The sequence below is a fragment of the Secundilactobacillus silagei JCM 19001 genome, assembly GCF_002217945.1.
GTDB lineage: Bacteria > Bacillota > Bacilli > Lactobacillales > Lactobacillaceae > Secundilactobacillus > Secundilactobacillus silagei.
On the sequence record NZ_BCMG01000001.1, the window covers coordinates 287,760 to 344,271 of the forward strand.

Consider the following 56,512-nt stretch of genomic DNA (forward strand, 5'->3'; position numbering starts at 1 on the left):
GCCGGCCGTGATACCCGTGGGCTTATTCGGCTGCATCAATTTAACAAGGTTGAAATGGTCCAATTTACAAAGCCCGATGAATCATGGGATGCCTTGGAAACGATGACTAACCATGCTGAAGATCTGCTGAAGAAGTTGGGCATTGCGCATCATGTGATCACGTTGACCACCAGTGACATGAGCTTTACCGCAGCCATGACTCATGATTTGGAAGTTTGGCTACCGTACCAAGACAAGTACCGTGAAATTTCCAGCTGTTCAAACTGTACCGATTTCCAAGCTCGTCGGGCCCACATCCAGTACCGTGATGACAACGGCAAGCTGCAGTATGTGCACACCTTGAACGGTTCTGGGCTGGCAGTTGGCCGAACCGTAGCTGCCATTTTAGAGAACTATCAAAATGCTGATGGCACGGTTGATATTCCTAAAGTCTTACAGCCATACATGGGCGGTCAGACGAAGATCGTTAAAGAGTAATCAAGCGTCGTAAAGACAGTTTTAATAGCCGGTAACCAGTTGATTTTGACTGGTTGCCGGCTATTTTGATAGCGTAAAGGCGTTTAAATACATTTTTATGAAGTTAAATAGATAACTTATACATTGACTTAATTGCTGGGTTTATAAAATAAACGCTAGTGGGAAAGTTAAACTGAGTGGAATCCTGAAAGTTAACGGGGAACCACCGGTAGCGCCTAACCCCCATTCTAAAATAGTTTAAAGAAATTTGAAAAAGGGGTAGCTTTTTTGAGAAAAGACGTGTAATATAGTTCTTGCAGTTGAAACACAGGACATATTGCTCTGAATAACTATTCAACAACTTAAAAAAAGTTGTTGACAGCCAATGGGCTGAATGATAAACTATAATAGTTGTTTCAAAGAGGTCGATCGTAATTGTTCACCTTTTGAGCATCATGGAGGATTAGCTCAGTTGGGAGAGCGTCTGCCTTACAAGCAGAGGGTCACAGGTTCGAGCCCTGTATCCTCCATTGAGCCGTTAGCTCAGTTGGTAGAGCATCTGACTTTTAATCAGAGGGTCGACAGTTCGAGACTGTCACGGCTCATTAACCAGGATCACCATGCGGGTGTGGCGGAACTGGCAGACGCGCTAGATTTAGGTTCTAGTGTCTTACGACGTGGGGGTTCGAGTCCCTTCACCCGCATTAGTTTAAAAACTAAATAGTATCATCACTTTCGCCGACTTAGCTCAGTTGGCAGAGCATCTCACTAGTAATGAGGAGGTCGGAGGTTCGAATCCTCTAGTCGGCATTGTGCGGAAGTAGTTCAGTGGTAGAACATCACCTTGCCATGGTGGGGGTCGCGGGTTCGAATCCCGTCTTCCGCTTTTTACGTTGATTTCCTGCCGGGGTGGCGGAATTGGCAGACGCACAGGACTTAAAATCCTGCGGTCAGTGATGACCGTACCGGTTCGATCCCGGTCCTCGGCATTTTTTAATTTAATAGCTTTATGCACCCATAGCGCAATTGGATAGAGTGTCTGACTACGAATCAGAAGGTTGTAGGTTCGACTCCTACTGGGTGCATTTTTGTTGTTTTCAAACAGCAAACGGGAAGTAGCTCAGCTTGGTAGAGCACTACGTTCGGGACGTAGGGGTCGCAGGTTCAAATCCTGTTTTCCCGATCATCGTCCAAACGGAAACGCATTAGAGAAGAGGTTATCAGCAATGATAGCCTCTTTTTTGTTGTCTAAAGAAGCACCTAATAGAGGATAACTGGTGTTTAAATGGGAGTTTTGTTGACTAATGCTTTATAATAGATATGTACAGTTAATCATCAAAAAGATTAGTTGTGAGGTATTAAAAACTTTATTATAGGAAGAAACTTTCTCGATTAAAATAAATTTGGCATTTCAGGCGACAAATTAAGGGTTAAACCTTTGCATTTTCACCAAACATTCGTATAATGAAAGTCAACATTAGTCAAAGATGATTGCTAAGTTGGTGAATGGAGGGATTAGCGTGCAAAATCAAAATATTTCCGATATTATTGAGCAGTACTTGAAAGAAATTTTGTCGGATACGGAGCACGTGGAAATTCGCCGATCTGAAGTTGCGGATTTGTTCAATGTGGTACCGTCACAAATCAATTATGTCATTAAAACCCGCTTTACACTATCCAATGGTTATTTGGTAGAGAGTAAGCGTGGCGGTGGCGGTTATATTCGAATCGAAAAGGTTAATTTATTAGATGATACCGATGTTTTAGACTCATTGATCGAAACCATTGGCGATTCGATAGGGCAACGCGATGGTTACGCCGTTGTTCAGGGCCTTTATGAAAGTGGTGTGATTGGCAGAAGAGAGGCTAATATCATTCTCACAATCATGAGCAAAGATACCCTGCAGATGGAAAACCGCGCGGATGAAAACGGCTTGAGGGCGCGTATTTTAGTCAGTATTTTGAAACATCTACGCTATGAGAGCTAAGAAAGTGAGGAATTGAAATGGATAATCTTTTTACCCCTAGTGCAAAGAGTGTCTTGGCATTAGCCCAAGAACAAGCGAAGTACTTTAAGCACCAAGCTGTTGGCACAGAACACTTACTTTTAGCACTCACGATTGAGAAAAATGGGATTGCTAATAAGGTTTTGCAGCAATTCTCCATTAGTGAAGATGACGTTCGTGAAGAAATCGAACGGTTCACCGGTTATGGCACTTTAAACAACGTTGATAAGGATACGTATCTGCCATACTCACCAAAAGCCAAGGACATGCTGTCCGTTGCTGGTGAAGAAGCTAAGCGAATCGGTGCTACTAAGATTGGGACCGAACACTTATTGCTGGCTTTATTAAGCGATGAAACGATCCTTTCCTCACGGATTTTGATGAATTTAAATATTGACTTAGCACAGGCGCGCAAAGTGATCTTGCGGAAACTGGGTGTGACTGAAGCTCAAGACAAACGGCGCAATCAACGTGGCCGAAAGCAGCAGGGTGGGACACCTACCCTGGACTCACTGGCGCGTGATCTGACCCAGTTAGCTCGTGATGACCGAATGGATCCAACGGTTGGCCGGGATAATGAAGTTCGCCGGGTCATTCAGATCCTGAGTCGCCGAACGAAAAATAACCCCGTGTTAATCGGGGAACCTGGTGTTGGTAAAACCGCGATTGCTGAAGGCTTAGCACAACGGATCGTTAAGGGTGATGTCCCTGATGATATGCAAAACAAACGCCTGATGGCCTTAGATATGGGCTCACTCGTTGCGGGTACCAAGTACCGTGGTGAATTTGAAGACCGCCTGAAGAAAGTGATCGAAGAAATCTACAACGATGGTGAAGTCATTCTCTTCATTGATGAGTTGCACACTTTGATCGGTGCAGGTGGTGCTGAAGGTGCCATTGATGCATCAAACATTTTGAAGCCCGCATTAGCACGTGGCGAACTGCAGACCATTGGGGCAACAACCCTTGATGAATACCAAAAGTACATTGAATCTGATGCGGCTCTGGAACGGCGGTTTGCGACCGTGCAAGTTAATGAACCGACAGAAGATGAAACCCTGCAGATCCTAAAGGGCCTGCGTCCACGTTATGAGGAACACCACAAGGCCAACATTAGTGATGAAGCATTGGATCAAGCTGTTAAGTTATCCACGAGATACATCACGGATCGTTACTTACCAGATAAGGCGATCGATTTGATGGATGAAGCGGCTGCTAAAGTGCGTGTCAGCCTGATGGATAAGCCTAATAATCAGACCAAGCAGGAAGCCAAATTATCAGATCTTTCTGACCAGCGCGAAGCGGCAATTTTAGACCAACGGTTTGAAGAAGCAGCTAAGATCCGTGAGCAAGAAATTGCTTTGAAGGACAAGCTGGATAAAAAGGCCGAAAAGCAGGCTGAATCTGGTGAAAAGTACAGTCTGAACGTTTCCGGCGAAGATGTCGCTGAAGTGGTTTCAGAGTGGACTGGGATTCCAACAACGCAGCTTAACCGGACTGAACAGGAACGGTTAGTCAACCTCGAAAGCATTTTGCACAAACGCGTGGTTGGCCAAGAAGAAGCCGTTTCAGCGGTTTCTCGAGCTATTCGGCGAGCGCGTTCCGGCTTGAAAGATCCGAACCGGCCAATTGGTTCGTTCATGTTCCTAGGCCCAACTGGTGTTGGGAAGACGGAACTTGCTAAGGCTTTAGCCGAAGCAATGTTTGGCTCTGAAGACAACATGATCAGAGTGGACATGAGTGAATACATGGAGAAGTACTCAACCAGTCGTTTGATCGGTTCAGCCCCTGGCTACGTTGGCTATGACGAAGGTGGTCAATTAACTGAAAAGGTACGTCAAAAGCCTTACTCAGTAGTTTTATTTGATGAAGTTGAAAAGGCTCACCCAGATGTCTTTAACCTGCTTTTGCAAGTTCTTGATGATGGTTACTTGACCGATTCCAAGGGACGTAAGGTCGACTTCAGAAATACCATTTTGATCATGACTTCTAACCTTGGTGCTACTAGGTTACGGGATGAAAAGACCGTTGGCTTCGGTGCCGAAGATAAGAGCGGCGACTATACCGCAATGGCTGAGACCATTAAGGAATCGCTGAAGCAATCCTTCCGGCCAGAGTTCTTGAACCGGATCGATGAAGTGGTGATCTTCCACAGCCTGAAGAAGAAGGAGCTTCACCAGATCGTCAAATTAATGGCTAAGATCGTCATTGATCGGGTGAAGGACCAGGGCATTGATATCAAGGTGACGCCAGCCGCTATTGATGTCATTGCTGATGCTGGCTTTGATCCTGAATACGGTGCACGGCCAATTCGGCGGGCACTGCAGACCAAGGTTGAAGACCGCTTAAGTGAAGCAATGCTGTCTGGTGAAATTCAGACGGGCAACATGGTGACCTTAGGCGCCAGTCACGGCAAGATTACCTTAAACGTTAAACAACCAGAAAAGACAGAACCCAAAACCAACGAAACCGTTGGCAGTAAGTAAATCAATCTAAAGTAGCCTGATGACCGTCATTCTTAATGGCGTCATCAGGCTACTTTTTGAATAGCGTCATAATTTGGGAGGTAAAATATGAGACAGCCTACTAGAAGGGATAGTGAGGGATAATCTGTTGACAATTTCATGGACAGCAGGTATACTATTTGCAGTATGTAACTGTGAACTGAAATGAGGCGTTGCGATCTATTGTCCGTAACGGCTCTTATAAAACCAAAAGTAAGAAGTTGCTTTCTTATTTTTGGATTTTTTTTGCCAAAAAACCGGTGAGAATACGTTTTCATTGAAAATGTAATCAAACTGTAATATATGGCTCAGTTCGCTGAATAAAATGGAGAGGTGAACAACTTGGCAGGACACTTGGTTAAATATGGCAAGCACCGGACCCGACGAAGCTATGCACGAATTAAGGAAGTTTTGGATCTCCCTAACTTGATTGAAATCCAAAAGAATTCGTACCAATGGTTTTTAGATGAAGGCCTTAAGGATATGTTCGATGACATTATGCCCATCGAAGATTTCCAGGGAAATCTTTCATTAGAGTTCGTTGATTACCAGTTGCTGGAACCAAAATATACCGTTGACGAAGCAAGAGAGCACGATGCCAACTTCTCGGCACCATTACATGTCACTTTACGGTTAACCAATCATGAGACTGGTGAAATTAAATCCCAAGATGTTTTCTTCGGCGATTTTCCACTGATGACGGAACAAGGGACGTTTATTATTAACGGTGCCGAACGGGTTATCGTTTCTCAATTAGTACGTTCCCCTGGTGTTTATTATACTAAAGAAACTGACAAGAACGGCCGCACAGTCTACGGTGCCACTGTCATTCCTAACCGGGGTGCTTGGCTGGAATTCGAAACTGATGCTAAGGGCTTGTCTTACGTCCGGATCGACCGGACTCGTAAGATCCCAATGACTGAATTAGTTCGGGCCTTAGGCTTCGGTTCTGATGACGAAATCATCAAGATGTACGGTGATAACGACAGTCTGATGTCAACCTTGGAAAAGGATGTTCATAAAAACAGCGAAGATTCACGTGTTGAAGAAGCCTTAAAGGACATTTACGAACGTCTACGTCCAGGTGAACCTAAGACTGCTGATTCATCACGGAGTCTTTTGACAGCTCGTTTCTTCGATCCAAAGCGTTACGATATGGCACCCGTTGGCCGTTACAAGACAAACAAGAAGCTGGTCTTAAAGAACCGGTTACTTGGTTTGACGTTGGCTGAAACCTTAGCTGATCCAGATACTGGTGAAGTTTTGGCACAAAAGGGTGATGTGATCGATAAGGATCGTTTGAAGACCTTAACACCATACCTTGACCGCGACGACTTTAAGACGGTTACTTACACGCCTTCAGACGAAGCGGTGGTCACTGAGCCAGTTGTTCTGCAGACCATCATGGTGCAATCACCTGATGATCCAGAACGTGCTATTCCAGTGATTGGTAATGGTCACATTGATTTGAAATGGAAACACATTAAACCCGCTGATATCTTAGCTGCGGTCAACTACTTCTTTGATCTACAAGATGGTATTGGCGACACCGATGATATTGATCACTTGGGTAACCGTCGAATTCGTTCTGTTGGTGAATTACTGCAGAACCAATTTAGAATTGGTTTATCCCGGATGGAACGGGTCGTTCGTGAACGGATGTCAATTCAGGATGCTTCGACCGTTACACCACAACAGCTGATCAATATTCGGCCAGTGGTTGCGTCGATCAAAGAATTCTTCGGTTCATCACAACTGTCACAATTCATGGATCAAACCAACCCCTTGGGTGAATTAACGCATAAGCGTCGTCTTTCAGCCCTTGGACCTGGTGGTTTGACTCGTGACCGTGCCGGTTATGAAGTTCGTGATGTGCACTATACGCATTACGGCCGGATGTGCCCAATTGAAACCCCTGAAGGGCCTAACATTGGACTGATCAACAGTCTGTCTTCTTATGCCCGGATCAACAAGTACGGCTTTATTGAAACGCCATACCGTCGTGTTTCATGGACAACGCATAAGGTTACCAACAAGATTGATTACCTGACTGCTGATGAAGAAGATAATTTCGTTGTTGCACAAGCTAACTCACCATTGAACGACGATGGTTCATTCGTTAATAATTTGGTTATGGCCCGTGCAAAGTCAGAAAACATTGAAACTGGTATCGAAAACGTCGATTACATGGACGTTTCGCCTAAGCAAGTTGTCTCGGTCGCTACGGCCTGCATTCCTTTCTTGGAAAATGATGACTCAAACCGGGCGTTAATGGGTGCTAACATGATGCGTCAAGCCGTTCCATTGCTTGATCCTCATTCGCCATTGATCGGTACTGGGATTGAATACAAAGCTGCTCATGACTCTGGTGTTGCCTTGCTTTGCAAGCACCCAGGGACAGTTGAATACGTTGATGCCCGTGGTATTCGTGTTCGTCGCGAAGACGGTGCATTAGATAACTACAAGTTAATGAAGTTCCAACGTTCTAACGGTGGTAAGAACTACAACCAACGTCCAATCGTTAAAGTCGGCGATAAGGTCGATCCAGACGAAGTGTTGGCTGATGGCCCATCAATGGAAGATGGCGAATTGGCATTAGGCCAAAACCCATTAGTTGCCTTCATGACTTGGCAAGGTTACAACTTCGAAGATGCTATCGCTATTAGTGAACGATTAGTGACTGACGATGTTTACACTTCAATTCATATTGAAGAGTACGAATCAGAAGCGCGTGATACTAAACTTGGCCCTGAAGAAATTTCTCGTGAAATTCCTAACGTTGGGGAAGATGCACTTAAGAACCTTGACGAAGAAGGCATTATCCGGATCGGTGCTGAAGTCCATGATGGTGACATTCTGGTTGGTAAAGTAACGCCTAAGGGTGTCACTGAATTATCAGCTGAGGAACGTTTGCTGCATGCGATCTTTGGTGAAAAGGCCCGTGAAGTTCGTGATACTTCACTTAAGGTGCCTCATGGTGGTGGCGGCATTATTCAAAACGTCCGCATCTTCACCCGTGAAAACGGTGATGAATTATCACCTGGTGTTAACATGATGGTTCGAGTTTACATCGCCCAAAAGCGTAAGTTACAAGTGGGTGACAAGATGTCCGGCCGTCATGGTAACAAGGGGACGGTTTCCGTTGTTATCCCTCAAGAAGATATGCCATACATGCCAGATGGTACCCCAATCGATATCATGCTGAGCCCAATGGGTGTGCCTTCACGGATGAACATCGGTCAAGTTTTGGAACTGCATTTAGGAATGGCTGCTCGTAAACTGGGTATCCACATTTCAACCCCTGTTTTTGATGGTGCGCGAGATGAAGATATCTGGGCTGCTGTTAAGGAAGCGGGTATGGCTGATGATGCCAAGACCGTTTTGTATGATGGCCGTACCGGTGAACCATTTGACAAACGAATTGCCGTTGGGGTTATGCACTACATGAAGCTGGCCCATATGGTTGACGATAAGATCCATGCACGTTCGATCGGACCTTACTCATTAGTTACCCAACAGCCACTTGGTGGTAAAGCACAATTTGGTGGCCAACGGTTTGGTGAAATGGAAGTTTGGGCACTTGAAGCTTATGGTGCTGCTTACACCCTGCAAGAGATCTTGACTTACAAGTCAGATGACGTTGTTGGCCGTGTTAAGACTTACGAAGCCATTGTCAAGGGTGAACCAATTCCTAAGCCAGGGGTTCCTGAATCCTTCCGTGTGTTGGTTAAGGAATTACAATCACTGGGTCTGGACATGAAGGTCTTAGGCTCTGATAACAAAGAAATCGAGTTACGCGACATGGATGACGAAGATGACGACGTGGTAAACGTTGACGCTTTGAGTAAATTCGCGGAACAGCAAAAGGAACAAAAGAAGGCTACTGAGGCTAAAGCCGCTCAAGCAGCCAAAACTGATGAAGCTGACACTAACGCTAAGGATTAATTAAAGGGAGGTCGATCCATTGGTCGATGTCAATAAGTTCGAAAGCATGCAAATTGGACTTGCATCGCCTGACAAGATTCGGAGCTGGTCATATGGCGAAGTCAAGAAGCCAGAAACCATCAACTACCGAACTCTAAAGCCAGAAAAAGACGGACTGTTCGATGAACGTATCTTTGGCCCAACTAAAGATTGGGAATGTGCTTGTGGTAAGTACAAGCGGATTCGTTACAAGGGGGTCGTTTGTGACCGTTGTGGCGTTGAAGTTACCCGTTCAAAGGTTCGTCGTGAACGAATGGGACACATTGAATTAGCTGCGCCGGTTACCCATATTTGGTACTTCAAGGGTATTCCAAGCCGGATGGGTCTTGTCCTCGACATGAGCCCACGCTCACTTGAAGAAATCATCTACTTTGCTTCATACGTTGTGCTTGAACCAGGTAACACACCGCTTGAAAAGAAGCAGCTGCTTTCCGAACGTGAATACCGTGAAAAGAAAGCTGAGTATGGTAATGGATTCAACGCCGAAATGGGTGCTGAAGCCATTAAGAAATTACTCCGCGATGTTGATTTAGATAAAGAAGTTTCAGAATTAAAGGAAGCTTTGAAGGAAGCCACTGGTCAAAAACGGACGCGTGCCGTTCGTCGTTTGGACATTCTGGAAGCCTTCGTGACGTCTGGTAATAAGCCGGAGTGGATGGTAATGGATGCTATTCCGGTTATCCCACCTGACTTACGGCCAATGGTTCAATTGGAAGGTGGCCGTTTCGCCACTTCTGACTTGAACGATTTGTACCGTCGTGTGATCAACCGTAACAACCGTCTCAAGCGTTTGTTAGACCTGCATGCACCTGGTATCATCGTTCAAAACGAAAAGCGGATGCTGCAAGAAGCCGTTGATGCTTTGATCGATAACGGTCGTCGTGGCCGTCCAGTTTCTGGTCCAGGTAACCGGCCATTGAAGTCTCTTTCACATATGCTGAAAGGGAAGCAAGGTCGATTCCGTCAAAACTTACTGGGTAAGCGTGTTGATTACTCAGGCCGTTCTGTTATTGATGTGGGACCTTCATTACGGATGAACCAAATGGGTCTGCCAGTGCCAATGGCAATGGAACTCTTCAAGCCGTTCATCATGAAGGAATTAGTTAGCCGCGGGTTAGCTTCTAACATTAAGAACGCTAAGCGTAAGATCGATCGTGAAGATGAAGATGTTTACAGTGTGCTTGAAGATGTCATTAAAGAACACCCTGTTCTGTTAAACCGGGCACCTACGCTTCACCGTTTGGGGATTCAAGCCTTCGAACCAGTGCTGGTAAGTGGTAAGTCAATGCGGTTACACCCATTAGCTTGTGAAGCTTACAACGCCGATTTTGATGGTGACCAAATGGCCATTCACGTGCCGCTATCTGATGAAGCCCAAGCTGAAGCACGTTTGCTGATGCTTGCTGCCCACCATATTCTGGCACCTAAGGATGGGAAGCCCGTTGTGACACCATCTCAAGATATGGTTATCGGTAACTACTACCTGACTTTGGAAGAAGTTGGCCGTGAAGGCGAAGGTATGATCTTTAAAGATACTAACGAAGCGGTACTTGCTTACCGTAACGGGTTAGTTCACTGGCATTCACGTGTTGGGGTTCAAACTTCATCTTTGAAGGGCAAGCCATTTACTGACGAACAAAAGTCTAAGATCATGGTTACCAGTGTTGGTAAACTGATCTTCAACGGTATTTTGCCACAATCATTCCCATACTTGAATGAACCAACGGATACTAACTTAAACGGCCATGTGCCAGATAAGTACTTCTTGGATAAGGGTGAAGATATTCATGATTATCTCAAGGATGCTGAACTGGTCAAGCCATTTAACAAAGGTTTCTTGAGTGACATTATCGCTGAAGTTTACAAGCAGTACAAAGTGACTGAAACGTCACTGCTGCTTGACCGTATGAAGGACTTAGGTTACGACAAATCAACGCAGTCAGGCTTAACCGTCGGAATCGTTGACGTTACCGAAGTTCCTGATAAGCCTGAAATTATTGATGCTGCCCACAAACAAGTGGCTACCATCACGAAACAGTTCCGTCGTGGTTTGATTACCGACCACGAACGCTACGAACGTGTTATTGGTGTTTGGAACGATGCTAAGGATACCTTGCAAGACAAGCTGATCCATAACTTCGATCCGCAAAACCCAATTTACATGATGAGTGATTCTGGTGCCCGTGGTAACATTTCTAACTTTACGCAACTTGCCGGTATGCGTGGCTTGATGGCCGCTCCTAACGGTGAGATCATGGAATTGCCGATCACCGCAAACTTCCGTGAAGGCCTTTCTGTTTTGGAAATGTTTATTTCTACCCATGGTGCCCGTAAAGGGATGACCGATACCGCCTTGAAGACTGCCAACTCAGGTTACTTAACCCGTCGTCTGGTTGATGTGGCTCAAGACGTTATCGTTCGTGAAGAAGACTGTGGAACTGATCGTGGTTTGACCGTTACTGATATCAAGAATGGTAACGAAATGATCGAACCATTATACGATCGGATCTTAGGTCGTTACACCATGAAGACGGTCAATGATCCTAAGACTGGTGAAGTGATCATCAGTGCTAACAAGATGATTGACGAAACCACTGCGCAACGGATCATTGACGCTGGTATTAAATCAGTTACAATTCGTTCCGTCTTTACTTGCAACACGTCTCACGGGGTCTGCGAACGTTGCTACGGTCGTAACATGGCTACTGGGGATCAAGTTGAAGTTGGTGAAGCAGTTGGGACTGTTGCCGCACAATCAATCGGTGAACCTGGTACGCAATTAACCATGCGTAACTTCCATACCGGTGGTGTTGCCGGAAACGAAGATATTACCCAAGGGCTTCCTCGTGTTCAAGAAATCTTTGAATCCCGGAACCCTAAAGGTAAAGCTGAGATCACTGAAGTTACTGGTACGGTTGAATCAATCGAAGAAAACCCAGCAGAACGGACTAAGGTAATCACCATTAAGGGTGAAGCTGACACGAGAAGTTACACACTTCCAATTACGGCTCAGCTGAAGGTGACTGAAGGCGACTTCGTCCACCGTGGTGCTGCGCTTAACGAAGGGTCAGTTGATCCTAAGGAATTGATTCGGGTCCGCGATGTGCTTTCTACTGAGAGCTACTTGCTAAGTGAAGTTCAAAAGACTTACCGGATGCAAGGTGTGGCTGTCTTGGATAAGCATATTGAAATCATGGTTCGTCAAATGCTTCGTAAGGTTCGGATCATGGATCCAGCTGATACGGATGTCTTACCTGGTACCCTGATGGATATCGATGATTTCCGTGACCATAACTACAAGACGTTGATTTCTGGTGGCACGCCTGCCACTGCTCGTCCCGTTATCCTTGGGATCACCAAGGCCGCTCTTGAAACAAACAGTTTCTTGTCAGCTGCCTCATTCCAGGAAACGACTCGAGTATTGACGGATGCTGCTATCCGCGGTAAGAACGATCCATTGGTCGGTCTTAAAGAAAACGTTATTATTGGTAAGATCATTCCAGCTGGTACTGGGATGCCTAATTACCGTAAGATCAAGCCAAAAGAAGTTGGCGGATCTTCTACTGACGGCGTCTACTCAATTAATGAGTTAGAACGCAAGATGAAAGAGGAAGAAGCTAAGTAAATTTGGTTATAGAAAGCGACTAGCTGTTGAGGCTAGTCGCTTTTTTGTGTTAGATAAAAAAGAGTATGAACAGGTAACTGGTTGCAATAAACGGCATAAAGGGCAGGCGGTGTTGGTGCAGTATCTGACTGGCTATCAGTCCCAGACTGCTACTGAATAGCAGTAGCCAAGCAAACGGCGTTAAACCGAGTAACAAAAATAAACCAAGAAAAGCGTCTAAATCACCTGAACCGATCCAAGACAGATGAGGGTCAAAAAATTGACTTAACAGCCAGATGACTATCAGACCGGTAAACAGCAAATGATGTGGCTGATAAAGGGTGTATACTAAAGTCGAGCAAGTCATCAAACAGTAGCTATAGAGGGCTGAAAATTCAAAGTGGGCCGCATCGGCCACGGCCATGAAAAATAATAGGGTGCCAACCAGTAGGTAACAGGTACTCATGATGGTGGGCTGCCAGCAAGATACGAGACTGCCAAAAAATAATTCACAAAAAATGGTTGCTGGTGAAATTTGGTGGCTGCATGAGCGACACCGACCACGTAGATTTAAATAGGAAAGAATTGGGACTAAATCAAACCAGAAAATGGTGGTAGCACAGTTATCACATGCTGATCGGGCAGGGTGCCAAAGACTTTTGCCCCCGACCAGCCTGGAATAATTGGCGAATAAAAAAGAACCCAGGATAGTACCGACGATAAATTGAATTAAGACCATTTGATCACCTCAATCCTAATTACGGTTTTTAAGGCGGTAATCATTTTCACGGAATAACGTTGTTTTTTGCGGATGTTTGGCACTTGGCGTTGACATTAAACGACGAAGCGTGGTATTCTTTTAAAGGTGCTTTTTGTAGACCGGTTTCTGCTTTGCAGACATGCTGACGGAAAACATGGCACGATAAAGGATCAACATCCGCTTTTATTTTTGCCCAAAAATGAATCACCTGGATGTGTGGACTTAAAATAACTCGAATAAGGAAGGAGGACTCTTAGATGCCTACAATCAACCAATTGGTTCGTAAAGGTCGTAAATCTAGAAGTTCTAAATCAGATGCCCCAGCTTTAAACTACGGGTATAACAGTTTCAAGAAGCAACAAGTTAGCAACCCTGCACCACAAAAGCGTGGTGTAGCAACTCGTGTTGGTACGATGACACCAAAGAAGCCTAACTCAGCTTTGCGGAAGTACGCACGTGTTCGTTTGTCTAACTTGATCGAAGTAACAGCATACATTCCTGGTATCGGTCATAACCTTCAGGAACATAGTGTTGTTTTAATTCGTGGTGGCCGTGTTAAGGATTTACCTGGTGTTCGTTACCATGTTATCCGTGGTGCTTTGGATACTGCCGGCGTTGAAGACCGTCGTCAATCTCGTTCTAAGTACGGTACCAAGAAACCTAAGGAATAAAAACTTAAACACTAAGTTCCAACAAGGAGGATATAAGTAATGCCAAGAAAAGGAAACGTCCAAAAACGTGAAGTCCTTCCTGACCCAATCTACAACTCAAAGATGGTTACCCGTTTGATCAACCACTTGATGTTAGATGGTAAGCGAGGCACTGCATCACAAATTCTTTATGGTGCATTTGATTTAATTAAGAAAGAAACTAATAACGATCCCGTTGAAGTCTTTGACGAAGCAATGAAGAACGTTATGCCGGTCTTGGAAGTTAAGGCTCGCCGTGTCGGTGGTTCTAACTACCAAGTTCCAATCGAAGTTCGTCCAGAACGTCGGTCAACATTAGGCCTTCGTTGGATCGTTAACTACTCACGTTCGCGTGGTGAACACACGATGACTGAACGGTTAGCTCGCGAAATCATGGATGCTGCCAACAATACTGGTGCATCTGTTAAGAAGCGTGAAGACACGCATAAGATGGCCGATGCCAACCGTGCATTTGCTCATTACCGTTGGTAATTTGCAAAACTGTTTGCTGTCAGCACCACTATTTGTGGTTACGCACAAGCTAGTTAAATGTTGATAGTGATTTGTTGGGGTGGCTATAATTATTTTTTAATTTAGCCATCCCTTTTATTAAATGTGATTAAACTTGAGAGGAGTTACAGATTTAACATGGCTAATACACGAGCTTTTCCACTAGAAAAGACCCGTAATATCGGGATCATGGCGCATATCGATGCTGGTAAGACAACTACCACTGAACGGATCCTGTACTATACTGGTAAAATTCATAAGATTGGTGAAACCCATGATGGTGCTTCACAAATGGACTGGATGGCACAAGAACAAGAACGTGGGATCACGATCACTTCTGCAGCCACTACTGCTGAATGGAAGGGTCACCGGATCAACATTATCGATACCCCAGGACACGTGGACTTCACCGTTGAAGTTGAACGTTCACTGCGTGTGCTTGATGGTGCGATTGCGGTCTTGGATGCCCAAGCCGGTGTTGAACCCCAAACTGAAACGGTTTGGCGTCAAGCTTCCGACTATGATGTTCCCCGTATCGTGTTCGTTAACAAGATGGATAAGATCGGTGCTGACTTTGACTATTCAGTACAAACCATCAAGGACCGTCTGCAAGCCAACGCTTTAGCTGTTCAGATGCCAATTGGTGCTGAAGACAAGTTCGAAGGTGTTATCGACTTACTTGATATGAAAGCCGACATCTACGACGAAGATAAGCTTGGTTCAGAATGGGATACTGTTGACATTCCTGACGATTACAAGGAAGAAGCTAAAAAGCGTCGTGAAGCGATGATCGAAGAAATCGCTGACGTTGATGACGACATCATGGAAAAGTACCTTGATGGTAAGGACATTCCAGTTGCCGAATTAAAGGCTGCTATCCGTAAAGCAACCTTGAACCTTGAAATCTTCCCAGTACTTGCTGGTTCAGCTTTCAAGAACAAGGGTGTTCAAATGCTGATGGATGCCACAGTTGACTACTTACCTTCACCATTGGACGTTAAGCCTTACAACGCGACTGACCCTGATACTGGTGAAAAAGTTGAACTGACAGCTAACGATGACGCTAACTTTGCTGCTTTGGCATTTAAGATCGCCACTGACCCATTCGTTGGTCGTTTGACCTACATCCGGGTTTACTCAGGTACCTTGGAATCAGGTTCATACGTTTTGAACGCTACCAAGGACAAGCGTGAACGTGTTGGTCGTTTGCTGCAAATGCATTCTAATCACCGTCAAGAAATCCCAGAAGTCTTCTCTGGTGATATCGCTGCCGCTATTGGTTTGAAGAACACCACTACTGGTGATTCTTTGACCGATGTTGATCACCCATTACACTTGGAATCAATGGACTTCCCTGATCCAGTTATTCAGGTTGCCGTTGAACCTAAGACTAAGGCTGACCAAGATAAGATGAACAACGCCTTACAAAAGCTTTCTGAAGAAGATCCTACTTTCAAGGCTGAAACTAACCCTGAAACTGGTGAAACTTTGATTGCTGGGATGGGTGAACTTCACTTGGATATTATCATCGATCGTATGAAACGTGAATTCAAGGTTGAAGCTACCGTTGGTGCACCTCAAGTTTCTTATCGTGAAGCCTTCACTAAGCAAACTTCTGCACAAGGTAAGTTCGTTCGTCAGTCTGGTGGTAAAGGTCAATATGGTGATGTTTGGGTTGAATTCACCCCTAATGAAGAAGGTAAAGGATTCGAATTCGAAGATGCCATTGTTGGTGGTGTTGTTCCTCGTGAATACATCCCATCAGTTGAACAAGGGATCAAGGAATCAATGGCTAACGGTGTCCTTGCCGGCTACCCATTAATTGACTTGAAGGCCAAGTTATACGATGGTAGTTACCATGAAGTCGATTCTAGTGAAGCTGCCTTTAAGGTTGCCGCTTCAATGGCTTTACGTAACGCTGCTAAGACGGCTGACCCAGTTATCTTGGAACCAATCATGAAGGTTGAAATTGTTGTCCCTGAAGAATACATGGGTGACATCATGGGCCAAGTTACTGCACGTCGTGGTCGTGTTGACGGTATGGAAGCACGTGGGAACGCACAATTGATTCATTCATTTGTCCCATTGGCTGAAATGTTCGGTTACGCTACTACTCTTCGTTCTGCATCACAAGGTCGTGGTACCTTTACAATGACCTTTGATCACTACGAAGCCGTACCTAAGTCAATTCAAGCTGATATTATCAAGAAGAACGGCGGCACTCCTGCTGCTGAATAATTTCTTCGAAAAAGACGTTGCATTTTTGCAGCGTCTTTTTTAGTACATATACAATAGAAGAAACGTAAAATTAAATTTTTATGAATTATCTGGACGATTATTTCGACCCATTAAGGGGTCAATTTAAAAAACATCCCAATAATCCTTGTCAAACCGGTATTTATTTAGTATTATATATAGGTGCTGTATTTCGAGGGCATAACTATGCTCCGGAATCGCATAGCAAAGCGATGATGTGAAAGGTTGCGGCACACCCGGCCGCTTTGCCACGGGGTGTGACGGTAATTTTCACGGAGTTAGTCTTATTTTTAAAATAGACGTAAGGAGGGAATCCAATGGCAAAACAAAAAATTCGTATCCGTTTGAAGGCTTACGAACACCGCATTCTTGACCAATCTGCAGAAAAGATTGTTGAAACTGCAAAGCGTACAGGTGCAGAAATTTCTGGTCCTATTCCATTACCAACAGACCGGACAGTTTATACGGTGCTTCGTTCACCACATAAGTTTAAGAAGTCGCGTGAACAATTTGAAATGCGCACTCACAAACGGTTAATCGATATTGTTAACCCAACACCAAAGACGGTCGACTCATTAATGAAGTTAGACTTGCCTTCAGGTGTGGATATCGAAATCAAATTATAATTTAGCTTCAGACAGTTTTAGGACAAAAAATTACATTATATCGGAGGTGTACTCATGACCACTAAAGGAATCTTAGGCAAAAAAGTAGGGATGACGCAAGTCTTCACTGATAATGGCGAATTGATCCCAGTTACTGTTGTTGAAACTACTCCTAACGTTGTGTTACAAGTTAAGACAGTTGAAAACGACGGTTACAACGCGATCCAATTAGGCTACGAAGACAAACGCGATGTTTTAAGCAACAAACCCGAAAAAGGTCATGTAGCAAAAGCAAACACGACTCCTAAGCGCTTCGTTCATGAAATCAAGGATGTTGAGCTGGGAGATTACAAGGTAGCAGACGAAGTTAAGGCAGACATCTTTGATGCCGGCGACTATGTTGATGTCACTGGTACAACAAAGGGTCATGGTTACCAAGGTAACGTACACAAGGATGGACAATCTCGTGGACCAGAAACCCACGGTTCTCGTTATCACCGTCGTCCAGGTTCTCTGGGTTCAATTATCAACCGGGTCTTCAAGGGTATGAAATTACCTGGCCGGATGGGTAATAACACTCGGACTATCCAAAACTTAAAGGTCGTTCGTGCCGATGTTGACAACAACGTTTTGTTGATCAGCGGTAACGTACCTGGTGCTAACAAATCATTCATCGAAATCAAGAGTGCCGTTCGCGCACCTAAGAAATAAGAAAGGAGGAAACGTAAATGACTAGTGTTACATTATTTAAGCAAGACGGTAGCCAAAATGGTGACGTCACATTAAACGATGCTATCTTTGGTATCGAACCAAACGAAAACGTCGTGTTTGATACTGTTTTGATGCAACGTGCTTCACAACGCCAAGGAACTCATGCGGTTAAGAACCGTAGTGCAGTTCGTGGTGGTGGTAAGAAGCCTTGGCGTCAAAAGGGTACAGGCCGTGCCCGTGCCGGTTCGACTCGCTCACCTATTTGGGTAGGCGGTGGAACTATCTTTGGCCCAACACCTCGTTCATACGCTTACCATCTTCCAAAGAAGGTTACGCGTTTGGCATTGAAGTCAGTGCTTTCACAGAAGGTTGCTGACGGTTCTTTAGTTGTTGTTGACGCATTTAACTTCGACCAACCAAAGACCAAGGATTTTGCGAAATCATTATCTAGTTTAAACGTTTCAACAAAGACTTTAGTGGTTCTTGAGGAAGATAACAAGAATGCAGAAATGGCTGCTCGTAACTTGGCAAATGTTCAAGTAATCGACGCCAAAGGAATTAACGTCTTGGATGTCATCAACAATGACAAACTTGTGTTAACTCAAGCTGCTCTTTCTCAGATCGAGGAGGTGCTCGCATAATGGAAGCACGCGAAATTATTTTACGCCCAGTCATTACTGAAGCATCTACTGCTTTGTTTGACGACAAGCGTTATACATTCGACGTGGACGTTCGTGCCACGAAGACTCAAGTTAAAAATGCTGTTCAAGAAATCTTTGACGTAAAAGTTGTTAAAGTTAACATCATGAACGTCAAGGGTAAGTTAAAGCGTCAGGGCCGTTACGAAGGCTACACTAAGAAGCGTCGTAAGGCTGTTGTCACTTTATCAGCAGATTCAAAAGAAATTAAGTTATTTGGCGAAGAATAACAAATAATAATATAGGAGGGAATCAACGTGGCGATTAAAGTATACAAACCAACCAGCAATGGTCGGCGTAATATGACCAGCCTTGACTACAGTGAAGTTATCACTAAGTCAAAGCCTGAAAAGTCATTACTAGAATCAAAAAGTCACACTGCCGGCCGTAACAACCGCGGTAAGAAGACGGTTCGTCACCGTGGCGGCGGTAACAAGACTCAATACCGGATCATCGACTTTAAGCGTACAAAAGACAACGTTACTGCTACGGTTAAGGGCATCGAATACGATCCTAACCGGACTGCTAACATTGCACTGTTAGTTTACACTGACGGTACTAAAGCTTATATCCTAGCACCTAAAGGCCTCAAGGTTGGCGATCAAGTTCAATCAGGTCCCGATGCAGATATCAAGGTCGGTAACGCATTACCATTGGAAGACATCCCTGTTGGTACTAACATTCATAACATTGAATTGAAGCCTGGTAAGGGTGGTCAATTAGTTCGTTCAGCTGGTGCTGGCGCACAATTGCTTGGTAAAGACGGTAAGTACGCAATGGTCCGTTTAGCTTCTGGCGAAGTTCGGATGGTCTTAGCTGGCAACCGTGCCACAATTGGTATCGTTGGTAACGAAGAACACGAATTGATCAACGTTGGTAAAGCCGGACGTAACCGTTGGGTCGGCAAGCGGCCACAATCTCGTGGTTCTGTAATGAACCCTAACGATCACCCTCATGGTGGTGGTGAAGGTAAAGCACCAATTGGTCGTCCGTCACCATTATCACCATGGGGCAAGAAGACTATTGGTAAGAAGACTCGTTCTACCAAAGCACGTTCCAACAAGTTTATTGTTCGTCGTAAGAACAAGAAGTAATAAGCTTGCTGCATAAGCAATCTCACTCGTAAGGAGGGTAATCTAATGAGTCGTAGTTTAAAAAAGGGACCATTCGCTGATGCACATCTTCTGAAAAAGATTGATGCCCAAAAGGATCAAGATAAGAAGAGTGTTATCAAGACTTGGTCACGTCGTTCAACGATTTTCCCTAGCTTTATTGGCTACACAATCGCTGTTTACGATGGCCGTAAGAACGTTCCAGTATATATTCAAGAAGACATGGTTGGTCACAAGTTAGGTGAATTTGTACCTACTCGTACTTTCCGTGGTCATGCTGGTACCGATAAGAAGACTGCTGTTGCTGCACCGGCTGCATCGGCTGCACCAACTGCAAAATAATAAGGAGGATTAGCTAATGGCTGAACAAGTTACATCAGCAAAGGCAACTGCGAAAACAGTTCGAGTTGCCTCACGTAAGGTCCGCCTTGTCATTGATCTTATCAGAGGCAAAAGCGTGGCTGAAGCGATTGCTATCTTGAAGTTCACCCCTCGTGGTGCTTCACCAATCGTTGAAAAAGTGTTAATGTCAGCAGTTGCAAATGCTGAAAACAATTTTGACTTGGACCGTGCTGATTTGGTTGTCAGCGAAGCCTTTGTCGACGAAGGACCAACCCTTAAGCGGTTCCGTCCCCGTGCCAAAGGTTCTGCTTCACCAATCAATAAGCGTACAAGTCACATCACTGTAGTCGTATCTGAAAAATAGGAGGGATAACGCGTGGGTCAAAAGATTAATCCAACCGGATTGCGTGTCGGCATTATTCGCGACTGGGAAGCAAAGTGGTATGCTGAAAAAGACTTTGCTGCCTACTTAGGCGAAGACCTCAAAATCCGCAAATATATCGAAAAGCGCCTTGCTGATGCCTCAGTATCAACAGTCGAAATTGAACGTGCCGCTAACCGCGTCAACATTTCAATTCACACTGCTAAGCCTGGTATGGTTATTGGTAAGGGTGGGTCAGAAGTTGAAAATCTCCGTAAGGAATTGAACAACTTAACTGGCAAACGAGTACACATCAACATCATCGAAATCAAGAAACCTGATTTAGATGCTAAATTAGTTGGTGAAAACATTGCACGTCAACTTGAAGGCCGTGTTGCCTTCCGTCGTGCTATGCGTCAATCAATGCAACGGACTATGCGTTCTGGTGCCAAGGGTATTAAGACCCAAGTTGCCGGTCGTTTAAACGGTGCTGATATGTCTCGTGTTGAATCTTACTCAGATGGAACCGTTCCTCTGCATACATTACGTGCAGACATCGATTACGCTTGGGTTGAAGCACACACAACTTATGGATCATTAGGTGTTAAGACTTGGATCTACCGTGGCGAAATTTTGCCTGACAAGCCTGACGCTAATAAAAATAACGAGCAAGGAGGGAAATAGCATGCTAGTACCAAAGCGAGTAAAGCACCGTCGTGAACATCGTGGTAAGTTACGTGGCACTGCCAAAGGTGGCAAGTCAGTTGCTTTCGGTGATTACGGTTTACAAGCATTAGATTCCAGCTGGATCTCAAACCGTCAGATTGAAGCAGCCCGTGTTGCCATGACACGTTACATGAAGCGTGGCGGTAAAGTTTGGATCAAGATTTTCCCTCACAAATCCTACACTGAAAAAGGTGTTGGTGTTCGTATGGGTAATGGTAAAGGTGCCCCAGCAGGATGGGTTGCACCAGTTAAACGTGAAAAGGTAATGTTCGAAGTCGGTGGCGTTTCAAAGGAAACTGCATATGAAGCATTACGCTTAGCAGCTATGAAATTGCCAGTTCGCACGAAGGTTATCCCTCGCGAGGAAGTAGGTGGCGAATCAAATGAAGGCTAAAGATATTAAAGAATTAACCACTGCTGAAATGCTTGAAAAAGAAAAGAGCTACAAAGACGAACTGTTCAACCTTCGTTTCCAATTGGCTACTGGTCAACTTGAAAACACTGCACGTTTGAAGCAGGTTCGTAAAGACATTGCACGGATCAAAACTGTGCTTCGTCAACAAGAGTTAAACAAGTAAAGAATACGATAAAGGAGGAATAATTAATGGCTGAAGAACGTAACGCTCGTAAGACATACCGTGGCCGCGTCGTTTCTGACAAAATGGAAAAGACGATTACGGTAGCCGTTGAAACTACCAAAATGCATCCAGTATATGGTAAGCGGATCAAGTACACTAAGAAGTACAAAGTTCGTGATGAAAACAACGAAGCCAAAATGGGCGACTATGTTGAAATCATGGAAACACGTCCGTTATCAAAGACTGTTCGTTTCCGACTTCTTAAAGTTGTTGAAAAGTCAGTTACAATCTAGTTTCGACATTTATCGTATTCTGTTTTACTTAGAAGTGAAAGGAGGACACTAACGTGATCCAACAAGAATCTCGTTTAAAAGTCGCTGATAACTCTGGTGCCCGGGAAATTTTAACTATTAAAGTTCTGGGTGGTTCAAAGCGGCGTTATGCAAGCATTGGTGACGTTATCGTTGCAACTGTTAAGCAAGCAACACCAGGTGGCGTTGTCAAAAAGGGTGACGTCGTCAAAGCAGTTGTCGTACGTACGACTTCTCGTGTACGTCGTGCCGATGGCTCATACATCAAATTTGATGAAAATGCTGCGGTATTAATCCGTGATGACAAGAGTCCACAAGGTACTCGTATTTTCGGACCAGTTGCGCGTGAATTGCGTGACAACGATTATATGAAGATTGTCTCTCTTGCACCAGAAGTGCTCTAATCGTTCGAAATTAAGGAGGTGCCAAACAGGATGTTCATTAAAACTGGTGATAAAGTTCGCGTGATCAGCGGTAAAGATAAGGGTAAAGAAGGAACTGTTACTAAGACCCTTAACGATAAGAACCGTGTCATCGTCGAAGGTGTCAACATGATCAAGAAGCATCAAAAAGCTTCTCAAAGCAATCCTCAAGGTGGCATCATTGATACTGAAGCACCAATTCAAGTATCTAACGTGATGTTCCTTGACCCTTCTACCAACGAACCAACCCGTGTTGGTTTCCGCGTAGAAGATGGCAAGAAGGTTCGTTTCGCTAAAAAAAGCGGCGAAACCATCGACAAGTAATCAAGGAAGGAGGACAAATTAACTAATGGCTAATCGTTTAGAAGAAAAGTACAACAAAGAAATCGTTCCATCAATGATTGAAAAGTTCAACTACTCTTCAATCATGCAAGCACCTAAGTTGGACAAGATCGTCTTAAACATGGGTGTTGGTGATGCAACTACAAACGCTAAAAACTTGGATGAAGCAGTTGAAGAACTTGGCTTGATTGCAGGTCAAAAGCCTTTGATTACTAAAGCTAAGAAGTCAATCGCCGGTTTCCGTTTACGTGAAGGTAACGCTATCGGTGCTAAGGTTACATTACGTGGCGAACGGATGTATGATTTCTTGGACAAGTTAGTTAACGTTTCATTACCACGTGTTCGTGACTTCCATGGTATTAGTTCTCGCGCCTTTGATGGTCGTGGTAACTATACGCTCGGTGTTCGTGAACAATTGATTTTCCCAGAAATCGATTATGATAAAGTTAACCGTGTTCGTGGTCTTGACATTGTTGTTGTCACGACTGCAAATACAGATGAAGAATCACGCGAGTTGTTAACGCAGCTTGGCATGCCATTTACTAAGTAAGGAGGGTATTATTGTGGCTAAAAAATCATTAATTGTTAAGAGTCAGCGTCCAGCTAAGTACTCGACACAAGCTTATACACGTTGCGAACGTTGTGGCCGTCCACATTCAGTTTATCGCAAATTCCACTTATGCCGACTTTGCTTACGGGAACTTGCCCACAAGGGTCAAATTCCTGGCATGAGAAAATCTAGCTGGTAAGATTTCATTACAAAGGAGGATAAACGTTAATGTCAATGACTGACCCAATTGCAGACTTCTTAACTCGGATCCGTAATGCCAACATGGTATATCACGAATCATTGGAAGTACCTGCATCAAAAATGAAGCGCGACATTGCTGAAATTTTGAAGCGTGAAGGTTTTGTACGCGACGTCGAATACATCGATGATAACAAACAAGGTATCATCCGTGTATTTCTTAAGTACGGTCGCGACAAACAACGCGTTATTTCAGGTTTAAAGCGTATTTCAAAGCCAGGTTTACGTACCTACGTTAAATCTGATGCTGTTCCTAAGGTCCTTAATGGTTTAGGAATTGCAATCATTTCAACATCTGATGGTGTTATTACTGATAAAGAAGCACGCGCAAAGAAAATCGGTGGCGAAGTACTCGCCTACGTTTGGTAATATTTAAAAAAGCAGGGAGGTGTCTACTCAATGAGTCGTATTGGTTATAAGACTGTTACTGTTCCAGATGGTGTTGACGTTAAACGCGATGGTAATGATGTTACTGTAAAGGGCCCTAAAGGTACTATTACTCGGACATTCTCACCAATCATCACCATGAAAGTTGCTGATGGCGAAGTTAACTTCGACCGTCCAGACAACAACAACAAGACCCGTGCCTTACACGGAACCACTCGTGCCAACTTCAACAACATGATTGAAGGGGTTACTAAGGGTTTCGCTAAGACTTTGAAGCTTGTCGGTGTTGGTTATCGTGCCCAATTAAAGGGTAAGTTGATCTTGAGTGTTGGTTATTCCAACCCTGTTGAAATCGAAGTTCCTTCAACTTTAAAGGTTGAAGTTCCCGACAACAACACGATCAACATTAGCGGTATTAGCAAGCAAGAAGTCGGTGACTTCGCTGCTGAGATCCGTGCCGTTCGTTCACCAGAACCTTACAAAGGTAAGGGTATTCGTTACGAAAACGAACACATTACCCTTAAAGAAGGTAAAACTGGTAAATAATGCTGCATAAGCATTCCACAAATAATTTAAAGAGGTGACTATTTTGATTTCGAAACCAGATAAGAACAAGACACGTCAAAAGCGTCATATGCGTGTCCGGAACAAGATTTCTGGTACTGCAGAGCGCCCACGCTTAAATGTTTTCCGTTCAAACAAGAACATCTACGCTCAAGTAATTGATGACGTAGCGGGTGTGACGCTGGTCAGTGCCTCGACTTTAGATAGTGAAGTAGCTGCAGGTAACAAGACTGAACAAGCAAAAGCAGTTGGTAAGCTTGTTGCAGAACGTGCTGTTGCTAAAAAAGTTTCCCAAGTTGTTTTCGATCGTGGCGGTTACTTATACCACGGACGTGTTGAAGCATTAGCTGAAGCAGCTCGTGAAAACGGCTTACAATTCTAAAAAAGGAGGAATAACCACTAATGGCAAAGTTTATTGATCCTGAAAAGTTGGATCTTGAAGACAACGTTGTATCGATCAACCGAATTACTAAGGTTGTAAAAGGTGGACGTCGTCTGCGTTTCGCTGCTCTTGTTGTCGTCGGTGATCACAACGGTCACGTTGGCTTTGGTACTGGTAAAGCACAAGAAGTTCCAGAAGCTATTCGTAAGGCTGTTGAAGCTGCCCGCAAGAACTTAATCCAAGTCCCAATCGTTGGCACTACCATTCCGCATGAAGTCATCGGAGAATATGATGGTGGCCGGATTCTTTTGAAGCCCGCTGCTGAAGGTTCTGGGGTTACTGCTGGTGGCGCTGTCCGTGCCGTCATGGAATTGGCCGGCGTTGCTGACGTTACAAGTAAGCGACTTGGCTCTGATACACCAATCAACGCCATTCGTGCTACGTTTGAAGGTTTGAAACAACTCAAGCGTGCTGAAGAAGTTGCTGATTTACGTGGTGTTTCAGTTCAACACTTAGCTGAATAGGAGGATCTCAACATGGCTGATTTAAAAGTTACTTTGATTCACAGTGTCGCACACCGTCTTCCTAAACAACGTAAGATCGTTGAAGCTCTTGGCTTAAAGAAGGTAAATAGCTCTGTTGTTCGTCCGGACAACGCAGCTACTCGTGGTGCATTGTTCCAAATCGCCCACTTGATCAAAGTAGAAGAAGTAAAGTAAATTAATTAATAAGGAGGTGCCTTCATTCATGAAGTTGAACGAATTACAACCGTCTGAAGGATCACGTTTTACGCGTGCGCGTAAGGGACGTGGCCGTTCTGCTGGTAACGGTAAGACATCGGGTCGTGGCCAAAAGGGTCAAAAGGCTCGTGGCAATACCCGTCTTGGTTTCGAAGGTGGCCAAATGCCACTGTATCGTCGTATTCCAAAGCGTGGATTTACTAACATGAGCCGTAAGGAATATGCTTTAGTAAACCTTTCAACGCTTAATGACCGTTTCGAAGATGGTGCAGAAGTTACTCCTGCAGCATTAGTTGAAGCCGGCATTGTTAAAAACGCAAAAGACGGTATCAAAGTATTAGGTAACGGAGAAATCTCAAAGAAGCTTACGGTTAAAGCACACAAGTTCTCTGCAAGTGCTAGTGCCGCAATTGAAGCTGCAGGCGGTAAAACTGAGGTGATTTAATGCTTTCAACCATGAAAAACGCGTTTAAGGTTAAAGACATTCGGAATAAGATTCTCTTTACACTGATGGTTTTGGTTGTCTTTCGCCTTGGCTCCTACATTACCGTGCCAGGAGTTAACGCAAAGGCATTACAAAGCGTTGCGTCTTCAGGATTGGTTAGCATTTTAAACATGTTCAGTGGCGGTGGTTTAACCAACTATTCGATCTTTGCGATGGGGGTTTCACCGTACATTACCGCACAAATTGTGATCCAACTTCTACAAATGGACATCGTGCCTCGTTATGTAGAATGGAGTAAGCAAGGTGAAGTTGGTCGACGTAAGTTGAACCAACACACGCGTTATTTAACGATTATCCTAGCGTTTGTGCAATCAATTGGGATTACTGCTGGATTTAACACCTTAAGTAGTTTGAATTTGGTGCAAAACCCTGGAGTTAAAACGTATGCGATGATTGGTTTGATCTTGACCGGTGGAACGATGTTAACCACTTGGATGGGTGATATGATTACTGACCATGGCCTGGGAAATGGTGTTTCAATGATTATCTTTGCGGGTATCATTGCCAGAATGCCTACCGGTGCCTATCAGCTATATCAGACTTACTTGCAGAATTTAAGCGCATCAGATTGGTGGAAGGGTGCTTTAATTGTTTTGGTCGTTGTGATTGCTGTTCTAATCATCGTTACTTTTGTAACCTGGGTTCAACAAGCTGATCGTAAAATTCCAATTCAATATACCCGTCGTGTTTCTGGTGATCCAGATAGCAGTTACCTGCCTTTGAAGGTCAACGTGGCTGGTGTTATTCCGGTTATTTTCGCAAGTTCGTTTATTGCAACGCCACAAACGGTTTTGATGGCGTTTGCCAATAACCATTCCGAAGATACCTGGTATCAAGTATTGACCAATGTTTTTAATATGCAGACGACGAGCGGAGCAATCTTATATACGATTTTGATTATTCTGTTCACGTTCTTCTATGCATTCGTTCAGGTTAACCCTGAAAAATTATCCGAGAACTTACAGAAGCAAGGGAGTTATATTCCTGGTGTCTGGCCCGGTCATGAAACTCAAGTTTACGTGTCAAACTTATTGATGCGTTTGAGTACTGTCGGGGCACTGTTCTTGGGGTTGGTTTCTTTGATTCCACTAGTTGCTCAAAACGTTTGGAATCTGAATGAATCGATTGGACTTGGCGGTACCAGCCTACTTATCGTAGTCGGTGTTGCGATTCAAACGATTCAACAGGTCGAAGGGCTTATGATGAAACGGACTTACGTTGGTTTCATCCAAGATCCCCGTCCAGCTGAATGAGACGAGTAATGGTGTGATGACCTGGTTCAGCACACCATCTTGTCATTAAAGAGAACTGCTAGGAGGAAACAAACATGTCAATGAATTTAATTTTAATGGGTTTGCCTGGCGCAGGTAAGGGAACTCAAGCTCAAAAGATTGTCGAAGACTTTGATATTCAGCATATTTCAACCGGTGACATTTTCCGTGAAGCCATGAAAAATGAAACTGAGATGGGACTTGCTGCTAAGAAGTTTATTGATAAGGGCGAATTGGTTCCAGATGAAGTGACTAACGGGATCGTTAAAGAACGTTTAGCTCAAGACGATGTCGCTAAGGGCTACATGTTAGATGGTTATCCCAGAACAATTGACCAAGCTGAAGCACTTGATCAATTTGGATCTGAACTTGGACGTAACGTGGATGCAGTTATCAACATTCACGTTGAGCCTAATGTTTTGATTGAACGACTATCTGGCCGTTACATTTGCCGGACATGCGGTGCAACTTATCACAAGGTTTACAATCCAACTAAGGTTCCAGGTACTTGTGATGTTTGCGGCGGTCATGACTTCTATCAACGAGAAGATGATAAGCCTGAAACTGTGAAGAATCGTTTGGATGTGAACATGAAGATGAACACACCATTGGTAGATTTCTATCAAAAGAAGAACGTCCTTCACACCGTTGATGGTGATCGTGATATCCAAGATGTCTACAAAGACATTAAAGCGATTCTTAGTCAACTTGCCTAAATGCCCTCAGTATAGAAGTTCTTGCTTCAAAAGTTATGGTGTGGTAAACTAACTCAGGTTAGCCTCATTTTAAATTGGGGCAGTCCGGGTACTATTAATCATAGTCATAAATCACTCAAGGGGGTACATTCGTGGCAAAAGACGTCATCGAAGTTGAAGGTAAAGTTACCGAAACACTGCCAAACGCAATGTTTCGAGTTAAACTTGAAAATGATCATGAAATTTTAGCACACGTTTCTGGTAAGATTCGGATGCATTACATCCGGATTCTTCCTGGGGACCGTGTTACTGTTGAAATGTCACCGTATGATTTGACCAAGGGCCGAATCACTTATCGGTTTAAGTAAATTGGCTTTTTGGTTTGCATTAGGACTATAGGAGGTTTTGATTCTCATGAAAGTACGTCCATCTGTAAAGAAAATGTGCGATCATTGTAAGATTATCAAGCGTAAGGGTCGAGTAATGGTTATTTGCTCAGCTAACCCTAAGCACAAACAACGTCAAGGTAAATAATTCATAATAATATAGGAGGTGCAACTTAATGGCTCGTATTGCTGGAGTTGACTTGCCACGTGACAAGCGAATCGTCATTGGCTTAACTTACATTTTCGGAATTGGTAACACCACTGCTGAAAAGATCATCAAGGAGACCGGTGTATCACCAGACGTTCGCGTCCGTGACCTGGCCCCTGAAGACGAAGATAAAATTCGTGCAGCTGTTGACAGCTACCAAGTTGAAGGTGACTTACGTCGTGAAGTTAGCTTAAACATCAAGCGTCTGCAAGAAATCGGTTCATACCGTGGTATGCGTCACCGTCGTGGTTTGCCCGTTCGTGGCCAACACACGAAGAACAACGCCCGTACTCGTAAAGGTAAAAAGACTTCGATTGCAGGTAGAAAGAAATAATTATCTAAAAGGAGGTTTAGACATTTTATGGCAACTAGAAAAACTTCGCGCAAACGCCGCGTAAAGAAGAATATCGAGTCTGGTGTTGCTCACATCCATTCAACATTTAACAACACTCTGGTCATGATTACTGACATGCAAGGTAACGCAATTGCTTGGTCATCTGCTGGTTCATTAGGTTTTAAGGGTAGTCGTAAGTCAACACCATTTGCTGCACAAATGGCTGCTGAAGCTGCTGCTAAAAACTCAATGGAACATGGTATGAAGACTGTTGAAGTTGCTGTTAAGGGTCCAGGTTCAGGTCGTGAAGCCGCTATCCGTGCTTTACAATCAACTGGTCTTGAAGTAACTGCCATTCGGGACGTAACTCCAGTTCCTCATAATGGTTCTCGTCCTCCGAAGCGCCGTCGAGTATAGTGTATCCCGTTTTAGTGGGCATACGACTACATGATGGGACTTATTTATATGGCTCAACGCGTTTTGAAAGGGGTAAAAGATAAGAATGATCGAATTCGAAAAGCCTAACATTCACAAAATTGAAGAAAGCGACGATTACGGCAAATTTGTCGTTGAACCTCTCGAACGTGGTTATGGAACTACGTTAGGGAATTCTTTGAGACGAATTCTGCTTTCATCGCTGCCTGGTGCTGCTGTCACAAGTATTCAGATTGATGGCGTTTTACACGAATTTTCTACTATTGAAGGTGTCGTGGAAGATGTTACTCAGATTATTCTGAACGTTAAAAAGATTTCGCTTAAGCTTGAAGGACCCGACGATGAAATCGAATCAATGGAAATTGACGTTAAGGGACCTGCTCAAGTTACAGCTGGTGACATTGCTGCTGACAGTGATGTCACAGTTCTCAATCCTGATCTTTATATTGCGACTGTCGCTGAAGGGGCAACCTTCCACATGCGAATGACTGCAAATAAAGGTCGCGGCTACGTTTCAGCTGACCGAAACAAGGCTAAGGAAGATATGCCAATTGGCGTTTTGCCTATTGACTCTATTTATACCCCAATCGAACGTGTTAACTATCAGGTTGAAAACACGCGGGTTGGTCAGAGAACTGACTATGATAAGTTAACAATGGATGTTTGGACTGATAGTTCAATCACTCCTAGTGAATCGATCAGTTTAGCTGCCAAGATTTTGACTGAACACTTAGCCATGTTTGTTGACTTAACTGACGAAGCTAAGAATGCTGAGATCATGGTTGAAAAAGAAGAGACCCACAAGGAAAAGATGCTTGAAATGACGATTGAGGAGCTTGACTTATCAGTTCGTTCATACAACTGTCTTAAACGTGCGGGGATCAACACTGTTCAAGAGCTGACCAACAAGACTGAAGCCGACATGATGAAGGTCCGTAACTTAGGCCGGAAGTCATTGGAAGAAGTCAAGGCAAAGCTCAACGACCTCGGGTTATCACTTCGTAAAGAAGATTAGTATAAATATAAAAAGGAGGGTATCCAGTAATGAGTTACCGTAAATTGCAACGAACAAGTTCACAACGTCGCGCGTTACTTCGGGATCTTACCACTGAATTATTAATTCATGGCCAAATTAAGACCACTGAAGCCCGTGCAAAAGAAGTACGTTCAACTACTGACAAAATGATCAGCTTAGGTAAGCATGGTGACTTGAACGCTCGTCGTCAAGCCGCTAAATTCCTTCGCGATGTAGTTGCCGATGTTAAAGAAGATGGCGACAACGTCCAAATCTCAACAGCATTGCAAAAGCTATTCAGCGAAGTTGCACCTAAGTATGCTGACCGTAATGGTGGTTATACTCGTATTTTGAAGACCATGCCTCGTCGTGGTGACGGCGCACAAATGGTCATCTTACAACTTGTTGACTAATTAAGTTTTAAAAGCAGTAATCGTGATCAGCTCTATTGCTGATTGCAATAGAATCACACTGAATTTATGGTATAAAGCGCTATGATGATGATGAATTCGAGTCTAGCTTGAATGCGGTTTGTCCGTGCGCCATTTATTCGGAGTGATTTTTTTGTGTCCTTTTTTAGGCATTGAAAAGGCGCTGATTGGGGTAGCTTACCCAGATCAGCGTCTTTTTGAATTTGTTTATTGATGATAGATCGAACGTGGCGTGCCGTAACGAGAGCGACTCCACGTTTTTTGCAGCCAGGGCACGAACCAATAGTCTAAGCCGACACTTCTGCCTGAACCGTTTAAGAGGGCAAATGCCGCGAATAAAATCCAAACGGCCGGCCAGGTATGCACAAAAATGAGGAACCCTAAGATCACGAGAAAGCTGGCACACCAGGTTGCTAAACCAATGAAGATCAGCACACCCAGAATTAATTCAATCGTTCCCAGCGTTGGCGACATTGCTGATAACCAGCCAGCCGTTCCCGAAAGGTTGCTGCGGCCGTCTAAAAATAGGGCCAGGCCGAAGAATAGTCGTAAGGGTAACGTCCACAGCACGTTGGCATTACGGGCGGTGTCGTCGCCGAAGACGGTTCGGCCATTCTGGACACGGAAGAATTCGTCCATGGCATATTTCCACATGGCATAACCGGAGCGAATTTTCCAGAAGTACATATAGTTGGTGAAGTGTTTCATCACCGTTGCGACCCAGCCACGAATCCGGCGGTCATTGAAGACTTGGGCAATGCCGTAGTGGGCACCGAAGGAAACGGTAAAGCCTTTGTTTTTGTCCGTAAAGGCCTGGTAATTCGTAGTGCCGTTAATGTCTTCAGCCATGTTATGGGCAGTGATGACAGCCTCATTTTCGGCCTCCTGAGCCGTTTGAGGGACGGCTCGTTCAGCGCCTTCTTCAGTTGCGTTGGCATTATCGCCAGCAACGTAAATACTTTGATCCTCGACCCCCTTAGCTTGCAGATACTGATTAGTGATTAAACGTCCGCCACGGCCAGCTTCGATGCCGAACTCATCAGCAATATGGTTGGTTTTCACACCAGCGGTCCAAATTAAAGTTTGGGTGGCAATCGGGTCGTGATCCTTGATCTCAACTGAATCGGGATTCACTTTGGTAATTGAAGATGCCGTGTGAATTTCAATTCCGTTGCGCTTGAAGTATTTTTCAGCGTGGCCAGCGTTAGTCCGGTCAAGCATTTTAATGATGACGGGAGCGGCTTCGACTAAAATAAACTTAATTTCGGTTTCAGCGATCCGGTGGCGTTTGGCTAAGACCTTTTTGTAGTCGATCAATTCACCGATGGTTTCGGCACCGGTGAAACCGGAACCGCAGATGACGATGGTGAGCATTGCCTGCCGTTTTTTGGGATCTGGTTCGGCAGCTCCTTGACGAATAATGTCATCCAGGTGGGTTCGCAGCCGAATGGCATCTTCCATGGACCAGAGGGTGTAGCCGTTCTCCTTGACCCCTGGCGTGCCAAAGTCATTGGGTTCGCCACCCATACTGATCAGCAGACTATCAAAGGGATACTGACTTCTTTTCCCGACAACTGTTTTATTTTCCTTATCCACTTGAGTCACGGTATCAGTGACCAGTCTGACGTTTTTGGCATGGTTGAATAAATGCTGTAGATCATATTGAATGGCGTCAGGCGCGACCCGTTCCGTGGCAACTTCGTGAAGCTGAGTTAAGTAGGTGAAATATGAGTGACGGTCGATCAAAGTAATTGTAATATCAGAGTTGGCTTTGAATCGCTTAGCGAGTTTCTTAGTCGCTAGAATTCCAGCGAAGCCCGCACCCACGACAACAATGTTCTTTGCCATCGCTATAACCTCCTAAAATAGCTAATGAAAGCGTTATCTTACCAGCTGAATTATAGGTTAGATAGTTGAGCATGCCAAACAATTACCCTTCATTGAATAAAAAAAACGTGGTGAAAGTATCAATGTGGGGGCAAGATTTGTTATAATAGCGTGTGAATTTTAAAAAACGGGGAAATTATAAATGGCCATTATTCAGGTTGAACATTTAAATTATCAATATAGTAATAGTGATACCAAAGCCATTGATGACGTCAGCTTTGAGATTCAGGCTGGCGACTGGGTGGCCATTGTTGGCCATAACGGTAGTGGTAAGAGTACACTGGCCAAACTGTTAATTGGGTTAATGGCTGCCGATTCCGGTAAGATCACCATTGATGGTCAAGAATTGACGCCTGACAGTGTTTGGCAAATCAGGGAAAAAGTGGGCATGGTTTTCCAAAACCCCGATAATCAATTTGTGGGTGCTACCGTGGCTGACGACGTGGCGTTTGGTATGGAAAACCGTGCCGTTGATCGTGATACGATGGTGGCTAAAGTTGACCAGGCCTTAAAACAAGTCGGTATGTCTGCCTATAAGGACCGCGAACCGGCGAACCTTTCTGGTGGTCAAAAACAGCGGGTGGCATTGGCCGGCATCATCGCGATTGCACCTAAGATCCTGATCTTGGATGAAGCCACTAGCATGCTGGATCCCCGTGGCCGGCAGGAAATTTTAGCCGTGATTCAGCAGCTAAAAACGGACCTTAATTTAACGGTTCTTTCCATCACCCATGATATTGACGAAGCGGCCAACGCGGATCGGCTGGTTGTGATCGATGACGGGCGCTTCGTGGAAGAAGCGACGCCTGATAACGTCTTTAATCATGGTCAGCAGCTGATTGACATGGGTCTTGACGTTCCGTTGTCCGAAAAGCTCAAAGACGCATTACAGAAACGGCATATTGCTGTGCCGCAATCTTATTTAGATGAAAGGGGCTTAATCGATTGGCTACGGACATCACGTTTGAACAAGTAAATTATTGGTATCAAGCTGGGACGCCCTTTGCGGTCCAAGCCCTTAAGAATATTGACCTGCAAATTACGCCGGGCTCTTTTACGGCGGTGATTGGGCAGACTGGTAGCGGTAAGTCCACGCTGATTCAGCACTTAAATGCGTTATTGAAGCCGTCTTCTGGGACGGTTAAAATTGGCGACAGAATAATCAATAGTGAAACGAAAAATAAACGTTTAAAACCGCTTCGAAAAAAGGTCGGTATCGTGTTTCAATTTCCGGAAAACCAGTTATTTGAAGAAACGGTGATCAAAGACATTGCATTTGGCCCGCAGAATTTCGGTGTTTCGGAGGCGGATGCGCTAGTCCTGGCAAAACGGATGGCAGGCGAAGTGGGCCTTGACGAGGCACTTTTAAAGCGGTCACCGTTTGATCTGTCTGGCGGTCAAATGCGACGGGCTGCCATCGCCGGTGTCTTGGCGCTAGAGCCGGAGGTACTGGTATTAGACGAGCCCACAGCGGGGCTGGATCCCCGTGGCCGGTTAGAGATCATGCAACTGGTGACCCGGCTGCGTCAAGAACAGAACCTGACGATCGTGCTCATTACCCACCAGATGGATGATGTGGCAAATTACGCGAACCAGGTGGTCGTAATGGGTCATGGTGAACTCATTAAGCAGGGAACACCTAGGGAGATCTTTAGTGACCCTAAGTGGCTGGAAAACCATCAGTTAGGCCTGCCGTCCGCAACTAAAATGGCCTATGAACTGCAGCAGTCTGGTTTTTCCTTTAAGACCATGCCGCTGACCGTTGAGGAATTAGCTGATCAGTTGACGCCGCAGTTATCCGAGGGGGCGATCAGCCATGAATAAAGTCATGTTTGGCCGCTTCATTCCCGGACACTCCTGGGTTCACCGGCTGGATCCCCGGGCAAAGTTGGTCCTGAGTTTCTTATACATTGCCGTGGTGTTCTTCGCTAATAATTTTTGGACGTACCTGATTATGACGGTGCTGCTGTTAGCTTCAGTAGCGGCTTCTGCAATTCCGCTAAGGGTCTATATTCGGGGGCTAATGCCTTTATTTTGGCTGATGATCTTTACCGTTTTGATCCAAGTATTCTTCGGTGCTGGCGGTCACGTTTATTGGCAGTGGGGCTGGTTAGTGGTGAGTCAAGATGGTCTGAACAGTGCCGGGTTAATTTTAATGCGGTTTGTGCTGATCATCTTGATTTCGACGATTTTGACGTTCACTACTGAACCGCTTGAAATTGCGGATGGCATCGAATCGCTGTTAAGTCCACTGCGCAAGTTTCATTTTCCGGTGGCAACGCTGGCCTTGATGCTGTCTTTGGCGTTGCGGTTTGTGCCTACGTTAATGGACGAAGCTGAAAAGATCATGAATGCCCAGCGTTCCCGTGGGGTTGATTTTGGCGCCGGTGGCCTGCGACAGCGGATCAAGACGATCGTGCCGATTTTAATTCCGCTGTTTGTGAACGCGTTTAACCGGGCAATCGAAATCTCCACCGCCATGGAAGCCAGGGGCTATCAAGACGGTGAGGGCCGGACCAAATACCGGCAGTTAAAATGGCACCGCTTGGATACCGTATCGTTGGTGATCTACGTGGTGAGTTTAAGTGCCGTAATTGGATTACGTTATTTTAGTTGAGAGGATAAATTCTGTTGAGATATAAAATTATATTGGCCTATGACGGCACCAACTTTGCCGGCTTTCAGCGCCAGCCCCACATGCGGACGATTGAAAGCGAACTGACGCGGGTCGTTAACAAGATGGCGAAAAATCCCACGCCAGCCATTGTGATCTATGGGTCTGGCCGGACGGATGCCGGCGTTCACGCTTTAGGGCAGGTAGTTCACTTTGACATGCCCTTTAACCTGACGGCAGAAAGCATGCGTAAGGGCTTAAATAGCATGTTGCCTGTCGATATGGAGGTCTTACACGTTGACATCGTTAGCGAGGACTTTCATGCCCGCTATGACGTTTCTGGCAAGCGTTACCTGTACCGGATGGACTTAGGCGAGTTCCGGAATCCATTTAAGCGCAACTACACGGGCCACTGGAAATTTCCGGTGGACGTTGACCGAATCAATCAGGCGGCTAAAGACCTGATCGGTGAACACGACTTCACGAGCTTTGTGGCCTCGGGTTCCTCAGCCCGGACGAACTACCGGACGATCTACGAAGCTGGCTGCCATTTAGACCGGCCCAATAATGAACTGGTATTTGAATTTTACGGTAACGGGTTTCTCTATAACCAGGTACGCATCATGGTGGGGGTGCTGGTTGAAATCGGTTCTGGTACCCGGCCAGTGGACGATATTTTAAATCTGTACCGGATCAATGACCGTCGTGCTGCTAGGCGGACGGTACCGGCTAGCGGGTTATATCTCAAGCACGTTTATTATGAGGGAGATGACCCCGAACATCCCACTAAATTACCTAAGCGTCAGCGGTAAGCGGGCGCTGGTTAGTTAGGCGGGCAACCATCAGTTTTATGATTCAGAAAGAAAACAAATCCGGAAAACCCTTGACTTAAGGGGCAGAAATTTGTACTATGTTAGTTGGTATTGTTTGCCCCACGATAGGCCCCGGAAACTTGTTATTGGATGTCAAACAAACACTGAAATTGGAGGAAATTAATCGTGCGTACAACATATATGGCTAAACCAGGTGACGTGGATCGCAAGTGGTACGTGGTTGATGCAACTGATGTTCCCTTGGGACGTCTTGCTTCAGCTGTCGCTAACATCTTACGTGGAAAGAATAAGCCAACGTTCACCCCAAATGTAGATACTGGTGATCACGTTATTGTGATCAATGCTTCGAAAGTTGCTTTAACGGGTAAGAAGGCTTCACGGAAGATCTATTACCATCATACGAGCCACCCAGGCGGTTTAAAGCAACGCACTGCTGGTGATTTTCGTGCAAATGACCCAGAAAAATTGATTGAAACTTCTGTCAAGGGTATGCTTCCTCATACTTCATTAGGTCACAATATCGGCTTGAAGCTTCACGTTTACGCTGGCGACCAACATGACAATGCTGCTCAAAAGCCTGAAGTTTTGGATATCACTAACCTAATTTAAGGAGGAAATCAAATTGGCTCAAGTACAATATCGCGGCACTGGCCGTCGTAAAGATTCAGTCGCTCGTGTTCGTTTAGTACCAGGTACTGGTAAGATCACTATGAACGACAAAGCAATCGAAGAATACATTCCATTCGCTAACTTGCGTGAAGTGGTTGTTCAACCATTTAACGTTACTGAAACCTTAGGTAACTACGATGTTTTAGTAAACGTTAATGGTGGTGGCTTCTCAGGTCAAGCTGGCGCTACTCGTCACGGTATCGCCCGTGCATTGCTCGAAGTCGACCCCGATTTTCGTGGTCCCCTTAAGCGTGCCGGTTTATTAACTCGTGATGCACGTATGAAAGAACGTAAGAAGCCAGGTCTTAAAAAGGCCCGTAAGGCTGGTCAATTCTCAAAGCGTTAATATCAATTGGTATATGCGTTCAAAGCAGTTTTTCCCGTTTGGGAAGAGCTGCTTTTTTTGTGGGTTGTGGTACCAAAAAGGCTAGTTTCAAGTCCTACTGGAGGATTTGAAACTAGCCTTTTTAAGTTGTATAAGAAATGTCCTCAGATGTTATTGGTGAGCAGGGTACTTTTCAGCATAATCTTGCGGTGTCAGGTAAACGTGATGATCGTTAAAGACTTCCTGCGCGATAGTCATGATTCGTGGTGGCAAAAGGCCGGCCTTTTTAACGGGTTCTGGGCAAGAAAAGAAGTTGGTGGGTGTTCCTTCGAAAACAACGTTACCAGCTGCTAGAGCGACCATCTTAGAGAACGTAGCGGCTGCCCAGTCCATGTCGTGGGTGATGGCAATCACTTGATGACCCGTCTGAGCCAGGTACTGCATCAGGTCAGTCACTAAGCGTTGGCTAGGCCAGTCAAGTGACATCATGGGTTCATCAAACAGGTAGATCTGCGGGTTAATTGCGAGTACCGTGGCGATGGTCAGCAACTTTTTTTCTGGTAGTGAGAGATCAAAGGGGTTCTGGTCTTTGAGCTTGGTTAATCCGACTGAAGCCAATGCCTTTTTAACGGTAGCTTGAACCAGCTCTGCATCTGATTCAAGCTGCGATAGACTCCAGGCAACCTCTTTTTCAACGGTCGGGTTAAATAATTGCGAACTGGGATCCTGAAAAACGATGCCAATTGTGCGTAGACGTTCTTCAGGGGTTAAAGTCGCTAAATTTCGTTGATTAATTTTAACCGCGCCCTTTTGCGGCTGAACGAGGCCGGTGAGGAGTTTAAACAGGGTAGACTTACCGGCACCGTTTTGCCCCACGATAGCGACCAATGAATCAGCAATTGACAGTTGATCAATTGCAAGCTGGAAATCGCTGGTTGGATACTGATAGTGTAAATTGCTAATTTGAATGGTTGACATTCACACACCTCCGAAGCTGATTGAAATTCACTGGGAAAAGCGTTGGTTTAGTGGCTAATGGCCAGTTCATCAAACTCGCCAGTTGGTAAATCGTAGGCGTTGCTACCTGCCATTTTGGGCTGAGGTGGTTCATCACTTGCAGCGGTGTGCCATGACTAACGAGGTGGCCCTTTTCTAGTACCCACAGCTCATCAGCTATTTCACACAGTTCATCAATTTCGTTTGAAACAATCACAATTGTGGTATGGGTAACGGTTTTGAGCCAATTGAAAAAGTCACTTCGCCCTTGCGGATCCATTTCACTGGTTGGATCATCTAAAATCAGTACAGTGGGGCGCGTGACGATGGCCGTGGCAATGGCTAATCGCTGAAGCTGACCGCCTGATAGAGAATCGGGGGATTGCTGCAACTGTGCGGTTAGCTGTAATTGTGCGGCGACTGCCGCCACGCGTTGCTGAATGGCGGTCTCTTCAACGCCATGGTTTAAGAGATCAAAGGCGATTTCATCGGCGACCGTGTCAGCTAAGCCGCTTAATTGGCTGTGGGGATCCTGCAGGACAAAGCCGGTTTGCTGGTTATAAGCTGGCCAGTCTTGAACGGGGGATTGGTCGCCAAGCTGACAGCTACCCACTAGATTGCCGGCAATAATGTGCGGAACGATCCCAGCCAGGACGCGACAGAGGGTAGTCTTACCAGCATGGTGGTTCCCAATAATACCGATAATGTGATCGAGCGGTACGGAGACGGTGAGGTCGTTTAACACTGGGACGCGGTCATGTTGATAAGTGAAACTGAGTTGGTTTATAGAAAGTTTTTGATAATTTGCCATAACTTACACCCGATTAGAATAATGATCATTAGCACTAAGAAATAATGGCTAAGTTTTGTTTTAAAGTAGTGATACATCGGTGCTGCAATCGTCCGTTCGGGACTGTTGAAGCCACGTAACTGCAGGGTAATTGAGCGGTTGATCGACTGATCAAAGGTTTTGATGATGAGTGGGATCATGATCGGCAACAGGGATCGCAGTTTTTGAATCAGCGTTTTTTGGGGATTAATTCCCCGAGCCTTTTCAGCAAACTGAATCTTTTTTAAATTTTGCTGAATCTGCGGCAGAATATAGCAGACCGACATGAGTAAGTAGACCTGATTATAGGGCATTCCCACCGACTCAAGGTATGTCGCATTTTCCGAGACGGTAGTCGTATTCATGAAAAAACCAATTGAAAAGATGATGATCAGTATCCGGGCGCCCATGGTGAGGGCGTAAAGTACGCCTTCTTGGTAAAAGGTGATTGACAGAATGGTGACCAGCGGATGCGCATTTTGGCTATTAAACAGGCCTTGGATGAGGATCATCGTGGCAATTAAAAAAAGGCTGAATGATACCGCGTGCAGTGTGGCTACAGAAAGTCGCGACAGGAGCAGGAGTATCAGTGAAATCAAAACTAAGCCGGCTTCAAAATATAAGTCAGTGAGCTGAAATGACAGCAGGGTCAAAAATAGTGCCAGTAACAGTTTGGTCACGGGATCGACGACGTTATACCAATGTAAGCGAGCGACTTTTTGCAGCCGATTATGCCGAATATCCATTACTGATTATCCTTGAAATAGTTGATCATCCGTTGCGGCAATTGACGATAAATTAAAAATGCCAGGTAGGCCACAGCGAATTTGTCCAACAGATCCAAAACGAATTCATCAGTGAACGAGGCCAGCCAGATGTTGATGTGATTACCGATCATCGTGGCAAAGATCGCGTCGCCCCAGGCAACCCCAGTTTGGCCGCCCCAGAAGATCACGTTTAGCGGGGTGGAAATAATGGTTGAAACTAACGCAATGATGATTGCTGAAACAAAGACCCGCTTAGCGTTTTGAAACCAGCCGCGGTGAAATAAAATTCCCACAGCGATACCAATACCAATACTGGTGATGGCATAAACCGTTGAAACTGGCGACAGGGTGAGCCCGTAGATCACGTTGTTAATAAAACCGCTGATGGCCCCGGCTGTCGGTCCTGCCAGCATACTAGCCAAGAAAGTGCCCAACGAACCTAACCACAGCGGTAATTTGAGCCCTTCTGCCAGCGCTTTAGCAATGTAGTTGATGCCTACCGCAGCTGGTATGAGCGTTGTTGTTGCAACCGTGAGATGAATTTTCCAAGTGCTGAACCGACTGTCTTGATCATTAATATTCTTTGCCTTCATACGTGCTCTCCTCTACATAATCCCAAACAGTGACAACTATTTTAAATAAAAGTATAAAAAACTTATATGCTGTGGAAATAAAAGCACTTTTTACTTTTATTTATTGCTAATAAATCTAAGCTATTTTAATGATAATGTCAAGTAAACTAAAGCCAGCGTATTTAGTAGCTTTTTTAGACGGGGGACTTTAATGCGCCTCTAGTAGCTGTTTCAAGGTTTAGACTGACTATTTCAACGCGCTGAAGACGGATGAATTAAAAATTATCACAGAAAAAACTTACAGGATTTTAAAGTAATGTGGTCAATAAAGGTTATCTAACGTTATAATTAAATTATTCATGTATTCATTCAGGAGGGATCTTTTTGACTTTACAAACGTTTCCGGGAGATTTAGCCCAAAGCTTTTCGATTATTCACCGCGCTTTTCAACGGGATACTCAGCCAATCTACAAAGCACTTAATTTAAACGTCACCAACGCATACATATTACTGTTGCTGGAGCAGCAGGGGGCACACAGCCAAAACGAACTAGCCAAAAAATTAGTGATCAATAAAGGCCAAATTACCCGGGAAATTAAACGGTTATCTGAACTGGGTTACGTGTCACAGACCCAGTCGATTGATAATCGAACGACGAACGTGATCAAAATTACGGCAGCTGGCAGTCAGGTCGTCCCTAAAATCGTGGAAATTCGGAATAAGTGGTGGCAGCAGCGGCTTGATCGCAGTCATCTCGATGTGGACGCCCCGTTTGCTGAAACGCTGCAAACGATTATGAAAGAGTTGATTCAGCGCAGTAAATAGCGTTTTAATTGAGCGTCTAAAATTAAAAAACAAGCGTACCAGTCGTTTATTTGACTGGTACGCTTGTTTTTGAGATTAAAGGATACGATTATGAAGCGGATTTTTCAGCCTTAAGAGCTGCTAACCGTGCATACTTTGCTTTTTCAAGTTGCTGGGCCCAAATATTAAGGCCACCGGCAATCAGCATTAAGATGAGTGACACGACCATGATGTTATGCAGACCATTGTGCAGGATCACGCGCATTTGCGGAATCAGCTTGGCGGGCAATGAGCCGACACTGGAAGCATCGCTCAATTTGTTCATCATTTTCATGGTGATCTGACCACCTGACTGAGCAACGCCGTGTCGCAGGGCACTGTTCATGATGAGCCCAAAGATTGAAGCCATAAACGTTTGGCTGAGCATTCGAATCAGAAAACTAAACGAGGTGGCAACCGGAACATCTTTAGGATTAGCGTCTTGCTGTACCTTGACTTGCAGCTCGTTGAAACAAGCGCCGTTACCAAAGCCTTCAAAAGCAGCGGCGACTAACAGGAGCCAGTAAGGCGCTTTCACGCCCATCATCACCATCAGCAAGAAGGAAATGACCAGGGTAAAGATACCAAGGGCAATGACCCGTTGCGGCGTAAGGACTCTGCGCAAGGGGGCGACTGAACCGGAACCAATGAAATCAGTAACTGAACTGGGAATTTGGGTCGCACCACCAATTAGAGCACTGGTACCCAGCAAAGCTTGGGCCCACATTGGACTGTAAATCAAGAAACCAAGGAAGGCTGCCCAAATAATCATAAACAAGATAAAATCAATGACTAACGCGCGGTCTTTGAATAACCGCCGTGGGATGATGGGATCTTCGACGTGGCCTTCAACGTGAAACAAGACACCCAGACAGATGGCAGCGAATACGACCACGGCAACCACGATCAGCGAGTTGACACTGCCAATCATTTCGATACCGGCAAGCAGGGCGATGAGGCCTACACTCATGAGACAGGCACCGGCATAATCCACCGCACTGTCCACCCGGTATTTAGGATTGGATTTATAATAAAGCTGTACTAAAATTGCTGAAATTAACCCAACTGGGACGTTTAAGAAGAAGACCCAGTGCCAGCTGAAGGTATCGACAATGTAGCCACCGACTAACGGGCCGATGATCGTTGCCATACTATAACTGGCGGAAACAAATCCCAGGACCTGCATCCGTTTACGGGGATTCTCATACAGGTGCGCGTAGATGATATAGGGCAAAGAAACCACTCCACCATTACCAATTCCGGCAATCGTTCTGGCGATAATCAGAAAAACGATATTGGGTGAAATTCCCTGGAGAAACGAACCGACCACGAAGAACATGGCCGCTAATTGGTAGGCTTGCTTGTTGCCAATGTGTTCGCCTAACTTGCTCCAAAGGGGGGTGCTGACGGCTGTTCCTAATAGGAAGACGGCAACGATCCACCCCATTAACTCGATTCCATGAAGGTCAGAAATGATGGCTGGTAACGCAGTGTTAATAATCGTGTTATCGAGACCACTCATGGCGTTTGAAAGTAATAATGCGAAAGTGACAATAAAAATGTTCCGTTTTGACACAGGAGAACCTTCTTTCGATAGAATTATGTGATATGTAGCATTAAGAATATATAAGTAGTTTTCAGTAATATCATAATCACTTGTTTATCTTACAACGAAACGTATAGCGATGGAAAGAAGCAATCTGAATGTAACCGTTATATCGGTCAAAATACTTGGCATTTACAACTTAAAATCAAACTTTGCGGTGTTGCATGAGTCACATATGAACGGTATTGTGAAATTAAATGGTTTAATTTGCAAGGAGGAAAATGGCAGATGAAATTAAGTTTATGGCGGTTTATGTTAGTCAGTTTAGCAGGGGTAAGCTTGATCAGCCTAGCGGGGTGCGGGCATTCAACGACTGCCAGTAAAGCCAATAAAGTGGCCTTTGTGACCACCGCTCAAAACGCTCAAAAACAGGTCTGGTACCGGTTGAATACCGCTGCACCGAAGTCTGACAGTCAGGTGAAAGACGTTTTGGTTCAGCAAAAGGGGCGGGTCACTGATTATCAAGTGAAGGATGTTTCCTTGCAATCGCTGAACCATCAGCGGGTCGATCAGGTCATCAGGTTAGCCAAGGCCAATGAGCGCCAAACATTTAACCAAACACTGGCAAGTAAGCAGGCCAATTATCGCGGTGAACTGGCAACGGACAAGTCTAACCAGAAAAATTCCGACCAATATACTTATAAAAAAGGTATTGCCCAAGCGAATTCGGAGGCGAAGCAAGACCAGAAACGTGCTGATCAGTTCAAGCAATCCACGCGGCATCTACACTTCGCTGCCACCAAGGCGTATCCAGTAACGGCTAAAATCAGTAAAAATAAGAGTGGTAAGCAAGTTATTGGGGAAACGGTCCAGATTAAGGCGCAAAAATGGCAGTATGGCACTGCCGCGAATGGGACGGTTAAGCAGACTCAATGGCAGACGTATTTTAAGTTAGATAGCCAAGACCTAATGGCTGCACCAGTGACGGTCAGTGGCACCAAGTACATTGGCTATTACGGCACTGCTAACGCGCTGGTGACTAAAACGACCAATGCCAAGGTCCAAGCTAACTTTGATATACCAACTACTCCAAACGTCAACTAAACGCAAAAAAACACGGCTGATAAACAGCCGTGTTAAATACGTTAACACATTAAATTCACGCGTCTGCGAAGGCTTTAGCAGTCCGCACCATGTTGGAAACAAAACCGTATTCGTTATCAAACCAAGTTGCCGTTTTAACCACTTGGAACTTACCGTTGGTCGTGACCTCGGTCAACGTTGGATCAAAGACGCCACCGTGGGTATCACCGATGATGTCTGAAGAAACAATGCTGTCCTCGTTCCAGCCAAATGACGGGTTGTCATCGGTGTAAGGTTTGATGGCAGCGTTGACCTGATCAGCGGTGACTTCACTGCCCAGTACCGAAACCAGTTCGCATACGGAACCATCAATGACCGCTACCCGTTCAGCATGGCCCTGTAAATGGCCGTCCAATTCTGGAATGACCAGGCCAATCGCTTTGGCGGCCCCGGTTGAATGCGGAATCGTGTTGGCGGATGCGGTCCGGTTAGGACGCAGTTTGCTGCTCTTCGGCCCATCCAAAATCATTTGTGAGCTGGTGAAGGCGTGGATCACCGTCATGGTTCCTACTTCTAGGCTAAATTCCTTGTTTAACGTATAGGCCATTGGGGCTAACGCGTTGGTGGTGCAGGAACCGGCAGAAATAATCGTATCGTCAGCAGTAATGGTATCTTCGTTAACGTTGTAGACAATCGTCTTGATTGGACCAGCTGGAGCGGAGATCAAAACTTTCTTGACGCCAGCGTCCAGGTGAGCCTGAGATTTTTCTTTTGAGGTGTAAAAACCGGTGCATTCCAGGACGAGTTCAACCCCGTTGTCCTTGACCCAAGGAATGTTTTTAGCATCCCGTTCGGCATAGACACGGTAGGTGTGACCATCAATCACCAATGAATCATCAGTAGCGGAGACATCATATGGCACCGTCCCATGGGTGGTATCGTATTTAAACAGATACGCTAACATGGACGGGGTAGTTAAATCATTAATAGCGGTAACTTCAATATCTGGATCATTGAGTTCAAGTACCCGACGTAAAATCAAACGACCAATCCGACCAAAACCGTTAATGCCTACTTTAACCATGATCAAATTCCTCCTTAGTCAGTCACCTAATGGTAACTTTGATGTTCATTATACGGTCATTAGTTAAATTAACAATTGAAATGACTTCAGGTATAGACCGGGGTGTGAGTGTTATTATTTTAGGTAGAAAGTAATTGACATCAACGCGGACCATGTTAAACTTTTGCTAGTGTGTACAACTGTAAACGGAGGGCTAAATCATGAGCGAATCAATACAAAATTCGGTTCAAGAAATTACACCATCAGAGTGGGAATTAATGCGGATTGTGTGGACCAAGGGTAAGATTTATTCTCGTGAACTGATTGATTTACTGCAGGAAAAACGGTCGTGGTCTGACTCGACGATTAAAACGCTTTTGCGGCGGCTAGTGAAAAAGGGGCTGCTAACGACCGAGAAAAAAGAACGGCGGTTTCTTTACACCGCAACGATCAGTGAAACGGCGGCCATGAACGGGTCAGCCGAGCAGTTATTTGATCATCTGTGTGCCATGAAGAAGGGGGCCACCTTGCTAAACCTAGTGGAACACGTGACCTTGACGCAAGATGACATTGCGCAGCTGCAAGCAGCGCTGAGTCGTAAAGCCAAAACGGCACCCAAACAGGTGGACTGTGATTGTTTACCAAACGATGAACAGTGTTAGCCAACTAAAAAATGAAGCTGTGCCAAAACTCGGTAGATTCCAGAATTTAACCCCAAAAATGCTTGTCCCGGCGAACTTTGTCGGGACAAGCATTTTTGGGGTTAAATGGCCGGAATCTGAGTTTTGGTACGCGATTAGACTATATTGAAGTATTGAATAAATAGACCCTTTCTTGCTATCTTCAGTTAAGAAGTCAGTTGAAATACTTACCAATAGCGACTTATGGCACAGCCTCATTTTTTAGTTAGATTAATAACTTCAGCAGTATACAGTTTGCCGGTATTTAAACTCACGTAGTTCAATCTGCTGGAGCTGCCGCCTAGCCAAGTTCTAAAAACGATGAACCGGCCGGAGTGGGTGACCTGACTGCTTCGAGTAGGATGCTGGTAGTCCCAGGTACCGCTACGGGCAGTGGCAGCATACAGCCAGACGCGGTTAACGTAGACCAGCTGGTGATTGACACGTCTTTTTTGATAGCGCAGGTGATAACGTTGGCGCATCTGATTAACCGTATACTTTGAAGCATACTGATGGCCGTCAATGGTCACGGTGTGTTTTAAACTGGCTGGCCTGGTCTGCACCGGTCCGAGGATACTGGCAATGAGATACTGGATGGTAGCCGAAAAAGAATGGCTTAATTGATTTTGAAACATTTTTATCCGCCTTCTATCTATAGTTCATTATAGGATAGAATCGGTTCAATGATTAAGCATTAAGCTTTTATGAAAAGCCAGTTGAAGCCAGACGGTACGTGGCCTGATTTGGTATAATATAAGCTAAATGAATCAGTTCTGGAATGGAGAAAATGGATGAGCAATCAAATGGTGTCTTATGAAGATGATTTTAAACGGGAATGGGGCGACTGCGTTCGCTTTATGAACCAACGGCAGTTAACCGATTATGTGGACTTAGATTCAACTAAAGTTGCGGTTCAGGCTTTTTTTAAATTAATGGCGCAAAAAGTTGGCATTCCCTTTTCAAATTGGAATGCCGGTAGCCTTCATTTTGGTCTTTACCGGTTCTTAAATAGTGCTTATCAAGAAGAAATGGATATTTTGCAAACGGCAGCGATTTATAATGATGTCACGTTTTTTCTAATGTTTGAGGCACGAACCAATCATATTCATATGGCCTATGATCAGCTGACGACGCTCATGCTGCCAGTCACCACGGAATATTTGCTGCCGTACGGTGCGGAGGAGTCGTTACCAGAATGGCAGCAGGCAACCAGTAATTCAATTCGTGATTACGTTAGCCAGTGGTGCGATGAATTTTTGGCTTCACCAGAGTGTGCGCCACTGTTAGAACAAGCGATGCCGACTGAATTGCAGCTCTACATCATGTTATTTGCCGATTCGCTCTATAATCAGCAGCGAAAAACCCTTAAGAATGCTGGCCTGAAAAACGTGGCTGCGTTACTGGCCGACTTCTTTCCGGGACTGCTTTTAAAGCAACCCGATTATCGCCTGATAGCCCCTACGTTAACGGCCTTCTTTAACTTTACCAAACGCGCCCAGTACATGCGCTCAGAACACGTGGACCGCATGAGCCGCGGACTTCAAAAAGGGGTTGCAGAAATGATGTCCAACCTTAAACAACACGACTGGTACGCGTTTCCTAAACGGCGTTATGCCGTCTTAGAACACCAGTATCAAAATGGCGGTGACAGTGACTGGGTCCGTGAACTCTTTCAGCAAACAACGCACTAATTAACACCAGTAACTAGTTTGTGAATTTACCAAAAAAGCCCTTTTTTCGGGTACATAGTGTAAAATAGAAATTAGCTTTAATAAGCATCATTCTGTTAATAGAGGAGATTCTAATCATGAAAGTACGTAAAGCCGTGATTCCGGCGGCTGGTCTTGGGACACGGTTCCTGCCAGCAACTAAAGCGCTTGCAAAGGAAATGCTGCCAATTGTCGATAAGCCAACCATTCAGTTCATTGTTGAAGAGGCTAAGGCCAGTGGCATTGAAGATATTCTAATTATTGAAGGCAAGGGAAAGCGGTCTATCGAAGACCATTTCGATTCCGCCCCCGAGTTGGAACAAAATTTAAAGCAAAAGGGTAAGACTAAGTTGCTGGAACTGGTTCAAGAAACCACTGCGGCAGTTGGCATGAACCTCTACTATATTCGCCAGCCATATCCTAATGGGTTAGGTGATGCCATTCGTTACGCCAAATCATTTATCGCGGGGGAACCTTTCGTGGTGATGCTTGGCGATGATCTAATGAACGATAAGGTGCCATTGACCAAACAATTAATTAATGAATACGAAAAGACACACGCATCAATTCTGGCCGTTAAAAAGGTTCCTCATGATAAGGTATCGGCTTACGGTGTGATTGATCCCCAAGATAAAGTAGATACTGACTTGTTTAACGTTAACCGGTTTGTTGAAAAGCCCTCCGTTGACGAAGCACCCAGTGATCTTGCCATTATTGGCCGGTACTTGCTGACTCCTGAAATTTTTGATATTTTGGCTAGTCAAAAGCCAGGTAAGGGTGGCGAAGTTCAGCTGACGGATGCGATTGATAAGTTAAACCAGACTCAGCGTGTATTTGCCCACGAATTTAAGGGCCAACGCTTTGATGTCGGCAACAAGTTCGGCTACGTTAAGACCAACGTTGAATATGGATTGATTCATCCGGAAATCAAGGATGAACTTCGCCAGTATATTTTAGACACGGCGGATCGGTTGCGTAAGGAAGATCAAACTAAGAAAAAATAACTGAACGGTTCAAAGAAAGGTCAACTCATGTGGAGCTGGCCTTTCTTTTTGGATTGACCACGCTAAATTATTTATCGCAGACGAGACATTATGTTATTATCATGTAAAACGCTTACAGGCAGGTGAAAGAGATGTATCTTGGAATCGATCTCGGTGGGACTAACATTAAAATTGGGTTATTAAATGCTGATCTGACCGTTCAGATGAAGTTAAAAGTACCGACTGAATCGGAAACGAACAGCCAGACGGTCATGGCCAACATGATTGCTGGCATCAAGCAGTTATTGGCTGAGACGCAAACGGATACCAGCCAGATAAAGGCGGTTGGCATTGGCGTTCCCGGACAAATGGACATTAAAAAGGGACTGTCGATCTTTTCGCCTAACTTTACGCACTGGGAAAACGTGCCGGTGGTGCAACTGATCGAAGCACAGTTTCATCTGCCAACCTACATTGATAACGATGTCCGGGTCAACCTATACGGCGAATGGCAACTAGGCGCTGGCCGTGGTAAGCAAAACGTTCTGATGGTGACATTAGGAACTGGTCTGGGCGCGGCAATTATTACTGATGGTCAGATGATGTACGGTAAATCAAACAGTGCCGGCGAACTGGGTCATTTGAATATGTATCGTCATGGCCGGCCATGCGCGTGCGGCAGTTCGGGCTGTCTGGGGCGTTACGTGTCTGCTCGGGGCATGGTCAAAACGGTTCAGGAACATTTAGCTGCTGGCGAAACCAGCGTGATCACTGAATGGACGCACAATGACCAGGCTCAGATCACCGCTAAAATGGTCTCGGAAGCTTATGATCAGCAAGACCAGTTAGCCCAAACGGTGATGCAGGAGACCGGTGAAATTTTAGGTTATGGGTTAGCATCAGCCATTAATCTGTATAATCCAGAACGGATCATTATCGGCGGCGGGATGGCAGCTGCCGGGGATCGGCTGTTGACTCCCGCTCGAGCAGTAATCGCTGGTCACGCATTGAAAGTTGCCCGGGAAGTGTGCGATATCGTTCCCGCTCAGCTGGGTGCCTGGGCTGGGATGATTGGTGCGGGCGTGTATGCTAAGCAACAGATTTGAAGGGGGCATATGATGAAAATTTTAGTAACGGGTGGTGCCGGTTTTATTGGCAGTAATTTTATCCGGTATCTCTTACGAAAACATCGAGAAGATAGCATCGTGAACTTAGATCTGCTCACCTATGCTGGTAATTTACATAACTTGGATGGTGTTTCAGATGATAGCCGTTATCATTTTGTGCAGGGCAACATTCGTAATCGTGAACTGGTTCGGCATTTGATCACTGAGTATGGCATTGAGACGATCGTTAATTTTGCCGCAGAATCTCACGTGGACCGGTCGATTGAAAATCCGGATACGTTCGTGACAACTAACGTGGAAGGAACGCTGGCATTATTGGACGTTGCCCAAGCGACTGAAATCACGAAATTGATTCAGATCTCAACGGATGAAGTCTATGGTTCGTTGGGCCAGACGGGGACTTTTATCGAAGAATCGCCCTTACAGCCTAATTCACCGTATTCAGCCAGTAAAGCTTCCGCGGATATGCTGGCGAGAGCGTACTTTGAAACTTATGGTCTAAACGTCTCGATTACGCGCAGCTCCAATAACTATGGGCCACGACAGCACCCTGAAAAATTGATTCCGCGGATGATCACCCGGGGGTTGGCAGGAGAAACCCTGCCCATTTATGGTGATGGCAAGAATGTGCGCGACTGGTTATACGTGCTGGATAATTGCCGGGCAATTCATTTGGTGATGCGCCATGGTCGCGCCGGTGAGGTTTATAATATCGGCGGTCATAACGAGCAATCAAATAATGAGATTGTGCGACTGATCTGCTCGGAACTGGGTATCAGCGAAGATCACATTGAATACGTTGCCGACCGGCTAGGGCATGATCGCCGGTATGCAGTGGATAGTTCCAAAATTGAACGTGAATTGGGGTGGCAGCCCGAAGCTGACTTTAAGACGGAGTTCGGACAGACGGTTGCTTACTATCGCAGTATCGTGTGATATTTTGTGAATATTTAAAAATAGCTATGAGTTAGCGGGTGGTGAATTCGCTGGCTCATAGCTATTTGATTTTTAGGACGTTTATAAGTTCTTATTTTAGCTGAAAATAAGTCAGTTCAGATTTTCAATTTTTGTGAAATTTCTAAAAAATAGATATAAGCTTAATCTTAGCTAAAGATAGCTTTCAAAAGTGTTTAGTAACGGGGAAAACAGCATATTCTTCTCTTTTTACATAAAAATTGATTATAAGAAGATTCTAATTCTAGGTTGACTTTATCAACCGTTAATGTAAATATGAAAAGGATTACAAGAAGTGTTGTAGTTCCATTTACAGGGGGGATTATCAATGTTAAACAGTAAAGATCAAACTATGCACTATAAAATGTATAAAGCTAAGAAGCGATGGCTGTTTGCTGGCCTGGGTGTTGTTATGATGTCAGGTGTTTTATTAACGAGTGGCGGTATAGTGGCGCATGCTGATGGTACACAAATGGCCACAACTGGTCAAATGCAAGGGACACCGGTTGCCAACACTAATGCAGCTACCAATAATCGTGGCAATTTAGCACCAACGCCAGTGCCTGCGCCAGCGGACCCGGTTTCACCAACAGACGCCTATCAAGCATACAAGGATGGTGGCTATAAAACTGCCCAAACTGCACTTGATAATACTCGAGCACAAGTGAAGACTGATGCACAAAACTATACGACACAAAAACAGGCATACCAAGCTAAACTTGATCAGTATCAAACCGATGTGAATAGTAAAGCGCCAAACTATCAAACGAGTGATCCGGCTACTCGGAATACACTCAATACTGAGTATACTGGTGTAAAATCCGATTATGACAATTTGGCGAGCGAGCAAACTCAACTTGCTGATACGGTAGGCGGCGCCAATTTAACAGCTAAGGCTGCCCAGGACAAATTTGATAGACTATATAATAATTTGCCGGCTAATGTGAAAAATGCGGGTGTTGAAGTTGCTGACTATAATGCCCAGACTACGGCGAAAGCAACTGAACAGGTTACTGGTGCCACAACAAAAGCTTATCAAACGGCTTTGAACAATCAAACTGGTAATTTAACAACTGTACTAAATGATGTAACCGGACCAAATGATGCAACTGGGCTTGCTACAAAAGAAACTGCTAAAATTTTAGTATCTACTGATAGTAACCAAGACGGTAGTGTTACTGCAACCTTGTATGGCAAAACCTATCCAGATAGAAATGGTGACAATAAGATAACTTATGAAGATGATATTTTACCTGTTATAAAGGCTAATTTACAATCAGATTTAAATCCTCAAAACAATCAAACTGATCTGAAAGGCTCATATGGCGAAATTGTGGCTTTATTTAACTATATGAAACAGGTAGCTGATACTGCGATTCCTTACCAGAATGCAGATGGTACCCAAGGCCGAATTGAATCAGCAAACGCTAATTCATTTTCTAACGTTTTAAATCCTAATGGTTCCAACATGGCTCGCAACTTTGGCTCGGACTATGCAACTAGCTTATTAACGAGTATTGAGGATACAAAGGCTACGCTACAAGCGGCACTTAAAAAGATTGATGATGAAACTGGAAATACGTTTGACGAGGCAGCATTTAACAAAACATTTGATGACAAGTTGAAAGCTGAATCGATTGACATCTACACCAATCAGACCAACGACATGATTCAAATTGCTCAGAATCTGTTGACCGCTTTTAAGGCAGCCTCTGGCGATACAATATGGAAAAATTCAAAGGCCTACACTAGTCCTAATACGTTGGTAGGTACATTGACGACAGCTATTACGGCTGCTCAGAAAAATAGTACTGAAGGGCTTGCAGTATTAAAGAACTTGGCGCCATCAGATAATTTCTTATCAACGGCATATTCAAAGGGTGATAAAGATCATGGCTTTACCCAAACAATTAACAGTATCTGGACAGATTTATATGGCACAATCGATTGGTTTGGTACAACCATATCTCCTTTAATGAAAACTGATGTGACAAAAGCCTATCTTGACGATTCCAATAAACCAGCCACTGCAAAAGATGCAGCCGGCAATGTGATTTATTCGCCTGATTTTATTAAGGCACATGATACGGTCTTTAACGCAGCCACAACATTAACCAATTCAGTGACAAAATTGATGCAGCAATCAGCCGTCATTTCAAATGATTATGGCAAGGTACTGAACCAGCTGTTAACCATTACGGATGATTATGATTATTTGACAAAATCAACGCTTCAGCCGATTTCTAACAAAGGTTTTTCAGATCAATTAACCGCGCCAAAACCGGTTCAGATACTTGCAGTTCAATCAACCACTCCGGATAGCGCCAATCAATATCAAGTCCAGTATGTGACTACAACTGGTCAATCTGTCGGCACGGGGACTTTTGTTGGTAATCCAGGGGATAAAGTCAATGCTAAGGTCCCTGATGGCTATGTTCTTGTCCCTGGTGAACCAGGTGATCAGACTGTTGATAATGGTAAAACAGTGACGTTCAAAGTAGTTCCTAACTCAGGAACCGGTGAAAAAACCACACCTGATAAAGGTCAAGCAACCGTTGTACCAGGTGATGATAATGATGGCCAACCTGCTGAACGTAACGCAGTTGGTCCAGATATCAGTCAAGACACTAATATTACCGGTAACAACGATCAAGATGGCAAGCCTAGCCAAACGACTTCAGAAGGACAGACTGCTAAAACGGATCAGACTACTAATAGTGGGGCAAACGGAACAGCAATTCGAGCCGGTCAAGCCGTTAATGGTGGTACAACAACTCAAGCAGGCCGAGCTGTTAGTGAAGGCACTGCAACCCAGAATGGCCAAGTTGTTAATGACAAAACAGCAACTCAAGCCAGTCAGGCAGCATCAGTTATTGAAACTGGCGTTAAGGCTAGTGGTCAAAAAGCAACAATTACCCAAAGTAAGTTACCACAAACTAATGAGACAAATGAAAGTGCAGCAGCCGGGCTTGGTGTACTGGGATTGATCACGATGTTATTGAGTGCGCTGGGACTGAAGCAGCGGAAACGTAATTAGTCGGTTTAACTAAATTAGATGATCAGGTTTAAAATAATAGCTAGGCGTTAACGAAGTATGTCAGTCGTTAACGCCTAGCTATTTGCTATTAAAGTCCAAGTTGTACTCAATTATTCCGCCGTCATCCCGCCATCCACCGGAATTTCGACTCCAGTGATGAACGAGGCATCATCCGAAGCTAAGAAGGCAACGGTGGCTGCGACTTCTTCGGGTTTGCCCAGTCGGCCTAACGGATGGACTTTGCCTAATTCAGTTTTTGACTGCTGATAAGCATCAGAGGCGTAATCGGCCATTTCGGTTGCAATCAAACCGGGGTGGACTGAATTAACGCGCACTTGTTGCGCGGCGTATTCAATCGCGGCGTGCTTGGTCATTAACCGAACGGCCCCCTTGCTGGCACCGTACAGCACGGTTTGAGCAGTACCGACTAATCCGGCAGCTGAAGAAGCGTTGATCACGGAGCCACTGCGTTTCTTGGCCATCAGGGGAATCACGTGTTTCATGCCAAAGAAAACGCCTTTAGCATTGATTGCCATAGTCTGATTCCACTGATCTTCAGTGATATCGGGTAAGGCCGTGAGTTTAAAAATACCGGCGTTATTAAACAAAATATCGATCGTGCCGAACCGCTTGACCGTTTCATCAACGACTTTGTCCCAGTCAGCTTCTTGGCTGACGTCCTGTTTCATAAAAACTGCCTTGTCAGTCGCTAACTGTTTTTCCTGAACTTTACCAACCACGTCATTGATGTCAGTGAAGACAACAGTGGCACCTTCTTCAAGGAACCGTTTGACAGTTGCTAAGCCAATCCCTGCTGCACCGCCCGTTACAAGCGCTACTTTATTCGCGAGTCTACCAGTCAATGTGAAAGCCTCCTATTCATATCTGATTACATGCTCATGATATCACATAAAGCTGGATATTTAGGAGATGGACACTCACGATAAATGTTGGTATCAATTACGGTGTTGGTCCTTACCGGTTATGCATCATAAATAACGCAACCGAAATACTTTGGCGGGGCGGCCTGGGCGGGTTTGACTCGCCGTTCCCACCGCTTCAAAGATCTGCCGGTGATTCTTTTTAAAGTTGGAATTATCAATATCTGCGAGCGTAAGATGTTTAAAGATCGCAAAGACTTGCCGGGCCTGCTTAAGGGTAAAAGTGGCGCCTAAGATCAGCAAAATGTTGGGCTGATAGTCGAGTTTATTGGCGATCCGGTCACAGGCAATTTTGAGGATCCAGTCATGGTCAAAGGCTAACGAAACGTTGGCATCGATTTTGCGGTCAGTTAGCCTGACGTAGTAATCAGTTTGGTTAGTAATGGGGGTCGTTGAGAATTTAAATTTACCGTTCGTAAACACGCTTTGTTCATTCACCGTTTGCATGCTAAACCAGCGGGCATCAGTGGCGCCGTAGCCTGGCGTTAGGTTGGGCATTTCAGGTAAAAAAGTCATGTAAGCTAATGAGAGCGTTCGCTGACCTGGTGTACGTTCCGGATGGGTAAAGGTGGCTAGCTGTTCAGTATGGAAGCTGGCCAGTTTCAAGCCAATCTTTTCACGGACTAATCGCAAAGCAGCCTCATCGGCACCTTCGTCAGCGCGCATCGTTGTTTCGGGCAGTGCCCAGAACTGTGAAAAGGGCTGATCTGCTCGCCGGACAAGCAGTAAATTAACTTGGTGACGGTCACGGTCAAAACTCCAAATAATGTTGGTGATCGTAATCTTAAATTGTTCTGCCATATTGATCTCCTTCCAAGCTAGTTCTAATAACTCTTATTCTACTTTAAAAGATTGGAAAATGCAGTCTTTAACGAAATTAGGGCTGGCATTTTATCGGAAAGGGTGAAAACGCATACATCACATCTGATATGGGTTATACTGGTCACGTAAATACAAATATGGAGGTAATCACCGATGACAAAAATTTTTGGCAGTCCATCGACGTACGTTCAGGGCAGCGGTGCCTTATTTGACAGCGCTGAAGCCCTGCACAAGTTAGGGTCTAAACCCATCGTGATGGCTGATACGACGGTCTATAAGATTGTGGGTAAAAAGTTTATCGATTATTTAGGTCAGCAAAAGTTTGACGTTCGTAAGGTGACATTCAAAGGCGAAGCTTCGGATAAAGAAATCGACCGCATTACGGGCATTGGTCAGGATTTTGGGGCTGATTTAATTATTGGTCTAGGCGGTGGCAAAACACTGGATTCAGCCAAAGCCATTGCTGATAATTTGAAGTTACCAGTAGCAATTTTACCAACGTTAGCTTCAACGGATGCACCTTGTTCACGGTTATCGGTGATCTACACGCCAGATGGCGGTTTCGAAAAGTACCGTTTTTACAGCAAAAATCCCGATTTAGTCTTAGTTGATACCCAACTGGTTGCTAATGCACCGACCCGCCTGTTAGCTTCCGGCATTGCGGATGCTTTAGCGACTAACGTTGAGGCTCAGGCGGTTGCCAAGGCTAACGGCCAAACGATGCTGAACGCGAAACAGACCTTGGTGGGCAACGCCATTGCGGAGAAGTGTGAAGAAACACTGTTCGCTTATGGCCTGCAAGCCATTGACGCAGCCGGGGTCCACGCCGTTACGCCAGCTTTGGAAAAAATCGTTGAAGCCAATACGTTAATGAGCGGTGTCGGGTTTGAAAGTGGCGGGTTAGCTGCTGCTCATGCTATTCATAATGGGCTGACTTCCTTACCCAATGAAGCACTGCACGCCAAGACTCACGGTGAAAAAGTGGCTTTTGGGACGCTAACTCAGCTGTTCTTGGAAGGCCGCGAAACAGAGGACATTCATACGTACTTAGCATTTGATTTGGCCTTGGGCTTGCCAACGACCTTTGACGATTT

63 protein-coding genes, 8 tRNA genes and 1 pseudogene (2 of these 72 only partly in view) are annotated in these 56,512 nt (G+C 44.9%); 60 read left to right on the forward strand and 12 right to left on the reverse strand.

What is annotated here, in order from left to right:
* The 13 genes from serS to rpoC form a co-directional block, all read left to right on the forward strand.
* Positions 1 to 477: the end of a serine--tRNA ligase gene (serS, locus tag CES79_RS01350; protein ID WP_089136091.1), read on the forward strand. Its footprint begins 798 nt before the window's first position; 477 of the gene's 1,275 nt are visible here — the last part of the coding sequence; its start codon lies off the left edge, out of view; the stop codon is at positions 475 to 477.
* Between the two features lie 436 nt (positions 478 to 913).
* Positions 914 to 986, forward strand: a tRNA-Val gene (locus CES79_RS01355).
* A 2-nt stretch (positions 987 to 988) separates the two neighbouring features.
* Positions 989 to 1,061, forward strand: a tRNA-Lys gene (locus CES79_RS01360).
* Between the two features lie 17 nt (positions 1,062 to 1,078).
* A tRNA-Leu gene (locus CES79_RS01365) sits at positions 1,079 to 1,160 on the forward strand.
* Positions 1,161 to 1,193: 33 nt separating this feature from the next.
* Positions 1,194 to 1,266 (forward strand) — tRNA-Thr (locus tag CES79_RS01370).
* Positions 1,267 to 1,270: 4 nt separating this feature from the next.
* Positions 1,271 to 1,342 (forward strand) — tRNA-Gly (locus tag CES79_RS01375).
* Positions 1,343 to 1,359: 17 nt separating this feature from the next.
* A tRNA-Leu gene (locus CES79_RS01380) sits at positions 1,360 to 1,445 on the forward strand.
* 22 nt (positions 1,446 to 1,467) lie between these two features.
* A tRNA-Arg gene (locus tag CES79_RS01385) sits at positions 1,468 to 1,541 on the forward strand.
* A 24-nt stretch (positions 1,542 to 1,565) separates the two neighbouring features.
* Positions 1,566 to 1,639 (forward strand) — tRNA-Pro (locus tag CES79_RS01390).
* Positions 1,640 to 1,976: 337 nt separating this feature from the next.
* Positions 1,977 to 2,444 carry a CtsR family transcriptional regulator gene (locus CES79_RS01395; protein WP_054653913.1) on the forward strand — a complete coding sequence of 156 codons (468 nt, stop codon included), beginning with the start codon at positions 1,977 to 1,979 and terminating at the stop codon, positions 2,442 to 2,444.
* A gap of 17 nt (positions 2,445 to 2,461) precedes the next feature.
* Positions 2,462 to 4,948, forward strand: a complete 2,487-nt coding sequence (locus tag CES79_RS01400; RefSeq protein WP_089136092.1) for an ATP-dependent Clp protease ATP-binding subunit — start codon at positions 2,462 to 2,464, stop codon at positions 4,946 to 4,948.
* A 351-nt stretch (positions 4,949 to 5,299) separates the two neighbouring features.
* Complete coding sequence (gene rpoB, locus CES79_RS01405; RefSeq protein ID WP_170173484.1) at positions 5,300 to 8,911, forward strand: DNA-directed RNA polymerase subunit beta; 3,612 nt, start codon at positions 5,300 to 5,302, stop codon at positions 8,909 to 8,911.
* Positions 8,912 to 8,930: 19 nt separating this feature from the next.
* Positions 8,931 to 12,575 (forward strand): DNA-directed RNA polymerase subunit beta', encoded by a 3,645-nt coding sequence (gene rpoC / locus CES79_RS01410; RefSeq protein ID WP_054653915.1) that lies wholly within the window; start codon positions 8,931 to 8,933, stop codon positions 12,573 to 12,575.
* Between the two features lie 49 nt (positions 12,576 to 12,624).
* Here the strand turns inward: rpoC and CES79_RS13050 are convergent, their stop codons facing one another.
* Positions 12,625 to 13,020, reverse strand: a complete 396-nt coding sequence (locus CES79_RS13050; RefSeq protein WP_225362279.1) for a hypothetical protein — start codon at positions 13,018 to 13,020, stop codon at positions 12,625 to 12,627.
* A gap of 33 nt (positions 13,021 to 13,053) precedes the next feature.
* Positions 13,054 to 13,293 (reverse strand): annotated as a pseudogene (locus CES79_RS13170) (prepilin peptidase); the annotation flags it as partial.
* 278 nt (positions 13,294 to 13,571) lie between these two features.
* On the opposite strand from CES79_RS13170, the gene rpsL reads away from it, so the two are divergent.
* From rpsL to rplQ, 32 genes are all read left to right on the forward strand, one after another.
* Entirely contained in the window at positions 13,572 to 13,985 is a 414-nt protein-coding gene (rpsL, locus tag CES79_RS01420) for a 30S ribosomal protein S12 (RefSeq protein ID WP_054653919.1), read from the forward strand.
* A 39-nt stretch (positions 13,986 to 14,024) separates the two neighbouring features.
* Positions 14,025 to 14,495: a 30S ribosomal protein S7 gene (gene rpsG, locus CES79_RS01425; RefSeq protein WP_054653921.1), complete on the forward strand. Its 471-nt coding sequence runs from the start codon at positions 14,025 to 14,027 to the stop codon at positions 14,493 to 14,495.
* 156 nt (positions 14,496 to 14,651) lie between these two features.
* On the forward strand, positions 14,652 to 16,751 hold the full coding sequence (gene fusA, locus CES79_RS01430) for an elongation factor G (protein WP_054653923.1): 2,100 nt from the start codon (positions 14,652 to 14,654) through the stop codon (positions 16,749 to 16,751).
* Positions 16,752 to 17,086: 335 nt separating this feature from the next.
* Positions 17,087 to 17,395 carry a 30S ribosomal protein S10 gene (gene rpsJ / locus CES79_RS01435; protein WP_089088837.1) on the forward strand — a complete coding sequence of 103 codons (309 nt, stop codon included), beginning with the start codon at positions 17,087 to 17,089 and terminating at the stop codon, positions 17,393 to 17,395.
* Between the two features lie 54 nt (positions 17,396 to 17,449).
* Positions 17,450 to 18,085, forward strand: a complete 636-nt coding sequence (rplC, locus tag CES79_RS01440) for a 50S ribosomal protein L3 (RefSeq protein WP_089136095.1) — start codon at positions 17,450 to 17,452, stop codon at positions 18,083 to 18,085.
* A gap of 17 nt (positions 18,086 to 18,102) precedes the next feature.
* Positions 18,103 to 18,726, forward strand: a complete 624-nt coding sequence (gene rplD / locus CES79_RS01445; RefSeq protein WP_054653929.1) for a 50S ribosomal protein L4 — start codon at positions 18,103 to 18,105, stop codon at positions 18,724 to 18,726.
* Entirely contained in the window at positions 18,726 to 19,013 is a 288-nt protein-coding gene (gene rplW / locus CES79_RS01450) for a 50S ribosomal protein L23 (protein WP_089136096.1), read from the forward strand. Before rplD ends, rplW begins: the two co-directional genes overlap by 1 nt.
* Positions 19,014 to 19,040: 27 nt before the next feature.
* On the forward strand, positions 19,041 to 19,877 hold the full coding sequence (rplB, locus tag CES79_RS01455) for a 50S ribosomal protein L2 (protein WP_054653931.1): 837 nt from the start codon (positions 19,041 to 19,043) through the stop codon (positions 19,875 to 19,877).
* A 45-nt stretch (positions 19,878 to 19,922) separates the two neighbouring features.
* A complete protein-coding gene (rpsS, locus tag CES79_RS01460) occupies positions 19,923 to 20,237 on the forward strand; it encodes a 30S ribosomal protein S19 (RefSeq protein WP_089136097.1) in 315 nt (104 codons plus the stop codon).
* 16 nt (positions 20,238 to 20,253) lie between these two features.
* Positions 20,254 to 20,601: a 50S ribosomal protein L22 gene (gene rplV, locus CES79_RS01465; protein WP_054653935.1), complete on the forward strand. Its 348-nt coding sequence runs from the start codon at positions 20,254 to 20,256 to the stop codon at positions 20,599 to 20,601.
* Positions 20,602 to 20,613: 12 nt separating this feature from the next.
* Complete coding sequence (gene rpsC, locus CES79_RS01470) at positions 20,614 to 21,282, forward strand: 30S ribosomal protein S3 (RefSeq protein WP_054653937.1); 669 nt, start codon at positions 20,614 to 20,616, stop codon at positions 21,280 to 21,282.
* A gap of 1 nt (position 21,283) precedes the next feature.
* Positions 21,284 to 21,718 (forward strand): 50S ribosomal protein L16, encoded by a 435-nt coding sequence (gene rplP, locus CES79_RS01475; RefSeq protein ID WP_054653939.1) that lies wholly within the window; start codon positions 21,284 to 21,286, stop codon positions 21,716 to 21,718.
* Entirely contained in the window at positions 21,708 to 21,902 is a 195-nt protein-coding gene (gene rpmC / locus CES79_RS01480) for a 50S ribosomal protein L29 (protein ID WP_054653941.1), read from the forward strand. The genes rplP and rpmC overlap by 11 nt, the downstream gene beginning before the upstream one ends.
* A gap of 26 nt (positions 21,903 to 21,928) precedes the next feature.
* Positions 21,929 to 22,195, forward strand: coding sequence for a 30S ribosomal protein S17 (rpsQ, locus tag CES79_RS01485; protein ID WP_054653943.1), 267 nt, complete (start codon positions 21,929 to 21,931; stop codon positions 22,193 to 22,195).
* A gap of 53 nt (positions 22,196 to 22,248) precedes the next feature.
* A complete protein-coding gene (gene rplN, locus CES79_RS01490; RefSeq protein WP_054653945.1) occupies positions 22,249 to 22,617 on the forward strand; it encodes a 50S ribosomal protein L14 in 369 nt (122 codons plus the stop codon).
* A gap of 30 nt (positions 22,618 to 22,647) precedes the next feature.
* Complete coding sequence (gene rplX / locus CES79_RS01495) at positions 22,648 to 22,959, forward strand: 50S ribosomal protein L24 (RefSeq protein WP_089136098.1); 312 nt, start codon at positions 22,648 to 22,650, stop codon at positions 22,957 to 22,959.
* Between the two features lie 25 nt (positions 22,960 to 22,984).
* Positions 22,985 to 23,527, forward strand: a complete 543-nt coding sequence (rplE, locus tag CES79_RS01500) for a 50S ribosomal protein L5 (protein ID WP_054653949.1) — start codon at positions 22,985 to 22,987, stop codon at positions 23,525 to 23,527.
* Positions 23,528 to 23,540: 13 nt separating this feature from the next.
* Positions 23,541 to 23,726, forward strand: coding sequence for a type Z 30S ribosomal protein S14 (locus CES79_RS01505; protein ID WP_089088826.1), 186 nt, complete (start codon positions 23,541 to 23,543; stop codon positions 23,724 to 23,726).
* A gap of 29 nt (positions 23,727 to 23,755) precedes the next feature.
* Positions 23,756 to 24,154 carry a 30S ribosomal protein S8 gene (rpsH, locus tag CES79_RS01510; protein ID WP_089136099.1) on the forward strand — a complete coding sequence of 133 codons (399 nt, stop codon included), beginning with the start codon at positions 23,756 to 23,758 and terminating at the stop codon, positions 24,152 to 24,154.
* 30 nt (positions 24,155 to 24,184) lie between these two features.
* On the forward strand, positions 24,185 to 24,718 hold the full coding sequence (rplF, locus tag CES79_RS01515) for a 50S ribosomal protein L6 (protein ID WP_054653953.1): 534 nt from the start codon (positions 24,185 to 24,187) through the stop codon (positions 24,716 to 24,718).
* Positions 24,719 to 24,752: 34 nt separating this feature from the next.
* Complete coding sequence (rplR, locus tag CES79_RS01520) at positions 24,753 to 25,118, forward strand: 50S ribosomal protein L18 (protein WP_054653955.1); 366 nt, start codon at positions 24,753 to 24,755, stop codon at positions 25,116 to 25,118.
* 20 nt (positions 25,119 to 25,138) lie between these two features.
* Positions 25,139 to 25,642: a 30S ribosomal protein S5 gene (gene rpsE / locus CES79_RS01525; RefSeq protein WP_054653957.1), complete on the forward strand. Its 504-nt coding sequence runs from the start codon at positions 25,139 to 25,141 to the stop codon at positions 25,640 to 25,642.
* Between the two features lie 12 nt (positions 25,643 to 25,654).
* The gene (rpmD, locus tag CES79_RS01530) at positions 25,655 to 25,837 is read left to right on the forward strand and encodes a 50S ribosomal protein L30 (protein WP_054653959.1); all 183 of its coding nucleotides are present in this window, start codon (positions 25,655 to 25,657) and stop codon (positions 25,835 to 25,837) included.
* Between the two features lie 28 nt (positions 25,838 to 25,865).
* Complete coding sequence (gene rplO / locus CES79_RS01535; RefSeq protein WP_054653961.1) at positions 25,866 to 26,303, forward strand: 50S ribosomal protein L15; 438 nt, start codon at positions 25,866 to 25,868, stop codon at positions 26,301 to 26,303.
* A complete protein-coding gene (secY, locus tag CES79_RS01540; RefSeq protein WP_089136100.1) occupies positions 26,303 to 27,616 on the forward strand; it encodes a preprotein translocase subunit SecY in 1,314 nt (437 codons plus the stop codon). Before rplO ends, secY begins: the two co-directional genes overlap by 1 nt.
* A gap of 74 nt (positions 27,617 to 27,690) precedes the next feature.
* Complete coding sequence (locus tag CES79_RS01545; RefSeq protein WP_054653963.1) at positions 27,691 to 28,350, forward strand: adenylate kinase; 660 nt, start codon at positions 27,691 to 27,693, stop codon at positions 28,348 to 28,350.
* A gap of 131 nt (positions 28,351 to 28,481) precedes the next feature.
* A complete protein-coding gene (gene infA / locus CES79_RS01550) occupies positions 28,482 to 28,697 on the forward strand; it encodes a translation initiation factor IF-1 (protein ID WP_054653964.1) in 216 nt (71 codons plus the stop codon).
* A gap of 46 nt (positions 28,698 to 28,743) precedes the next feature.
* Entirely contained in the window at positions 28,744 to 28,863 is a 120-nt protein-coding gene (gene rpmJ / locus CES79_RS01555; RefSeq protein ID WP_089088817.1) for a 50S ribosomal protein L36, read from the forward strand.
* Positions 28,864 to 28,891: 28 nt separating this feature from the next.
* Positions 28,892 to 29,257: a 30S ribosomal protein S13 gene (gene rpsM, locus CES79_RS01560; protein ID WP_054653966.1), complete on the forward strand. Its 366-nt coding sequence runs from the start codon at positions 28,892 to 28,894 to the stop codon at positions 29,255 to 29,257.
* 27 nt (positions 29,258 to 29,284) lie between these two features.
* Complete coding sequence (gene rpsK / locus CES79_RS01565; protein WP_054653968.1) at positions 29,285 to 29,674, forward strand: 30S ribosomal protein S11; 390 nt, start codon at positions 29,285 to 29,287, stop codon at positions 29,672 to 29,674.
* 85 nt (positions 29,675 to 29,759) lie between these two features.
* Positions 29,760 to 30,707, forward strand: coding sequence for a DNA-directed RNA polymerase subunit alpha (locus tag CES79_RS01570; RefSeq protein ID WP_054653970.1), 948 nt, complete (start codon positions 29,760 to 29,762; stop codon positions 30,705 to 30,707).
* A gap of 29 nt (positions 30,708 to 30,736) precedes the next feature.
* Positions 30,737 to 31,120, forward strand: a complete 384-nt coding sequence (gene rplQ, locus CES79_RS01575) for a 50S ribosomal protein L17 (RefSeq protein ID WP_054653972.1) — start codon at positions 30,737 to 30,739, stop codon at positions 31,118 to 31,120.
* A gap of 225 nt (positions 31,121 to 31,345) precedes the next feature.
* Here the strand turns inward: rplQ and CES79_RS01580 are convergent, their stop codons facing one another.
* Positions 31,346 to 32,986, reverse strand: a complete 1,641-nt coding sequence (locus CES79_RS01580; RefSeq protein WP_089136101.1) for an FAD-dependent oxidoreductase — start codon at positions 32,984 to 32,986, stop codon at positions 31,346 to 31,348.
* Between the two features lie 181 nt (positions 32,987 to 33,167).
* On the opposite strand from CES79_RS01580, the gene CES79_RS01585 reads away from it, so the two are divergent.
* The 6 genes from CES79_RS01585 to rpsI all read left to right on the forward strand — a co-directional run bounded on the left by CES79_RS01585 (position 33,168) and on the right by rpsI (position 37,487).
* Positions 33,168 to 34,001 (forward strand): energy-coupling factor ABC transporter ATP-binding protein, encoded by an 834-nt coding sequence (locus CES79_RS01585; protein WP_054653975.1) that lies wholly within the window; start codon positions 33,168 to 33,170, stop codon positions 33,999 to 34,001.
* Entirely contained in the window at positions 33,971 to 34,849 is an 879-nt protein-coding gene (locus CES79_RS01590; protein WP_089136102.1) for an energy-coupling factor ABC transporter ATP-binding protein, read from the forward strand. The genes CES79_RS01585 and CES79_RS01590 overlap by 31 nt, the downstream gene beginning before the upstream one ends.
* On the forward strand, positions 34,842 to 35,642 hold the full coding sequence (locus tag CES79_RS01595) for an energy-coupling factor transporter transmembrane component T family protein (protein WP_089136103.1): 801 nt from the start codon (positions 34,842 to 34,844) through the stop codon (positions 35,640 to 35,642). The genes CES79_RS01590 and CES79_RS01595 overlap by 8 nt, the downstream gene beginning before the upstream one ends.
* Before the next feature lie 11 nt (positions 35,643 to 35,653).
* The gene (gene truA, locus CES79_RS01600) at positions 35,654 to 36,451 is read left to right on the forward strand and encodes a tRNA pseudouridine(38-40) synthase TruA (protein WP_054653977.1); all 798 of its coding nucleotides are present in this window, start codon (positions 35,654 to 35,656) and stop codon (positions 36,449 to 36,451) included.
* A 186-nt stretch (positions 36,452 to 36,637) separates the two neighbouring features.
* Positions 36,638 to 37,081: a 50S ribosomal protein L13 gene (gene rplM, locus CES79_RS01605; protein WP_054653979.1), complete on the forward strand. Its 444-nt coding sequence runs from the start codon at positions 36,638 to 36,640 to the stop codon at positions 37,079 to 37,081.
* Positions 37,082 to 37,094: 13 nt separating this feature from the next.
* Positions 37,095 to 37,487: a 30S ribosomal protein S9 gene (rpsI, locus tag CES79_RS01610; RefSeq protein ID WP_054653981.1), complete on the forward strand. Its 393-nt coding sequence runs from the start codon at positions 37,095 to 37,097 to the stop codon at positions 37,485 to 37,487.
* Positions 37,488 to 37,637: 150 nt separating this feature from the next.
* On the opposite strand, the gene CES79_RS01615 is transcribed toward rpsI, so the two are convergent.
* Genes CES79_RS01615 through CES79_RS01630 form a run of 4 tightly spaced genes read right to left on the reverse strand, consistent with a single transcriptional unit; the run spans position 37,638 to position 40,651 of the window.
* Positions 37,638 to 38,444, reverse strand: coding sequence for an energy-coupling factor ABC transporter ATP-binding protein (locus CES79_RS01615; RefSeq protein ID WP_089136104.1), 807 nt, complete (start codon positions 38,442 to 38,444; stop codon positions 37,638 to 37,640).
* Positions 38,425 to 39,273, reverse strand: a complete 849-nt coding sequence (locus CES79_RS01620) for an ABC transporter ATP-binding protein (protein ID WP_054653983.1) — start codon at positions 39,271 to 39,273, stop codon at positions 38,425 to 38,427. Before CES79_RS01620 ends, CES79_RS01615 begins: the two co-directional genes overlap by 20 nt.
* The gene (locus CES79_RS01625; RefSeq protein WP_089136105.1) at positions 39,246 to 40,037 is read right to left on the reverse strand and encodes an energy-coupling factor transporter transmembrane component T; all 792 of its coding nucleotides are present in this window, start codon (positions 40,035 to 40,037) and stop codon (positions 39,246 to 39,248) included. The genes CES79_RS01620 and CES79_RS01625 overlap by 28 nt, the downstream gene beginning before the upstream one ends.
* Complete coding sequence (locus CES79_RS01630; RefSeq protein WP_054653985.1) at positions 40,037 to 40,651, reverse strand: ECF transporter S component; 615 nt, start codon at positions 40,649 to 40,651, stop codon at positions 40,037 to 40,039. The genes CES79_RS01625 and CES79_RS01630 overlap by 1 nt, the downstream gene beginning before the upstream one ends.
* A 363-nt stretch (positions 40,652 to 41,014) precedes the next feature.
* Here CES79_RS01630 and CES79_RS01635 point away from each other — a divergent pair, with 363 nt between their 5' ends.
* Complete coding sequence (locus CES79_RS01635) at positions 41,015 to 41,455, forward strand: MarR family winged helix-turn-helix transcriptional regulator (protein WP_089136106.1); 441 nt, start codon at positions 41,015 to 41,017, stop codon at positions 41,453 to 41,455.
* A gap of 88 nt (positions 41,456 to 41,543) precedes the next feature.
* Here the strand turns inward: CES79_RS01635 and CES79_RS01640 are convergent, their stop codons facing one another.
* Positions 41,544 to 43,049, reverse strand: coding sequence for an MFS transporter (locus CES79_RS01640; protein ID WP_089136107.1), 1,506 nt, complete (start codon positions 43,047 to 43,049; stop codon positions 41,544 to 41,546).
* A 258-nt stretch (positions 43,050 to 43,307) separates the two neighbouring features.
* Here CES79_RS01640 and CES79_RS01645 point away from each other — a divergent pair, with 258 nt between their 5' ends.
* The gene (locus CES79_RS01645) at positions 43,308 to 44,123 is read left to right on the forward strand and encodes a hypothetical protein (protein WP_089136108.1); all 816 of its coding nucleotides are present in this window, start codon (positions 43,308 to 43,310) and stop codon (positions 44,121 to 44,123) included.
* A 55-nt stretch (positions 44,124 to 44,178) separates the two neighbouring features.
* Here CES79_RS01645 and gap read toward each other — a convergent pair whose 3' ends face one another.
* The gene (gene gap / locus CES79_RS01650; RefSeq protein ID WP_170173499.1) at positions 44,179 to 45,189 is read right to left on the reverse strand and encodes a type I glyceraldehyde-3-phosphate dehydrogenase; all 1,011 of its coding nucleotides are present in this window, start codon (positions 45,187 to 45,189) and stop codon (positions 44,179 to 44,181) included.
* 197 nt (positions 45,190 to 45,386) lie between these two features.
* Between gap and CES79_RS01655 the strand changes: the two genes are divergently transcribed.
* Complete coding sequence (locus tag CES79_RS01655; RefSeq protein WP_089136109.1) at positions 45,387 to 45,827, forward strand: CopY/TcrY family copper transport repressor; 441 nt, start codon at positions 45,387 to 45,389, stop codon at positions 45,825 to 45,827.
* Between the two features lie 233 nt (positions 45,828 to 46,060).
* Here CES79_RS01655 and CES79_RS01660 read toward each other — a convergent pair whose 3' ends face one another.
* Positions 46,061 to 46,480: a hypothetical protein gene (locus CES79_RS01660; RefSeq protein WP_089136110.1), complete on the reverse strand. Its 420-nt coding sequence runs from the start codon at positions 46,478 to 46,480 to the stop codon at positions 46,061 to 46,063.
* 156 nt (positions 46,481 to 46,636) lie between these two features.
* On the opposite strand from CES79_RS01660, the gene CES79_RS01665 reads away from it, so the two are divergent.
* From CES79_RS01665 to CES79_RS01685, 5 genes are all read left to right on the forward strand, one after another.
* Positions 46,637 to 47,536, forward strand: a complete 900-nt coding sequence (locus tag CES79_RS01665; RefSeq protein ID WP_089136111.1) for a hypothetical protein — start codon at positions 46,637 to 46,639, stop codon at positions 47,534 to 47,536.
* A 116-nt stretch (positions 47,537 to 47,652) separates the two neighbouring features.
* Entirely contained in the window at positions 47,653 to 48,558 is a 906-nt protein-coding gene (gene galU, locus CES79_RS01670; RefSeq protein WP_089136112.1) for a UTP--glucose-1-phosphate uridylyltransferase GalU, read from the forward strand.
* A 131-nt stretch (positions 48,559 to 48,689) separates the two neighbouring features.
* On the forward strand, positions 48,690 to 49,643 hold the full coding sequence (locus tag CES79_RS01675) for an ROK family protein (protein WP_225362276.1): 954 nt from the start codon (positions 48,690 to 48,692) through the stop codon (positions 49,641 to 49,643).
* A 12-nt stretch (positions 49,644 to 49,655) separates the two neighbouring features.
* Positions 49,656 to 50,600, forward strand: a complete 945-nt coding sequence (gene rfbB, locus CES79_RS01680) for a dTDP-glucose 4,6-dehydratase (protein WP_054654001.1) — start codon at positions 49,656 to 49,658, stop codon at positions 50,598 to 50,600.
* A gap of 346 nt (positions 50,601 to 50,946) precedes the next feature.
* Positions 50,947 to 53,655 (forward strand): KxYKxGKxW signal peptide domain-containing protein, encoded by a 2,709-nt coding sequence (locus CES79_RS01685; RefSeq protein ID WP_089136113.1) that lies wholly within the window; start codon positions 50,947 to 50,949, stop codon positions 53,653 to 53,655.
* A 110-nt stretch (positions 53,656 to 53,765) separates the two neighbouring features.
* Here CES79_RS01685 and CES79_RS01690 read toward each other — a convergent pair whose 3' ends face one another.
* Both CES79_RS01690 and CES79_RS01695 read right to left on the reverse strand, forming a co-directional pair.
* Entirely contained in the window at positions 53,766 to 54,518 is a 753-nt protein-coding gene (locus CES79_RS01690) for an SDR family NAD(P)-dependent oxidoreductase (protein WP_054654008.1), read from the reverse strand.
* 126 nt (positions 54,519 to 54,644) lie between these two features.
* Positions 54,645 to 55,397, reverse strand: coding sequence for an NUDIX domain-containing protein (locus CES79_RS01695; RefSeq protein ID WP_089136114.1), 753 nt, complete (start codon positions 55,395 to 55,397; stop codon positions 54,645 to 54,647).
* Between the two features lie 174 nt (positions 55,398 to 55,571).
* Between CES79_RS01695 and CES79_RS01700 the strand changes: the two genes are divergently transcribed.
* Positions 55,572 to 56,512, forward strand: the 5' portion of a protein-coding gene (locus CES79_RS01700; RefSeq protein ID WP_089136115.1) for a glycerol dehydrogenase. Its footprint extends 166 nt past the window's final position; only the first 941 of its 1,107 coding nucleotides appear in the window; it begins with the start codon at positions 55,572 to 55,574; its stop codon lies beyond the right edge, outside the window.

What these genes read in the sequence shown, in the direction of transcription:
- rplE (WP_054653949.1), top strand. Translation starts at nt 22,985, where the DNA reads ATGGCTAATCGTTTAGAAGAAAAGTACAACAAAGAAATCGTTCCATCA.
- CES79_RS01580 (WP_089136101.1), bottom strand. Translation starts at nt 32,986, where the DNA reads ATGGCAAAGAACATTGTTGTCGTGGGTGCGGGCTTCGCTGGAATTCTA.
- CES79_RS01695 (WP_089136114.1), bottom strand. Translation starts at nt 55,397, where the DNA reads ATGGCAGAACAATTTAAGATTACGATCACCAACATTATTTGGAGTTTT.
- CES79_RS01615 (WP_089136104.1), bottom strand. Translation starts at nt 38,444, where the DNA reads ATGTCAACCATTCAAATTAGCAATTTACACTATCAGTATCCAACCAGC.
- rpsE (WP_054653957.1), top strand. Translation starts at nt 25,139, where the DNA reads ATGGCAAAGTTTATTGATCCTGAAAAGTTGGATCTTGAAGACAACGTT.
- galU (WP_089136112.1), top strand. Translation starts at nt 47,653, where the DNA reads ATGAAAGTACGTAAAGCCGTGATTCCGGCGGCTGGTCTTGGGACACGG.
- rpsJ (WP_089088837.1), top strand. Translation starts at nt 17,087, where the DNA reads ATGGCAAAACAAAAAATTCGTATCCGTTTGAAGGCTTACGAACACCGC.
- CES79_RS01645 (WP_089136108.1), top strand. Translation starts at nt 43,308, where the DNA reads ATGAAATTAAGTTTATGGCGGTTTATGTTAGTCAGTTTAGCAGGGGTA.
- rpsH (WP_089136099.1), top strand. Translation starts at nt 23,756, where the DNA reads ATGTCAATGACTGACCCAATTGCAGACTTCTTAACTCGGATCCGTAAT.
- CES79_RS01625 (WP_089136105.1), bottom strand. Translation starts at nt 40,037, where the DNA reads ATGGATATTCGGCATAATCGGCTGCAAAAAGTCGCTCGCTTACATTGG.
- rpmJ (WP_089088817.1), top strand. Translation starts at nt 28,744, where the DNA reads ATGAAAGTACGTCCATCTGTAAAGAAAATGTGCGATCATTGTAAGATT.
- rplV (WP_054653935.1), top strand. Translation starts at nt 20,254, where the DNA reads ATGGCTGAACAAGTTACATCAGCAAAGGCAACTGCGAAAACAGTTCGA.
- CES79_RS01665 (WP_089136111.1), top strand. Translation starts at nt 46,637, where the DNA reads ATGAGCAATCAAATGGTGTCTTATGAAGATGATTTTAAACGGGAATGG.
- secY (WP_089136100.1), top strand. Translation starts at nt 26,303, where the DNA reads ATGCTTTCAACCATGAAAAACGCGTTTAAGGTTAAAGACATTCGGAAT.
- fusA (WP_054653923.1), top strand. Translation starts at nt 14,652, where the DNA reads ATGGCTAATACACGAGCTTTTCCACTAGAAAAGACCCGTAATATCGGG.
- rpsM (WP_054653966.1), top strand. Translation starts at nt 28,892, where the DNA reads ATGGCTCGTATTGCTGGAGTTGACTTGCCACGTGACAAGCGAATCGTC.
- rplX (WP_089136098.1), top strand. Translation starts at nt 22,648, where the DNA reads ATGTTCATTAAAACTGGTGATAAAGTTCGCGTGATCAGCGGTAAAGAT.
- CES79_RS01620 (WP_054653983.1), bottom strand. Translation starts at nt 39,273, where the DNA reads ATGGCAAATTATCAAAAACTTTCTATAAACCAACTCAGTTTCACTTAT.
- rpsQ (WP_054653943.1), top strand. Translation starts at nt 21,929, where the DNA reads ATGGCTGAAGAACGTAACGCTCGTAAGACATACCGTGGCCGCGTCGTT.
- rpsS (WP_089136097.1), top strand. Translation starts at nt 19,923, where the DNA reads ATGAGTCGTAGTTTAAAAAAGGGACCATTCGCTGATGCACATCTTCTG.
- CES79_RS01630 (WP_054653985.1), bottom strand. Translation starts at nt 40,651, where the DNA reads ATGAAGGCAAAGAATATTAATGATCAAGACAGTCGGTTCAGCACTTGG.
- CES79_RS01675 (WP_225362276.1), top strand. Translation starts at nt 48,690, where the DNA reads ATGTATCTTGGAATCGATCTCGGTGGGACTAACATTAAAATTGGGTTA.
- CES79_RS01595 (WP_089136103.1), top strand. Translation starts at nt 34,842, where the DNA reads ATGAATAAAGTCATGTTTGGCCGCTTCATTCCCGGACACTCCTGGGTT.
- rpsL (WP_054653919.1), top strand. Translation starts at nt 13,572, where the DNA reads ATGCCTACAATCAACCAATTGGTTCGTAAAGGTCGTAAATCTAGAAGT.
- rplP (WP_054653939.1), top strand. Translation starts at nt 21,284, where the DNA reads ATGCTAGTACCAAAGCGAGTAAAGCACCGTCGTGAACATCGTGGTAAG.
- rplW (WP_089136096.1), top strand. Translation starts at nt 18,726, where the DNA reads ATGGAAGCACGCGAAATTATTTTACGCCCAGTCATTACTGAAGCATCT.
- CES79_RS01400 (WP_089136092.1), top strand. Translation starts at nt 2,462, where the DNA reads ATGGATAATCTTTTTACCCCTAGTGCAAAGAGTGTCTTGGCATTAGCC.
- rpsK (WP_054653968.1), top strand. Translation starts at nt 29,285, where the DNA reads ATGGCAACTAGAAAAACTTCGCGCAAACGCCGCGTAAAGAAGAATATC.
- rplD (WP_054653929.1), top strand. Translation starts at nt 18,103, where the DNA reads ATGACTAGTGTTACATTATTTAAGCAAGACGGTAGCCAAAATGGTGAC.
- CES79_RS01545 (WP_054653963.1), top strand. Translation starts at nt 27,691, where the DNA reads ATGTCAATGAATTTAATTTTAATGGGTTTGCCTGGCGCAGGTAAGGGA.
- CES79_RS01655 (WP_089136109.1), top strand. Translation starts at nt 45,387, where the DNA reads ATGAGCGAATCAATACAAAATTCGGTTCAAGAAATTACACCATCAGAG.
- rpsG (WP_054653921.1), top strand. Translation starts at nt 14,025, where the DNA reads ATGCCAAGAAAAGGAAACGTCCAAAAACGTGAAGTCCTTCCTGACCCA.
- rplF (WP_054653953.1), top strand. Translation starts at nt 24,185, where the DNA reads ATGAGTCGTATTGGTTATAAGACTGTTACTGTTCCAGATGGTGTTGAC.
- CES79_RS01685 (WP_089136113.1), top strand. Translation starts at nt 50,947, where the DNA reads ATGTTAAACAGTAAAGATCAAACTATGCACTATAAAATGTATAAAGCT.
- CES79_RS01660 (WP_089136110.1), bottom strand. Translation starts at nt 46,480, where the DNA reads ATGTTTCAAAATCAATTAAGCCATTCTTTTTCGGCTACCATCCAGTAT.
- CES79_RS13050 (WP_225362279.1), bottom strand. Translation starts at nt 13,020, where the DNA reads ATGAGTACCTGTTACCTACTGGTTGGCACCCTATTATTTTTCATGGCC.
- CES79_RS01570 (WP_054653970.1), top strand. Translation starts at nt 29,760, where the DNA reads ATGATCGAATTCGAAAAGCCTAACATTCACAAAATTGAAGAAAGCGAC.
- rpmD (WP_054653959.1), top strand. Translation starts at nt 25,655, where the DNA reads ATGGCTGATTTAAAAGTTACTTTGATTCACAGTGTCGCACACCGTCTT.
- rplQ (WP_054653972.1), top strand. Translation starts at nt 30,737, where the DNA reads ATGAGTTACCGTAAATTGCAACGAACAAGTTCACAACGTCGCGCGTTA.
- rpmC (WP_054653941.1), top strand. Translation starts at nt 21,708, where the DNA reads ATGAAGGCTAAAGATATTAAAGAATTAACCACTGCTGAAATGCTTGAA.
- rfbB (WP_054654001.1), top strand. Translation starts at nt 49,656, where the DNA reads ATGAAAATTTTAGTAACGGGTGGTGCCGGTTTTATTGGCAGTAATTTT.
- CES79_RS01585 (WP_054653975.1), top strand. Translation starts at nt 33,168, where the DNA reads ATGGCCATTATTCAGGTTGAACATTTAAATTATCAATATAGTAATAGT.
- rplO (WP_054653961.1), top strand. Translation starts at nt 25,866, where the DNA reads ATGAAGTTGAACGAATTACAACCGTCTGAAGGATCACGTTTTACGCGT.
- rplC (WP_089136095.1), top strand. Translation starts at nt 17,450, where the DNA reads ATGACCACTAAAGGAATCTTAGGCAAAAAAGTAGGGATGACGCAAGTC.